Annotated in this window: 61 protein-coding genes and 1 pseudogene (1 of these 62 running past the window's edge); 29 read left to right on the forward strand and 33 right to left on the reverse strand. The window is 56.6% G+C overall.

Annotated features, from left to right (window positions below):
- Positions 1-306: 306 nt before the first annotated feature.
- Positions 307-1,698, reverse strand: a complete 1,392-nt coding sequence (locus AC2FFF_RS14360; protein ID WP_142639090.1) for an aminotransferase family protein — start codon at positions 1,696-1,698, stop codon at positions 307-309.
- 243 nt (positions 1,699-1,941) lie between these two features.
- Here AC2FFF_RS14360 and AC2FFF_RS14365 point away from each other — a divergent pair, with 243 nt between their 5' ends.
- Positions 1,942-3,570, forward strand: a complete 1,629-nt coding sequence (locus tag AC2FFF_RS14365) for an acyl-CoA synthetase (RefSeq protein ID WP_496678703.1) — start codon at positions 1,942-1,944, stop codon at positions 3,568-3,570.
- Here AC2FFF_RS14365 and AC2FFF_RS14370 read toward each other — a convergent pair.
- The 7 genes from AC2FFF_RS14370 to hmgA form a co-directional block, all read right to left on the reverse strand.
- Positions 3,567-3,902: a DOPA 4,5-dioxygenase family protein gene (locus AC2FFF_RS14370; protein WP_281973544.1), complete on the reverse strand. Its 336-nt coding sequence runs from the start codon at positions 3,900-3,902 to the stop codon at positions 3,567-3,569. The two genes, AC2FFF_RS14365 and AC2FFF_RS14370, sit on opposite strands and share 4 nt — an antisense overlap.
- An 87-nt stretch (positions 3,903-3,989) precedes the next feature.
- Complete coding sequence (gene maiA / locus AC2FFF_RS14375; RefSeq protein WP_281973543.1) at positions 3,990-4,628, reverse strand: maleylacetoacetate isomerase; 639 nt, start codon at positions 4,626-4,628, stop codon at positions 3,990-3,992.
- A 19-nt stretch (positions 4,629-4,647) separates the two neighbouring features.
- A complete protein-coding gene (locus tag AC2FFF_RS14380) occupies positions 4,648-4,845 on the reverse strand; it encodes a DUF2783 domain-containing protein (RefSeq protein ID WP_281973542.1) in 198 nt (65 codons plus the stop codon).
- 5 nt (positions 4,846-4,850) lie between these two features.
- Complete coding sequence (locus AC2FFF_RS14385; protein ID WP_281973541.1) at positions 4,851-6,461, reverse strand: FAD-dependent oxidoreductase; 1,611 nt, start codon at positions 6,459-6,461, stop codon at positions 4,851-4,853.
- Positions 6,462-6,588: 127 nt separating this feature from the next.
- Complete coding sequence (locus tag AC2FFF_RS14390) at positions 6,589-7,539, reverse strand: MBL fold metallo-hydrolase (protein WP_281973540.1); 951 nt, start codon at positions 7,537-7,539, stop codon at positions 6,589-6,591.
- A gap of 10 nt (positions 7,540-7,549) precedes the next feature.
- Positions 7,550-8,806, reverse strand: a complete 1,257-nt coding sequence (fahA, locus tag AC2FFF_RS14395) for a fumarylacetoacetase (protein ID WP_281973539.1) — start codon at positions 8,804-8,806, stop codon at positions 7,550-7,552.
- Between the two features lie 65 nt (positions 8,807-8,871).
- The gene (hmgA, locus tag AC2FFF_RS14400) at positions 8,872-10,227 is read right to left on the reverse strand and encodes a homogentisate 1,2-dioxygenase (protein WP_271951486.1); all 1,356 of its coding nucleotides are present in this window, start codon (positions 10,225-10,227) and stop codon (positions 8,872-8,874) included.
- 58 nt (positions 10,228-10,285) lie between these two features.
- On the opposite strand from hmgA, the gene AC2FFF_RS14405 reads away from it, so the two are divergent.
- The 4 genes from AC2FFF_RS14405 (at position 10,286) to AC2FFF_RS14420 (ending at position 14,120) form a co-directional block, all read left to right on the forward strand.
- Positions 10,286-10,738: a MarR family winged helix-turn-helix transcriptional regulator gene (locus AC2FFF_RS14405; RefSeq protein WP_142639108.1), complete on the forward strand. Its 453-nt coding sequence runs from the start codon at positions 10,286-10,288 to the stop codon at positions 10,736-10,738.
- 61 nt (positions 10,739-10,799) lie between these two features.
- Positions 10,800-12,038, forward strand: coding sequence for an adenylate/guanylate cyclase domain-containing protein (locus AC2FFF_RS14410; RefSeq protein WP_281973538.1), 1,239 nt, complete (start codon positions 10,800-10,802; stop codon positions 12,036-12,038).
- A gap of 262 nt (positions 12,039-12,300) precedes the next feature.
- Entirely contained in the window at positions 12,301-13,692 is a 1,392-nt protein-coding gene (locus tag AC2FFF_RS14415) for an MATE family efflux transporter (RefSeq protein ID WP_281973537.1), read from the forward strand.
- Positions 13,689-14,120 (forward strand): glyoxalase superfamily protein, encoded by a 432-nt coding sequence (locus tag AC2FFF_RS14420; RefSeq protein ID WP_281973536.1) that lies wholly within the window; start codon positions 13,689-13,691, stop codon positions 14,118-14,120. Before AC2FFF_RS14415 ends, AC2FFF_RS14420 begins: the two co-directional genes overlap by 4 nt.
- A 1,091-nt stretch (positions 14,121-15,211) precedes the next feature.
- On the opposite strand, the gene AC2FFF_RS14425 is transcribed toward AC2FFF_RS14420, so the two are convergent.
- From AC2FFF_RS14425 to AC2FFF_RS14440, 4 genes and pseudogenes are all read right to left on the reverse strand, one after another.
- Positions 15,212-17,452: a serine/threonine protein kinase gene (locus AC2FFF_RS14425; protein ID WP_496882980.1), complete on the reverse strand. Its 2,241-nt coding sequence runs from the start codon at positions 17,450-17,452 to the stop codon at positions 15,212-15,214.
- Positions 17,453-17,750: 298 nt separating this feature from the next.
- Positions 17,751-18,785: a hypothetical protein gene (locus AC2FFF_RS14430; protein WP_496882981.1), complete on the reverse strand. Its 1,035-nt coding sequence runs from the start codon at positions 18,783-18,785 to the stop codon at positions 17,751-17,753.
- 82 nt (positions 18,786-18,867) lie between these two features.
- Complete coding sequence (locus tag AC2FFF_RS14435; RefSeq protein ID WP_496882982.1) at positions 18,868-20,484, reverse strand: phosphate ABC transporter substrate-binding/OmpA family protein; 1,617 nt, start codon at positions 20,482-20,484, stop codon at positions 18,868-18,870.
- A gap of 378 nt (positions 20,485-20,862) precedes the next feature.
- Positions 20,863-20,976: pseudogene (locus tag AC2FFF_RS14440) on the reverse strand (IS6 family transposase); the annotation flags it as partial.
- Positions 20,977-21,384: 408 nt separating this feature from the next.
- Between AC2FFF_RS14440 and AC2FFF_RS14445 the strand changes: the two are divergent.
- From AC2FFF_RS14445 to AC2FFF_RS14460, 4 genes are all read left to right on the forward strand, one after another.
- Positions 21,385-21,834: a hypothetical protein gene (locus tag AC2FFF_RS14445; protein ID WP_271951474.1), complete on the forward strand. Its 450-nt coding sequence runs from the start codon at positions 21,385-21,387 to the stop codon at positions 21,832-21,834.
- Positions 21,835-21,837: 3 nt separating this feature from the next.
- A complete protein-coding gene (locus AC2FFF_RS14450; protein ID WP_425595609.1) occupies positions 21,838-22,056 on the forward strand; it encodes a helix-turn-helix transcriptional regulator in 219 nt (72 codons plus the stop codon).
- A 37-nt stretch (positions 22,057-22,093) separates the two neighbouring features.
- On the forward strand, positions 22,094-22,717 hold the full coding sequence (locus tag AC2FFF_RS14455) for a class I SAM-dependent methyltransferase (RefSeq protein ID WP_281973535.1): 624 nt from the start codon (positions 22,094-22,096) through the stop codon (positions 22,715-22,717).
- A 72-nt stretch (positions 22,718-22,789) separates the two neighbouring features.
- On the forward strand, positions 22,790-23,413 hold the full coding sequence (locus AC2FFF_RS14460) for a putative glycolipid-binding domain-containing protein (protein WP_281973534.1): 624 nt from the start codon (positions 22,790-22,792) through the stop codon (positions 23,411-23,413).
- 99 nt (positions 23,414-23,512) lie between these two features.
- Here AC2FFF_RS14460 and AC2FFF_RS14465 read toward each other — a convergent pair whose 3' ends face one another.
- Positions 23,513-24,322: a division plane positioning ATPase MipZ gene (locus AC2FFF_RS14465; protein WP_142639130.1), complete on the reverse strand. Its 810-nt coding sequence runs from the start codon at positions 24,320-24,322 to the stop codon at positions 23,513-23,515.
- 211 nt (positions 24,323-24,533) lie between these two features.
- On the opposite strand from AC2FFF_RS14465, the gene AC2FFF_RS14470 reads away from it, so the two are divergent.
- Together AC2FFF_RS14470 and AC2FFF_RS14475 are read left to right on the forward strand one after the other, a co-directional pair.
- On the forward strand, positions 24,534-25,421 hold the full coding sequence (locus AC2FFF_RS14470) for an AEC family transporter (protein ID WP_281973533.1): 888 nt from the start codon (positions 24,534-24,536) through the stop codon (positions 25,419-25,421).
- Between the two features lie 79 nt (positions 25,422-25,500).
- Complete coding sequence (locus AC2FFF_RS14475) at positions 25,501-27,087, forward strand: MFS transporter (RefSeq protein ID WP_281973532.1); 1,587 nt, start codon at positions 25,501-25,503, stop codon at positions 27,085-27,087.
- A gap of 106 nt (positions 27,088-27,193) precedes the next feature.
- Here AC2FFF_RS14475 and rpmE read toward each other — a convergent pair whose 3' ends face one another.
- Both rpmE and rplS read right to left on the reverse strand, forming a co-directional pair.
- Entirely contained in the window at positions 27,194-27,415 is a 222-nt protein-coding gene (gene rpmE / locus AC2FFF_RS14480; protein WP_142639136.1) for a 50S ribosomal protein L31, read from the reverse strand.
- Between the two features lie 11 nt (positions 27,416-27,426).
- On the reverse strand, positions 27,427-27,810 hold the full coding sequence (rplS, locus tag AC2FFF_RS14485; RefSeq protein WP_142639138.1) for a 50S ribosomal protein L19: 384 nt from the start codon (positions 27,808-27,810) through the stop codon (positions 27,427-27,429).
- Positions 27,811-28,191: 381 nt separating this feature from the next.
- On the opposite strand from rplS, the gene AC2FFF_RS14490 reads away from it, so the two are divergent.
- The gene (locus AC2FFF_RS14490) at positions 28,192-28,995 is read left to right on the forward strand and encodes a glycoside hydrolase family 25 protein (RefSeq protein WP_142639140.1); all 804 of its coding nucleotides are present in this window, start codon (positions 28,192-28,194) and stop codon (positions 28,993-28,995) included.
- Positions 28,996-29,128: 133 nt separating this feature from the next.
- On the opposite strand, the gene trmD is transcribed toward AC2FFF_RS14490, so the two are convergent.
- From trmD to AC2FFF_RS14545, 11 genes are all read right to left on the reverse strand, one after another.
- Positions 29,129-29,938, reverse strand: coding sequence for a tRNA (guanosine(37)-N1)-methyltransferase TrmD (gene trmD / locus AC2FFF_RS14495; protein ID WP_281973531.1), 810 nt, complete (start codon positions 29,936-29,938; stop codon positions 29,129-29,131).
- Positions 29,935-30,750 (reverse strand): hypothetical protein, encoded by an 816-nt coding sequence (locus AC2FFF_RS14500; protein ID WP_281973530.1) that lies wholly within the window; start codon positions 30,748-30,750, stop codon positions 29,935-29,937. Before AC2FFF_RS14500 ends, trmD begins: the two co-directional genes overlap by 4 nt.
- Entirely contained in the window at positions 30,750-31,253 is a 504-nt protein-coding gene (gene rimM / locus AC2FFF_RS14505; protein ID WP_281973529.1) for a ribosome maturation factor RimM, read from the reverse strand. The genes AC2FFF_RS14500 and rimM overlap by 1 nt, the downstream gene beginning before the upstream one ends.
- The gene (locus AC2FFF_RS14510) at positions 31,246-31,395 is read right to left on the reverse strand and encodes a hypothetical protein (protein WP_185956731.1); all 150 of its coding nucleotides are present in this window, start codon (positions 31,393-31,395) and stop codon (positions 31,246-31,248) included. Before AC2FFF_RS14510 ends, rimM begins: the two co-directional genes overlap by 8 nt.
- 4 nt (positions 31,396-31,399) lie before the next feature.
- A complete protein-coding gene (gene bluB / locus AC2FFF_RS14515) occupies positions 31,400-32,035 on the reverse strand; it encodes a 5,6-dimethylbenzimidazole synthase (RefSeq protein WP_281973528.1) in 636 nt (211 codons plus the stop codon).
- Between the two features lie 12 nt (positions 32,036-32,047).
- Positions 32,048-32,437 (reverse strand): 30S ribosomal protein S16, encoded by a 390-nt coding sequence (rpsP, locus tag AC2FFF_RS14520; RefSeq protein WP_142639148.1) that lies wholly within the window; start codon positions 32,435-32,437, stop codon positions 32,048-32,050.
- Between the two features lie 42 nt (positions 32,438-32,479).
- Positions 32,480-32,776: a chorismate mutase gene (locus AC2FFF_RS14525; RefSeq protein ID WP_142639150.1), complete on the reverse strand. Its 297-nt coding sequence runs from the start codon at positions 32,774-32,776 to the stop codon at positions 32,480-32,482.
- Entirely contained in the window at positions 32,773-33,324 is a 552-nt protein-coding gene (locus tag AC2FFF_RS14530; RefSeq protein WP_281973527.1) for a GNAT family N-acetyltransferase, read from the reverse strand. The genes AC2FFF_RS14525 and AC2FFF_RS14530 overlap by 4 nt, the downstream gene beginning before the upstream one ends.
- A complete protein-coding gene (locus tag AC2FFF_RS14535) occupies positions 33,321-33,875 on the reverse strand; it encodes a GNAT family N-acetyltransferase (RefSeq protein WP_281973526.1) in 555 nt (184 codons plus the stop codon). Before AC2FFF_RS14535 ends, AC2FFF_RS14530 begins: the two co-directional genes overlap by 4 nt.
- Entirely contained in the window at positions 33,876-35,372 is a 1,497-nt protein-coding gene (gene ffh, locus AC2FFF_RS14540; RefSeq protein WP_281973525.1) for a signal recognition particle protein, read from the reverse strand. It lies immediately after the preceding gene.
- Positions 35,373-35,578: 206 nt separating this feature from the next.
- The gene (locus tag AC2FFF_RS14545) at positions 35,579-36,097 is read right to left on the reverse strand and encodes a hypothetical protein (RefSeq protein ID WP_281973524.1); all 519 of its coding nucleotides are present in this window, start codon (positions 36,095-36,097) and stop codon (positions 35,579-35,581) included.
- Between the two features lie 88 nt (positions 36,098-36,185).
- On the opposite strand from AC2FFF_RS14545, the gene AC2FFF_RS14550 reads away from it, so the two are divergent.
- On the forward strand, positions 36,186-36,716 hold the full coding sequence (locus AC2FFF_RS14550) for a prolyl-tRNA synthetase associated domain-containing protein (protein WP_271951446.1): 531 nt from the start codon (positions 36,186-36,188) through the stop codon (positions 36,714-36,716).
- Here AC2FFF_RS14550 and AC2FFF_RS14555 read toward each other — a convergent pair whose 3' ends face one another.
- Both AC2FFF_RS14555 and AC2FFF_RS14560 read right to left on the reverse strand, forming a co-directional pair.
- On the reverse strand, positions 36,717-37,457 hold the full coding sequence (locus tag AC2FFF_RS14555) for an aspartate/glutamate racemase family protein (RefSeq protein ID WP_281973546.1): 741 nt from the start codon (positions 37,455-37,457) through the stop codon (positions 36,717-36,719).
- A gap of 66 nt (positions 37,458-37,523) precedes the next feature.
- A complete protein-coding gene (locus AC2FFF_RS14560) occupies positions 37,524-38,105 on the reverse strand; it encodes an FMN-dependent NADH-azoreductase (protein ID WP_281973523.1) in 582 nt (193 codons plus the stop codon).
- Positions 38,106-38,222: 117 nt separating this feature from the next.
- On the opposite strand from AC2FFF_RS14560, the gene AC2FFF_RS14565 reads away from it, so the two are divergent.
- The 4 genes from AC2FFF_RS14565 to AC2FFF_RS14580 all read left to right on the forward strand — a co-directional run bounded on the left by AC2FFF_RS14565 (position 38,223) and on the right by AC2FFF_RS14580 (position 40,858).
- Positions 38,223-39,101, forward strand: coding sequence for a LysR family transcriptional regulator (locus AC2FFF_RS14565; RefSeq protein WP_142639300.1), 879 nt, complete (start codon positions 38,223-38,225; stop codon positions 39,099-39,101).
- Positions 39,098-40,012 carry a DMT family transporter gene (locus AC2FFF_RS14570; RefSeq protein WP_281973522.1) on the forward strand — a complete coding sequence of 305 codons (915 nt, stop codon included), beginning with the start codon at positions 39,098-39,100 and terminating at the stop codon, positions 40,010-40,012. Before AC2FFF_RS14565 ends, AC2FFF_RS14570 begins: the two co-directional genes overlap by 4 nt.
- Positions 40,013-40,081: 69 nt before the next feature.
- On the forward strand, positions 40,082-40,345 hold the full coding sequence (locus tag AC2FFF_RS14575; protein WP_281973521.1) for a hypothetical protein: 264 nt from the start codon (positions 40,082-40,084) through the stop codon (positions 40,343-40,345).
- Between the two features lie 9 nt (positions 40,346-40,354).
- Entirely contained in the window at positions 40,355-40,858 is a 504-nt protein-coding gene (locus AC2FFF_RS14580; protein WP_281973520.1) for a universal stress protein, read from the forward strand.
- A gap of 5 nt (positions 40,859-40,863) precedes the next feature.
- Here the strand turns inward: AC2FFF_RS14580 and AC2FFF_RS14585 are convergent, their stop codons facing one another.
- Complete coding sequence (locus AC2FFF_RS14585) at positions 40,864-41,196, reverse strand: ArsR/SmtB family transcription factor (protein WP_142639170.1); 333 nt, start codon at positions 41,194-41,196, stop codon at positions 40,864-40,866.
- Between the two features lie 83 nt (positions 41,197-41,279).
- On the opposite strand from AC2FFF_RS14585, the gene AC2FFF_RS14590 reads away from it, so the two are divergent.
- The 7 genes from AC2FFF_RS14590 to AC2FFF_RS14620 all read left to right on the forward strand — a co-directional run bounded on the left by AC2FFF_RS14590 (position 41,280) and on the right by AC2FFF_RS14620 (position 45,984).
- The gene (locus AC2FFF_RS14590; protein ID WP_271951437.1) at positions 41,280-42,191 is read left to right on the forward strand and encodes a DMT family transporter; all 912 of its coding nucleotides are present in this window, start codon (positions 41,280-41,282) and stop codon (positions 42,189-42,191) included.
- A 184-nt stretch (positions 42,192-42,375) separates the two neighbouring features.
- Complete coding sequence (locus AC2FFF_RS14595; protein ID WP_142639174.1) at positions 42,376-42,708, forward strand: AtpZ/AtpI family protein; 333 nt, start codon at positions 42,376-42,378, stop codon at positions 42,706-42,708.
- Between the two features lie 2 nt (positions 42,709-42,710).
- Entirely contained in the window at positions 42,711-43,469 is a 759-nt protein-coding gene (locus tag AC2FFF_RS14600; protein ID WP_496882983.1) for a F0F1 ATP synthase subunit A, read from the forward strand.
- 48 nt (positions 43,470-43,517) lie between these two features.
- Entirely contained in the window at positions 43,518-43,742 is a 225-nt protein-coding gene (locus tag AC2FFF_RS14605) for a F0F1 ATP synthase subunit C (RefSeq protein ID WP_005981269.1), read from the forward strand.
- Between the two features lie 86 nt (positions 43,743-43,828).
- Positions 43,829-44,380 carry a F0F1 ATP synthase subunit B' gene (locus AC2FFF_RS14610; RefSeq protein WP_271951428.1) on the forward strand — a complete coding sequence of 184 codons (552 nt, stop codon included), beginning with the start codon at positions 43,829-43,831 and terminating at the stop codon, positions 44,378-44,380.
- A gap of 5 nt (positions 44,381-44,385) precedes the next feature.
- Positions 44,386-44,946 (forward strand): F0F1 ATP synthase subunit B, encoded by a 561-nt coding sequence (locus AC2FFF_RS14615; protein ID WP_271951426.1) that lies wholly within the window; start codon positions 44,386-44,388, stop codon positions 44,944-44,946.
- Positions 44,947-45,123: 177 nt separating this feature from the next.
- The gene (locus AC2FFF_RS14620; RefSeq protein WP_281973519.1) at positions 45,124-45,984 is read left to right on the forward strand and encodes a glycosyltransferase family 2 protein; all 861 of its coding nucleotides are present in this window, start codon (positions 45,124-45,126) and stop codon (positions 45,982-45,984) included.
- Here the strand turns inward: AC2FFF_RS14620 and AC2FFF_RS14625 are convergent.
- Both AC2FFF_RS14625 and AC2FFF_RS14630 read right to left on the reverse strand, forming a co-directional pair.
- On the reverse strand, positions 45,981-46,475 hold the full coding sequence (locus tag AC2FFF_RS14625; RefSeq protein ID WP_281973518.1) for a metal-dependent hydrolase: 495 nt from the start codon (positions 46,473-46,475) through the stop codon (positions 45,981-45,983). The two genes, AC2FFF_RS14620 and AC2FFF_RS14625, sit on opposite strands and share 4 nt — an antisense overlap.
- The gene (locus AC2FFF_RS14630) at positions 46,475-47,245 is read right to left on the reverse strand and encodes an FCD domain-containing protein (RefSeq protein ID WP_142639185.1); all 771 of its coding nucleotides are present in this window, start codon (positions 47,243-47,245) and stop codon (positions 46,475-46,477) included. The genes AC2FFF_RS14625 and AC2FFF_RS14630 overlap by 1 nt, the downstream gene beginning before the upstream one ends.
- 150 nt (positions 47,246-47,395) lie before the next feature.
- On the opposite strand from AC2FFF_RS14630, the gene AC2FFF_RS14635 reads away from it, so the two are divergent.
- The 5 genes from AC2FFF_RS14635 to AC2FFF_RS14655 all read left to right on the forward strand — a co-directional run bounded on the left by AC2FFF_RS14635 (position 47,396) and on the right by AC2FFF_RS14655 (position 53,999).
- Complete coding sequence (locus AC2FFF_RS14635; protein ID WP_281973517.1) at positions 47,396-48,586, forward strand: aminotransferase-like domain-containing protein; 1,191 nt, start codon at positions 47,396-47,398, stop codon at positions 48,584-48,586.
- A gap of 44 nt (positions 48,587-48,630) precedes the next feature.
- Positions 48,631-49,038 (forward strand): hypothetical protein, encoded by a 408-nt coding sequence (locus AC2FFF_RS14640; RefSeq protein WP_281973516.1) that lies wholly within the window; start codon positions 48,631-48,633, stop codon positions 49,036-49,038.
- A gap of 140 nt (positions 49,039-49,178) precedes the next feature.
- On the forward strand, positions 49,179-52,634 hold the full coding sequence (locus tag AC2FFF_RS14645; RefSeq protein ID WP_496750990.1) for a chromosome segregation SMC family protein: 3,456 nt from the start codon (positions 49,179-49,181) through the stop codon (positions 52,632-52,634).
- A gap of 54 nt (positions 52,635-52,688) precedes the next feature.
- A complete protein-coding gene (locus AC2FFF_RS14650) occupies positions 52,689-53,039 on the forward strand; it encodes a hypothetical protein (protein ID WP_281973514.1) in 351 nt (116 codons plus the stop codon).
- A gap of 162 nt (positions 53,040-53,201) precedes the next feature.
- Positions 53,202-53,999 (forward strand): class II glutamine amidotransferase, encoded by a 798-nt coding sequence (locus AC2FFF_RS14655; protein WP_142639195.1) that lies wholly within the window; start codon positions 53,202-53,204, stop codon positions 53,997-53,999.
- 20 nt (positions 54,000-54,019) lie between these two features.
- Here AC2FFF_RS14655 and AC2FFF_RS14660 read toward each other — a convergent pair whose 3' ends face one another.
- Both AC2FFF_RS14660 and cbiB read right to left on the reverse strand, forming a co-directional pair.
- Positions 54,020-55,183 carry a lytic murein transglycosylase gene (locus AC2FFF_RS14660; RefSeq protein ID WP_281973513.1) on the reverse strand — a complete coding sequence of 388 codons (1,164 nt, stop codon included), beginning with the start codon at positions 55,181-55,183 and terminating at the stop codon, positions 54,020-54,022.
- Positions 55,184-55,194: 11 nt separating this feature from the next.
- Positions 55,195-55,322, reverse strand: the 3' end of a protein-coding gene (gene cbiB, locus AC2FFF_RS14665; protein WP_281973512.1) for an adenosylcobinamide-phosphate synthase CbiB. The gene runs 793 nt beyond the window's last position; 128 of the gene's 921 nt are visible here — the last part of the coding sequence; its start codon lies off the right edge, out of view — the gene reads right to left on this strand; the stop codon is at positions 55,195-55,197.

Below are 55,322 nucleotides of genomic sequence, written 5' to 3' on the forward strand. Positions count from 1 at the left end.
GAGATCAGACATGTTCACCGCTCGTTTTTGAACCGTGAATCACGCCGCAAAACGGAAATCAATGGGTCCTGACCCTAGACAATATGCAATGGAAACAAGAGGCAGATCAGGGGCTAATTCGGGGGTCAGTTGCACCGCTTACGCTCAAAGAATACATCAACGGATTCTACAACCCGGGCCACCGACATTCAGCACTGAACGGGAGCATCCGGTCGCATATTGAGGGTTCGGGCATCCGTATTGAGAAAAAACCGGCGCAAGCAGCGCCGGTTTTCATAGTCTCATCCTAAGAGACTGCTATCGGTGTCAGCCGAATACACGCCCCAGTGCGCCATCGACAGCATCGGTGATTTGGTCGATGTCATCCGCGGTGGCAATCAGCGCTGGTGAGAAGCACAGAGTGTTGTTCCGACCGGGGACCGAGCGGTTAGTTACGCCGATGATCACGCCTTGCGCCATGCAGTCGGCCACAACGGCCTGGGCAAGCTTCTCATCAACTGGCTCACGGGACGCGCGGTCTGCGACCAGCTCAGCACCCAGGAACAGGCCCTTGCCGCGGACGTCGCCGACGACCTTGTGCTTTTCCATCAGCGCCTGAAGGTTGCCCGTCATCCGGTCACCCATAGCGACACAGTTGGCCAGCAGGTTCTCATCCTCGATGATCCGCATGTTCTCGATCGCGGCCGCTGGACCGGCGGTGCAGCCCCCAAAGGTCGAGATGTCGCGGAAATAGCCCATCGGGTCCGAGGCGTCTTCTTTGAACATGTCAAAGACTTCCTCAGTAGTTACCATGCAGGCGATGGCGGCATAGCCCGAGGCGACACCCTTGGCCATGGTCACGAAATCCGGCTTCACACCATATTGCTGATACCCGAACCAGGTACCGGTGCGGCCAACGCCACAGACGACCTCGTCGATATGCAGCAGGATGTCGTACTTCTTGCAGATCTCCTGCACACGCTGCCAATAACCCTCGGGCGCTTCGATCACGCCGCCGCCTGCGGTCACGGGCTCAAGGCACAGGGCGCCAACCGTATCCGGGCCTTCGCGCAGGATCACCTCTTCGATCTGATCCGCGGCCCATTCGCCGAAATTCTCTTCGGGCGCACCGTCCAGCTCGTGCTTGCGGTATTCCATGCAATGCGGCACGCGGATGAAACCGGGGGCGAAAGGCCCGTACTGCGCGTTGCGCTCGTCCTGACCACCTGCCGACATCGCTGCCAGGGTCGAGCCGTGATAGTCGCGGTCACGGTACAAAATCTTGGTCTTCTTGCCACCGTATTTCTTGTGGGCGATTTGGCGAACCATCTTGAACGCCTTCTCATTCGCCTCGCTGCCCGAGTTGGTGTAATACACGCGGCTCATGCCAGGCATTTTCTCGATCAGCTTTTCGGCGAACAAAGCACCTGGGATCGAGCCCGCCGAGTTGGCGAAATAGCACAGCTTCATCAGCTGGTCGTAAACCGCCTTACAGATCGATTCGCGGCCATAGCCGACATTCACAGTCCATACGCCGCCCGATACAGCGTCCAGATGCTCTTTGCCTTTTTGATCCCAGACACGCATGCCCTTACCTTCGACAATGATGCGCGGGTCGTTGGTTTCAAAGGGTTTATGCTGGATCAAGTGGTGCCAAATATGGGCGCGGTCGGCTTCGACGACGCGGGAAAGATCGTTTTCGTTGAACGTGCCGTCCATGACATGTCCTTTCAAAATTAGCGTGTGCACATCTTACAGAGGCGGTGTCGCCTCGGCTTGTATATTCGATGGCTCAGATCAGCGTGAATGGCCAGTACAAGATAGGGCCAGATCGGGTAGGTTGGTATCGCCAGTCGGGCACAGCACAGTTATTTGGCCGCCTCAGCCCGTATTTCTACGGGTTTGTCATGGGACTATGTTTGTGTTCAATTCGCGCAACTTGCGATTTGGGAGGATCCGCAGATGACAGGGGCCAACATATATGAACGCCACTTGGATCAATGTCAGGCGAATTATACGCCGCTGTCACCGCTAAGCTTTATCGAACGGACGGCGCAGGTCTACCCTGATTACCCGTCAGTTGTTTATGGCGTCCGCCGGTATTCCTGGGCCGAAACCTATACCCGTTGTCGTCGACTGGCGAGCGCTCTGGATAGGCGTGGAATAGGGCGAGGAGATACAGTTTCGATCATCGCAGCAAACATCCCCGAACTGTACGAGGCCCATTTTGGCGTTCCCATGGCCGGCGCCGTGCTGAACGCGATTAACACCCGGCTGGACGCGCCGATCATTGCCTTCATCCTGAACCATGCGGAAACCAAGGTGCTGCTGGTCGATCCGGAATTTTCTACGGTTGTGCAAGACGCACTGGAACAGGTTGATCACGATATTCTCGTCATCGATATCGAGGATCCCAGCTTTGATGGTGGCGAGAAACAGGGCAGTCTGACTTACGATGCGCTCTTGGCCGAAGGCGATCCCGAGTTCGCATGGTCCCTGCCAGCGGATGAATGGGATGCGATCACGCTGAATTATACCTCGGGCACCACAGGCAATCCAAAAGGGGTTGTGTATCATCACCGCGGTGCGTCCCTGAATGCCCAATCTGATCTGCTGGACTGGGGCATGCCCCGGCATTCAGTCTATCTGTGGACCTTGCCGATGTTCCACTGCAACGGCTGGTGTTTCCCTTGGGCCATGGCGGCAAATGCAGGGGTCTCGGTGTGCCTGCGGGCGGTGCGGGATGAGCCGATCTATGCCGCCTTCCGGGATGAGAAGGTCACGCATTTCTGCGGTGCGCCGATTGTTCTGAACATGTTGGCCAACGCGCCTGATAACCTTAAGGATTTCGATCACGAGATCAAAGTGATGACCGCAGGCGCACCACCTCCGGCGGCTGTGGTTAAGAAGATGGAGGATATGGGGATCGAAGTTACCCATGTCTATGGCCTGACCGAGACTTATGGTCCGTCCGTGGTCTGCGCCTGGAAGGATGAATGGAACAGCAAAGAAGGCGAAGAACGCGCCGCTTTGAAGGTTCGTCAGGGTGTGCGGTATTCGGCCCTGTCCGGCCTTATGGTGGCCGACCCGGATACGTTGGAACCCGTGCCTGCGGATGGCGAGACGCTGGGTGAGATTTTCATGCAGGGCAATGTTGTCATGAAAGGTTATCTCAAAAACTCCGATGCCACGGACAAGGCGTTCCGGGGCGGCTGGTTCGCCTCGGGCGATCTTGGGGTGATGCATGCGGATGGATATGTCGCACTCAAGGACCGGTCCAAAGATATCATCATCTCAGGAGGTGAGAATATCTCATCGGTTGAGGTTGAGGATATCTTGTACAAGCACCCCGCCGTGATGGAGGCCGCCGTGGTCGCCCGCCCCGATGACAAATGGGGCGAAACACCATGCGCCTTTGTTGAACTCAAACCAGATGGGCAAGCGACAGAGGCAGAGATCATCGCGTTCTGCCGGGACAACATGGCCCATTTCAAGGTGCCTAAGACGGTGGTCTTCGGTCCTTTGCCAAAGACCTCGACCGGCAAGATTCAGAAGTTCAAGCTGAGAGATCAGGCGAAGGCATTGGGTTAAGGCTGGTCGAAGATCGACAGATCTAGATCCAGCATCTCACCCATCCAAATGGCGCGGTCGCGGTGGTCTGCTAGATGCTCGCCGGTTTCGGGATGGGTGAATATCGTCAACCCTTGCCGATTCAGCGTCAGCCAGGGAATGACCTGATCAAATGCGTCGGCTGCAAAGCCCAACTGACAGCTCCACCTTGGATGTGGGCCTACATTGCGGGCGTGCATCCGCCCCATTGCAACTGGGAACAGGCGCACTGCTTCTTCACAGAGCTGCCGGGCTGTATCCTGCGTTTCTGCATCGAAATAGACATGGGCGTGATAGCCGATGATTTCGGGCATTGGGGCCTCCTGCATTTTGTTTGAAGAACGTAAGGCAGGGGTCAGGCAATTCCCATTCGCATCGGCACACAGACCCTGTGCAGAGGATCAGGTGGGGGCGTGTTGATCGGGATGCGCTGCGGCAAAGGCTGGGTGTTTGGCGCAGGCGGCCTCGACGCCCAGGATACGGGGCAGGTCGGTCAGATCGACCTGATAGCGGCGGGCATTGTACATCTGTGGGATCAGGCACAGATCAGCCAGCCCTGGCTGCGGTCCAGTGCAATATGGGGTCTGTTGGAAACCGCCCAACTGGGCTTCGAACGCAAGCAGACCCGGTCGTATGAAATGGTTCATCCAGTTGCCAGGCATGCCTTCTGCATTCCCACTGAGCGCGGTTGCATGGCGTGCGACTGACAAATTGCAGACTGGGTGAAGATCAATGGCTATGGTTTGTGCCAGCGCCAGTGCTTGTGCGCGAATACCGGGTTCCGCAGGAAGCAACCCCAGACCCCGTGTCATGTCCAGATAGTCGATGATTGCCAAAGATTGCGTCAGCCGCAGCCCGTCAATCTCAAGCACTGGAACCAGCCCTTGCGGGTTGCGCGTAAGATGCGCGTCAGATTTGTGATCTCCGGCGACAAGATCGACAGACACCGCACGATAGGTGATGCCAGCCAAGTTTAACGCGATCCGCACCCGGTAGCTGGCCGACGAGCGCCAATAATCATACAGAACTACGCCACTCATCGCTGGCCTCCTGTTTACGTCAATTCTCGTTCAGCTTGGCGGCTTTTAGGGCTTCAGACAACACCTCGGCATTTCCGATATGGTTGGCTAGCACCAGTACCAGCCGCGCATTCAGCGCGTCGCTGTCGGATTTATCCAGCCGGTCATGGGCAGCGATCAGTTCAAAATAGAAATCATCTGCATTGTCCAGATTAGGTGTGAGGATCAGTTGGGTCATCTCGCTTACTCCTTACCGGTGGCCCTGCGGATCGCCTGCCGGAATGCGTTTTCTTCGTACGTATCACGGCGGGCGGCCACGTGTTGATCGGGACGGATCAGATAAACCGCGCTGGTGGCATCCCCCAGATAGCGGCGCTTGAGCGCCAGGGTCGGATCGTCCTTAACCGACAACGCCAAGCGGGTTGCCTGAACCCCGTCTTCCTCAAGAGTGTCTGGTGCGTCGGCGTCAATCGTCAAAAGGGTAAACTTGCCCGCGAGTTTCGGCAGCAGGAACGCGGCGCCGAGGGGGGCATCCGGGCACGCTGCGCCGGGACGGGTGATATCTGGCCCGTTCAGCGCATCTGCGGAATTCAACGACGAGCCCGCATAGGTACAAGGTGTGCTCAGACGGCCGGAATTCACCAGAGGGCGCGCGAATTCGTAGTGCTCGCCCAGGTCCAGAACGGCGTCGCGCAACAAGCGGGACATCTGGGATTTCGGCGTGATGAAGTCGGTCGAGCGACTGGAATAGGCAATATTCTCATCAGCGGCCTGCACCCGTTCATGGCTGTAGCTATCCAGCAAATAATCGGGCGCTTTTCCGTCGATAACCAGCTTCAGCTTCCAACTCAGGTTGTCCGAATCCTGTACACCCGAATTGGCCCCACGCGCACCAAACGGGCTAACCTGATGGGCGCTGTCGCCGGCAAACAAGACCCGGCCATACCGGAATCGCTCCATCCGGCGACACTGGAAGGTATAGATCGAGACCCATTCCAAATCGAATTCGACATCTTCGCCCAGCATCTCCTTGAGGCGCGGGATCACATTCTCGGGCCGTTTTTCCCGTTCCTTGTCGATATCCCACCCCAGTTGCAGGTCAATGCGCCAGACATTGTCGGGCTGTTTGTGCAGCAGGGCGGATTGCCCCCTGTTGAACGGTGGATCAAACCAGAACCAGCGTTCGGAAGGAAAGTCAGCCTCCATCACGACATCAGCTATCAGGAAGTTATCTTCGAACACGCGCCCGTCGAAATCCAACCCGAGCATCCTGCGGGCCGGAGAGTGCGCGCCGTCACAGGCGATCAACCAGTCGGTTTCGATGTTGTAGGGGCCTTCGGGGGTCTCTACCTCAAGCGTGACATGGTCCTCATGGGTGCCGATCGCCTCGACCCTATTGCGGCCGCGAATATCGATTGGCGCGCCTTCAGCTTGGAGTGCGCGCAAGCGGTCCACAAGGATCTGTTCTAGGTGATATTGCTGCAGATTGATAAATGCCGGATTGGCATAGCCTTGTTCTGGCTGCAAATTGAATTCATAGATCTGTCTTGTGTCGAAAAAGACCTTGCCGGTATCCCAAAGAACACCTTTCCGCACCAAGGGCTCTGCGCATCCAAGCCTGTCGGCTATGTCCAGCGTGCGCTGTGAAAAACAGATGGCCCGGCTGCCAAAGCTGACCTTGTCATTTTCGTCCAGAACGACAACCTCAACGCCCTGTTGTGCCAGATCAATAGCTGTGGCCAAGCCGATTGGCCCGGCGCCGATGACGATCACCTTGTGGCGTATTGGGGCTACGGCGTCCTGATCGGGATTTCGCGCGTAGGCGTAAAGCGGTATTTCGAAGATCTTGTTCATGGGGCTCTCCCATTGCGCTGCGCTGAGGGTCCTTTCCACCAGCCGTTCAGGCTCAGTGGTCCCGATCCCAGGGTCTCACCAATCCGTCCTGCGAAAAACGATCTGGATCAAATGCGACCGTATGTCCTTAACTCTGCAAGGCTTCCCACATCTCCAGATCTCGTTGGGCGGTCCAGATGCGCGGGGTGTCGATCCCGCGCGCCTCGTCATAGGCACGGGCGACGTTGAAGGGCAGGCAGTGTTCATAGATCGCGTAATCGGCGAATTTCGGGTCGCATTCGGCGCGCACCGCGTTCCATGCTTCCTTCAGGCTTCCTCCGCGCGCCGCAACCTTGGCTGCCGGACGATAGGTGCTGTCGACAAAATCGCGGGTGTTTTCGATGGCTGCATTGACCATGTCCTTGCCGACCAGGGCATCGCCACGGCCTGGCGCAATGGCGTCGACATCAAACCACTTGATCTCATCCAGTGTATCGCCCCAGTCGCCGAAATGCCCATCGCCGCAGTAGCAGGCCGAGTGATACTCGACGATGTCACCGGTAAACATCACATTCTGATCGGGTACATGGATGACGATATCGCCTGCTGTATGTGCGCGGCCCAGATGCATCAGGTCAATCCGACGTTTGCCCAGATACACCGTCATGGTGTCGTTGAACGTGGTCGTGGGCCAGGTCAGACCGGGAATGCTTTCGTGCCCTTCGAACAGGCGCGGGAAACGCTGGAACTCACTGTCCCAATCTTCCTGTCCCCGTTCCACCACCATCGCGCGGGCCATGTCTGACATCAGGATCTGCTGCGCCCCAAAGGCGCTGGCACCCAGAACACGGACGGCGTGATAATGGGTCAGCGCCACATGCGTGATCGGCTTGTCGGTGACCGAGCGCACGCATTCGATTACCTTGTTGGCCAAACGGGGCGTCGCCTGTGCCTCGACAATCATGACACTGTCATCACCGATGATGACGCCCGAATTCGGATCCCCTTCGGCGGTAAAGGCATAAAGCCCGTCTCCTACCTCGGTGAACGAGATTTTCTTTTCCGACATGTCCCCCTGGGACGCAAATGCCTTGGCCATTTGTGGTTCCTTATCGCGAGTATGGGTTTTCGAGAGCGGGCAGCACGGTTCCGGCACATTCGCCAAATCCGATCGTGTACCCTTTCCCCTTGGCCGCTCCTGTCAGGGTCAGCGTGTCGCCATCCTCGATAAAGCTGCGGCTTTCGCCGGTTTCCAGTGTCAGCGGCTCTTTCCCGCCCCAGCTGAGCTCCAGCAACGAACCGCGCTCGGGCTTTGTCGGGCCAGAGATCGTGCCGGACCCCAGCAGATCACCGGTGTTCATCGGGCAGCCCGACGTCGTGTGATGGGCCAACTGCTGTGCGGCGGAATAGTACATCTGACTATAGTTTGTTCGCGCGATTGTGGTTGCGGCCTTGCCGTCCGGAGCCATCGTGATCGACAGATCAATGTCATACAGCATCGGGCCGGTCTCTTTGAGGTGACCCAGCAACTCAAAATCCCGCTCGGGCGTGTCACAGCGGAAAGGTTCCAGCGCCGCCTTGGTCACGATCCATGGGCTGATCGACGTGGCGGTGGCCTTGGCCTGAAACGGCCCAAGCGGCTGATACTCCCACGCCTGAATATCGCGGGCGGACCAGTCATTCAGAAGGACATAGCCAAAGATATTGTCGTCTGCCTCTTGTACGGAAATTGGTCCGTCAGAGGGCGTGCCCACGATGGCGCCCATCTCAAGCTCGATGTCGAAACGACGGCTGGGAAGGAAGGCCGGAAGGTCCTGATCGGGGGATTTCAACTGGCCCCAGGGGCGGCGGATATCTGTTCCCGACACCACGACCGAAGACGCCCTGCCATTATACCCGATCGGAATATGCAGCCAGTTAGGGGGCAATGCATTCTCTGGTCCACGGAACATGGTGCCGACATTTTGGGCGTGGTGCCGGCCGGCGTAGAAATCGGTATATTCGCTGACGGCAAAAGGCATGTGCAGCTCGGCATCTGCCTGCGCCACAAGCAAAGGCGCGACGTCCTCTTGTGCCGCGCTGCCTTCGGCCAGCAGATCCATCAGACGGTTGCGCAGGGCGGCCCAAACGGCGGGGCCTTGCTCCATCAGCGGGTTCCAGAAAGGCAGGTCGAACAGCGGTTCGTCGTCCAGAACGACCAGTCCCTCGGCCTCGGCAGCTGTGACATCAAGGATCATGTCGCCGATTGCAACACCACAATGCGGGTCTTCGCCGCCAGTCGAAAACACGCCATAAGGCAGGTTGTTCAAAGGAAAAGGGTGATCGGCAGAATTGGCCGAGCTCACCCAGGATTTCTTCAATGGCATTTTGTCTCCAAACCTCTGTCAGGGGCCAAGATTTTTCGTCGAAAAATCTGCGACCTCAATCGGAATTATTTCTTGCCCGGTGTACCGTCGAACTTTTTCTCAAGCGACGTCCAGCAGTCAATGTAATCATCCTGCAGCGGGGCCTCGGTCGCTGCAAATGATGTCAGATGCTGCGGGAACCGGGTTTCGATCATGAAGGACATCGTATTATCCAACTTATCCGGTCCAAGGTTCGAATTCGACGCGTTGTCAAAGGCATCCTGGTCAGGTCCGTGCGGCAACATCATGTTGTGCAGACTCATGCCGCCGGGAACAAAGCCCTGTGGTTTGGCGTCATACTGGCCATAGATGTTCCCCATCAGCTCAGACATGATGTTCTTGTGATACCAAGGGGGGCGGAATGTATCTTCGGCCACCATCCAGCGTTCGCGGAACAGGACAAAGTCGATATTGGCCGTGCCCGGTTGTCCAGACGGCGCGGTGAGTACGGTGAAGATCGACGGGTCAGGGTGGTCAAACAGGATCGCCCCCACCGGGCAATATGTGCGCAGGTCGTATTTGTACGGGGCATAATTGCCGTGCCAGGCGACTACATCCAGCGGGCTTTGCCCAATCTTTGTAGTGTGGAACTGCCCGCACCATTTGACAGTGACGGTCGATGGTACCTCACGGTCTTCATAGGCCGCGATAGGTGCCTTGAAATCTCGTGGGTTAGCCATACAGTTGGCGCCGATCGGGCCGCGTCCGGGCAGTTCGAATTTTTGCCCGTAATTCTCGCAGACAAAGCCACGGGCAGGGCCCTCAAGAACCTCAACCCGATAAACCAACCCGCGCGGCAGAATGGCGATTTCCTTGGGCTCAAGGTCGATGATCCCCAACTCGGTCGCAAAGCGCAGGCGGCCTTCTTGAGGCACCACCAGCAATTCGGAATCGGCCGAGAAGAAATAGTCATCCACCATCGATTCGGTGACCAGATAGATATGGCTGGCCATCCCGACCTGCGTATTCACATCCCCTGCTGTGGTCATCGTGCGCATGCCTGTCAGCCATGTCAGCCCATCTCGGGTATGAGCGACGGGGTCCCAGCGATACTGGCCCAGGCTGGTCACATCTGGGTCAACACAAGGTGCCGATTTCCAATAGGGCAGGTCGATCTTATCGTAGCGATGCGAATGCTTCACCGAAGGGCGGATACGATAGCACCAGGTGCGCTCGGGTGGGTTGGCGGTAAAGGCAGTGCCGCTCAGTTGTTCGCCGTATAGCCCATAGTTGCAGCGTTGCGGGCTGTTCATGCCCTGCGGCAGCGCACCGGGTAGGGCCTCGGTTTCGAAATCATTGCCAAAGCCGGGCATATAGCCCGGATGGGTGCCAGCGGGCGTACTGGCCTGGATCATTTTATGCGGGTCTGTCGGATGGTTCATCCTTGGCTCCTGCTGTTTTCTGCTTGTGAGATAATAGTTGATTTTGTAACTAACAAGCATGACAAAGACAGAAAGTACCGAAAGAGACGGGTTTGATCTGCTGGATTTCCTGCCCTATCTGCTGAACCGGGCAGCCGAAGAAAGCGCACTGGAATTTCAGCGTGTATACAAAGACCGCTATGGGATGCTGCGCACGGAATGGAGAGTGTTGTTTCATCTGGGCAATTACGGAGAATTGAGCGCGAAAGAAATCGGTCAACGCGCCAGGATTCACAAAACCAAGATAAGCCGCGCGGTCAGCAGGCTTGAGCAGCGCCGATTTCTTGTCAGAACCGTCAGCCAGACGGATCGCCGCGTTGAACATCTTGCATTGACCACGGCCGGACGGTCGGTTTATCGCGAATTGCGTGGTATTGCGCAGCAATATGATGCTCAGCTTGCCGCAATGTTCACAGAAAACGAGGCTACCTTGTTGCGCAAAATGTTGCGAAAGCTGGCTGATATGAATTGACCTCTGGTAATTCGAACCCTTCGCTCCCAGATGGAAGCCAGAGCGGACACAGGAATGTGAAATGACAGCCCCGAACCAAAACGCGGCAAAATCAAATGATCTTATCAACTGGCTGGTGACGCGGGGCCTTGAAGGTGCCGAAAAAGAAGAATTGCTGGACGGCTATTGTACCCGTCTGATTGAACTTGGTGTGCCCCTGATGCGATTTCACGCGGCGCAATCGGCGCTGCACCCGGTATATGGCGGCACCGGATACAGCTGGTATCAAGACACCGGCGGTGACTATCAGAAATTCGAGTATTCAGAAGAGACCAGAGAAGACTGGATGAGCAGTCCTCTATATGCGATTTTACATCACGATCTTGACGGCGTCCATGAACGCATGGTCGATCAGAACGAGCCCAGCCGCTATCCATTGATCAATGAATTACGCGAAGCTGGTGCGACCGAGTATTACGCTAAAGGTGTGAATTTCGATCCGCGGTCGCAGACCTCAAAAAAAGCCGTAGATGGAGTCCTGTTGTCGTGGGCCTCGAACGCGCCGGATGGGTTTCGGGAACAGGATCTTGACCTTATCAATACGGCTCTGCCCCATTTGGGCCTGGCACTAAAGTCAGCCTCGAACGCGCGGATATCCAAAGATCTGATGCGCGTCTACTTAGGTCGGGATGCTGGACGGCGTGTTTTGTCGGGTGAAATTCGCCGCGGATCCCTACAGCAGATCGACGCCGTGATATGGAATTTCGACCTTGAAGGCTTTACCAGCCTCTCCGAGAATCTGCCCGGAATCGAGATCATCGATATGTTGAACGACTATCTGGCGGTTGCCGTTGGCGTCGTACACGATAATGGCGGCAATATTCTGAAGTTCATGGGCGATGGATTGATGGCTATGTTCAATGTCGGCGAGATTGAAGAGGACGTGCAGGCGGCCCTGCAGGCGGTTCCCATGTTGCAGGACCGGATCGCCGAACTGAATGCGCAGCGCGAATCCGCTGGACTGCCGGTGGCCAACTTCACACTGGCCTTGCATGCGGGCGAAATTCTGTATGGCAATATCGGTTCTGAGACACGTTTGGATTTCACGGTGATCGGCCCAGCGGTGAATCAGGCCGCGCGTATCGCTGGCATGCATCGGTCCTTGGGGCAACGGATACTGATCTCGGATGACGTAGCCCGCGCGGCGCAGCCCAGCGATCAGGATCTGATCTCGGTCGGGCGCTATATGCTGCGCGGTGTGGCCGAGCCGAAAGAGCTGTTTACGGTTTATAATGTTTCCGGAACGCAATCAGGCGTTTGAGCGTCCGGTTTGAGCCCATATTAGCGATTTTCTGCAACGCGGCGTAAGTCAGCTTCCGCAAAATCGGATGCAGTATAACCGCTTGACGACAGAAAAATTTCAGATTAGCCAACGTACAGGCTGTGGACGCCTGCCTCCCGCTGACTTTTGTCTTGGTTAAGTTCTGCGACTTAATTCTCTATCTACCTCTTTCCGCATATCGCGCGGATGGTAATGCGGGTCCCATCTCAAATTGCGCGATCAGGCAAGAGAGATATGGGACATGACTGATACCCCCACTAATACATTCACCGATGGGCCGCTTGGCACCATCTACTTTAGGACCGCATTTCCGATCATTTTCGTGATGGGGATGAATGGGCTTCTTTCTGTCGCAGATGCGCTGTTTCTGGGCATTTATGTAGGCCCTGATGCGCTGGCTGCGGTCACCTTGATGTTCCCGATTTACATGCTGATTGTGGCGCTTTCCACGCTTGTGGCTAACGGCATGTCGAGCCTTCTGGCGCGATCCCTTGGCGCGGGTGACATGAACGGCGCGCGTGCCACGTTTGCAGGCGCACACGGGCTGGCAATTGGATTGGGCGCAGTTCTGATAGTGTTGTTCCTTCTATTGGGCCAGCCAGTTGCATTGCTGGCCGCTGGTGGGTCAGAGACTTTGGCCCAGATGGGGGTGGTCTACCTGCGGATTACGGTGTTTTTCTCGCCACTGTTGTTCGTGTTGTCAGTCAATTCTGATGCGTTGCGCAACGAAGGGCGCGTGGGCTTCATGGCGGCGATGAGTCTGTTGGTTTCGATTGCAAACATCGGGTTCAACTACGCACTAATCGCCGTTCTGGACATGGGCGTCGCTGGGTCAGCCTATGGAACTGCGGCGGCACAAGCGCTCGCGTTTGCGATCATTTTTGCGTTCCGATTGTTTGGGGAAACATCGCTGCGTCCTGCGACCTTGCTGTCCCATTCCGTATGCGGAAAATGGGGGCGGATCCTCGCACTGGGTGCACCACAAAGCCTCAATTTCATTGGACTAGCTCTCGGGTCGGCCGCGATTATCTCAGCCCTCCAATGGATTGGTCGCCCGGGTTACGCCGACACAATTACTGCTTACGGGATCATCACGCGGGTCATCACCTTTGCTTTCCTGCCACTTCTGGGCTTGTCGTTTGCAATGCAGACGATCACGGGCAACAACTATGGTGCTGAACTTTGGCAAAGGTCAGATGCAAGCCTGCGCATGGCACTTTGGGTCGCGTTTGTTTATTGCGCAATCGTGCAGGCCGTTGTGATTAGCATGCCTAGCCGGATCGCCAGCGCGTTTGTAGACGACACGTCGGTCATTGCAGAGGTTGCGCGCATCTTGCCGGTAATGACATGTGTCTTTTTCCTGTTGGGCCCGTTGATGATGATTGCGACCTATTTTCAGGCGATTGGATCTGCAGGAAAGGCAGCCCTTCTAGGGCTGACAAAACCTTATGCATTTGCGATCCCGTTGACGTTTCTGTTGCCCTTCTGGTTTGGCGAAGTTGGCATCTGGTATGCGGGTCCGCTGGCCGAAGTGATGATGTTGGGTCTTACTGTTGTAGTGCTTTGGCTCTCCGCCCAAGACCCAGAGCTAAAATGGGGCATTTTCCACACCAAAAAAGGAGTGGCGTCATGAACACGCAATTTCCGTCAGCTACGCAAGCTAAGGATCAAGCTAAGCGTTTGCGCACAAAATTGACCGAGGAAGGTGCATCGATTGGCCATGCCAAGTCTCTCGAGTTGGTCGCCCACCAACACGGGTTCCGCGATTGGAACACGATGTTTGCAGCCATCGGAAACGGACCACCCAAGGGATGGGCCATCGGTGACAAGGTCAGCGGAACGTATCTATCGCAACCGTTCACGGGGCATGTGGTCTCTATTTCGATCATGAAACCTGGATGGTTCCGGTTAGAGGTGCACTTGGATGAAGCCGTAGACGTTGTCACATCCGAAGGCTTCTCAAATTTCCGCTCGCGCATTCGTGGTGTAATTGGTCCCAAAGGACATTCTGTTGAACGGACAAGCGACGGGCAGGCGCACCTTCAAATCAATTTATGCTGACTGGGAAATCCGGTTCTTAAATTTGTCAGCGGCTGTTGGCGCGATTGAAGCCGATGGCGGTCTTGTCCCGTAACCTGTGAATATGTCGTATTAGAAATTCTGCGCAATCGGCGAATGGCAGATTTTGCCGCTGTCTTGCGGCGGCGGAACCTGACCTCTTACGGAGATTTTCGTGCGCGAGCGCGCGCAGCAAAAATACCGAAGGTACAGATTGGGCTCAAAGCCGTCATCTGACAGTTTTTGTATGGTTCAAACGATCAGAAGTGGTGGCCGATGTCTGCTGTGCGGACAAACATGCCCCTGGTATTTTCCGCTCGAATGACCGCTTTGTACGCTTTGTGATCGCGGTGAAAAACATCTCTGGCGGGAAGTAGGCCTTCGGTGGTGATGTAAAACTGAACGGTTGCTGGATAAGATCAAACCTTCAATCTGACAGAAACAGTAGACTTCTTTCTGTGGAGAAAGCCTCTGATTGAGTTATGTAAATTGCAAGATTATCGAAGTCCTTTTGATCTGTTTGAAACGAACCCACGTTGTTGGCTTCGAGTACTGATTGATGGACCAAACCAAGGTTAAAAGGCTAAGAAGGTTTTTCCGTGAGGACCAAAGACGGCAATTGCCCAGCACCTGCACTCCGATTTTCTCTGGTAGGAAACTGAAAACACTGCATTTTCAGATCCTGAGTCTCTAGTATCCGGACCTGATACCGAGAGGCTTCCAAACAATAAAGCCTAGCCATCTTTTCGCATGGAAATACCGTTCATCCAACGTTCACATTCTATATATGCGCTTTTCATCTCTGCGAGCCATATTGTCCTACTGAATTTAAATACCGTTGGTTCACAGAAACAACCGACGAGTAACCATACCGCTGCTCAGAACACCGGCTTGTTCAGAGAACTTTGGCTCACTCTCACCATATACGGTGAAATGAAACATACCGGTTTCGTTATCTTTGTCTGTTACGCACGCCCAGACAGTTGTGTCGCAAACTTTTCGAAAGACTAGAACCAGTGTTATGCTTTTTCACAACCCACCTATTCAATGTGGCGTGGTCAACTCGCACACTGCGTTCAGCCATGATCTCTCTATTACTTGCCCACGTAGTGCAAGTCCGCCAGCCACAAAGAAGTGCCTCTTCTGACCGTGAACTTGAAGTCAGTCTGGCCGTCATTCAAACCTGCACGCAGAAGATCGGCAATCGTATCTTGCCCATCGATATTTTCATCTGTCGGAAAATATGCTGTCAGCTGGTCGTTCGGTTTCAGAGTTGTGCCTGGGCCTACATCTTCTGGGACATGAACCACGCTCGTAACCCATTTTCCATTCTCAGCATATTGAGTTTGAAAAACGACGCCATTCGACAAGGTCGTGTCTTGTACGACACCCAGTGTAACGTCCCGCACTTCTACACCGTCTCTTGGGTTTGAAAGCCCGATGGTCACATCCATGGTTCCCTCTTGCGAAGGAGTAGCCCCAGATTGAAGTAGAACGGCAGCGATGGAGTTCAGATCATTGATTTCAATCCCATTGACAGAGTCAATACGCAGCCCCGCGTGAACCCAAACCGGGGCCTCGCTAGCGACGTATTCCACAGTATCGGGACTATCCGCCGACGCTACAAAAGGCAGAAGAACCTTCCATTCAGATTTCACTGAAGTCGGCCCTAAATCCTGAACGATTTGAGTGGTAGTATCAGCTTCGACATTCGCCTGATCTGTGTCGCCAGTGCTCACTTTAGCAGCAACTTCAACGCTAGCCTGCGCGCGCGATTCTGCCTCTGCCATCGCCATTGCGACTGCTTCGATCTCAGCCTGTGCTCGGGCTTGCGCTTCTGCTGCGGCTTTGGCTGCCGCTTCGACTTCGGCCTGCGCGCGCGCTTCTGCCTCTGCCGCGGCTTTGGCGGCCGCTTCAACCTCGGCTTGCGCGCGTGCTTCTGCCTCGACAGCGGCTTTGGCACGTGCTTCGGCTTCGGCTTGGGCCGCCGCCTGAGCAGCCGCTTCGGCCTCAGCCTGTGCACGAGCTTCCGATTCGGTTGCCGCTTTGGCGCGGGCTTCGGCCTCAGCACGCGCTATGGTCTCTGCCTGCGCGCGGGCTTCGGCTTGGGCCAGTCGTGCCTCGGCTTCTGCGACCCGTGCGGTGGCATCTGCGATTGCTTCTGCTGTCGCCGCTGCTTCGATCTCAGCTTGGGCGCGGGCTTCAGCTTCGGCAGCCAAAACGTCCTCTTGCGTTGCTTGTGGCTCGGAGGATGGTGAAAATGCTCCGATGGCCAGCACGCCGACTACGGCACCTACAACTCCAAATGCCAGCAGCCCGCCGGTTATTGCGACACGGTTGATTCCGCCGGATGAAGAGACCGCAACTCTAACATCCTGTTCAACGGCGGTCGGTTCGGTCAAGTGATCTATCGCCTCGAGCCACTCATCAGCGGTTTGAAAGCGATCCTTTGGCATCGCCGACATAGCCTTGTCGAGCGCTTCGAGAAAGACGTCATCATACTTATCAAAGCGCCCCTGCAAAGGTTTGCAAGGATCGGGCTTTTGCTCGGCAATCGCAGAGACCCGAGTCTGGCTGTCTGGCGCGCGCTCTCCGGTGATCACATGATAGAATGTTGCCGCCAAGGAATAGAGGTCGCTAAACGGTCCTTGCACGCCGTCAGTGACATAAAATTCCTGTGGGGAATAGCCATCCTTGACTGCGCGTAAGGCAGACAAAACACGGTTTGTTTTCCTATTTTGCTCACGCGCAGCACCAAAATCAATCAATACAGGTATCTTGTTGGGTCCGACCAGAATGTTGTCAGGCGATATGTCCCGATGCAACATCCCTTGCTTGTGCATAAATGCGACCGCATCCAGAATCTGCCGCAGGATCGACATGACATCGGCTTCGTCCAGCTGGGTTTCAGCGTCGTCGATTGCGTCCAAAAGGTCCGGGCCTTCAACGAAGTCCAGTGCCATATAGGCGGTGTCGTTGTCCTCAAAGACTTGGTGCACACCAACAATATTGGGGTGATCCATAGTTGCCAGGCGCTGGGCTTCGTTGATGAAGTGCCGCACAATCTGGCGAAGATCTTCTTTGTGTTTTTGCACACGAGCCTTCACCTGCAGATTCTGTCGGCGCGCGAACATGGCTGGAAAACACTCTTTGATGACCACCTTGCGGTTGAGACTATCATTGGCCAGATAGGTAATGCCGAAACCGCCGCTGTTCAGGTAGTGGTCAATTTTGTACTGACCATGCAACAACCGGGCGCCTGCAGGGAGGTCGTCTGCGGAAGAGGCTCCGATCATCTGACCCGTATCTTCATCACCAGTCGTTACTAGTTTCATTACGTTGCCCATGCCTCGTCCCGTCCGTTATCGTCCCTTGCAAATCAGGAATTATTCAATTTCCAATCACAAAACGTTTCTCAGTTATACACACTCTTTACGCGAGTCCGTTTGTTTCGTGATTTCCAGTATGCACACTGTTCGATCCAAGTTGGTCAGCGTAGGAAGTCAGTACATACAAACGTTTTACTTTTGCTTTACCGGAACCGGAACCATTGAACGGTTAAGCTATTTTGCAAAGGTTCACGACGCCTTCAAACATGTGATAATCTCAATCAAACCTTGTTTTAGCTATATGTTAGACCTTGGCTTTCAGATTAGCGGCAATGCAAGACGATCGAATGCCACGAGAGTAGTGGCGGCGCATGTTGTTTACCAACTGCGCGAAGATTTCGACCGCACGATTAGAATTCATGAATGTAGCCTGGTCAATTGACCCCTCAACTGGGGTGCGGATGGACATCAGCGTCTTGTAGCCACCTATGATTTCCAGAGCCTGAACCACGCAATCGTAGTCTACTGTTTCACCTTCGCATGAGTCGCAGTAGCGTTTTACGATGTTCAAGTATTTATCGGTTTCACTGATGCGGGAAATGCTTTCGTTCAATCGAACCAAATCGACACTTTCAGGTAAGTCCGAGCCCCGGCCCAGCATCACTGTCGTGAACTGGTTGGCTTCGTCGGAAAAATGCTGATTGAGGTTCAACAGCCGTGCCAGTCGTTTGAGACCCAACAACCCCGAAACACGTTTGGGATTGGATTCTTCCACAAAGGCCCGCATCGTGATCGCCTTGTTTTCCCGCGCCATATAAGCTTCGATCCACTTGAGAAAACCGGCTTCGGACAGGCCGTAGTTTTCTGAAGGCATGGAATTGATCAGATCAAAGCGGCCGTTATTCAGTGTATTCCACAATACATACTCGGCGCCTTCAATCTCACCATGAGTTTGCAGTGCTATCGCATTGCTGATTGGCTGACGACCAACCCGATATCCAAAGATGGCCTCGCCGTGTTTTTGTAGGGCAGGATTGCTCAGAGCAAGCAACCAGTTTACGGTTCCCTTATCGGGATCCGGTGCACGAAGAAGCTGGTCTCGTGCCTGATGATTGATCAAGTAATCGGAAAATCCTCCAGGTACAGTATCGCGATCGATCTGACCAAGGATCATTTGCGCCGACGTGTTCCCCTGACTGGCCGCTTCCGACAAACCTTGCAGGCCTACGGCCTCGCTACCATTGAGCCAGCTGTCTACTGCGGATTTGTATGGGTCTTCCTGCGCGACAGCCGCCCCTGACAATTGCAGTAGGAAAACATTGGCCAATACTGCGAGCATTCTCATACGACGTTACTCCATTGAATTATCGTCTTGGTCACTGACCGTTGTATTCCCGTTCCGAAGCTGAGTTGGCGCTTCGCTACTGGGATGTGGTGACAACGTCTCGCAACCAGACTTCCACTCGGCGGTTGATACGGCGACCATTCTCAGTGTCGTTGCAACTTAGCGGCGAGATCTCACCATAACCCAGAGTTCGGATGGTTAACCCGTCCAGGCTGTTGGTAGGCGCTGCTTGTAGCAACGCATTGCTAACTTGTTTGGCACGCTGCTGACTGAGTGACCGGTTGGATCCCCCAGCGCCGACAGAGTCTGTGTATCCGATCAAAAGAAGTTCTTTGTTTGTGGTTTCTTCCTTGGCAAGCAACGAAGCAAGGCGCCTTATGTCGTCCTGTGCCCGCGTATCCAGGCGAGAGGATCCGAATGCAAACCGAAAGGTTATAGAACTACGGTCGGCACCGGACAGCTCAGCCGACATTTCCTGCAACTGTTTCAGAGTAACCTCTGCATCGGTTGGCATAACTGCGCCAAGATAGCGTAGTCCCTGCTCATTGGGGCCTTGCAGGGATTCCCCAAGTGACACAAAGCCCGAAGCATCAATTGTCTCTTGCGCCTTTTCGCTTTCGAGGAATTGCATGAAGCGGTTCAACTGTGCTGGCGCAGTTTTGCCGGTATATGCATACAAGCGTCGGCTAAGCGGGTATTCTTCTGTCTTGATGGTGAAAGGTGTCGCTGGAACCTGAATTCCACAAACACCGCGAATTGCAAGAACCTTGGCCTCATCAGCACTTGCGAGGCTGATAATTCCGATGCCAAGCGGATCAGAAGCAACTGCTGCAGCCAATTCCGTGTCTGTTTCGAAAAAGCTTGTATCGCTCGCGTATGTTGCGCCCACGGGGTTCATGATCAGGTCATTGAAAACCAACGCAGTTCCGCTTTCAGGCGCTCGCATGTAAAGCTGGATCGGGGCATCGGGCCCACCAATCTGGCTCCAGTTGGAAATGGCTCCAGAAAATATCCGCGCTAGATCCTGTTCGGCGACTGCCCGCAGTTGGTTACTTTGCGATGTAATAACAACTAGACCGTCCAGCGCAAAAATTTTCTCGTTTTCACTCATGGTGATATCCCCGAGTCCAGCCTGCGATGCGCTCGCCAGCTCGTCGGGTTGAGCAGGGCGTGTGGTCACGGCCAGTGCTGAGTTCCCATCGACCAGTTGTTTGATCCCGTCTGCGGAGTCACCACCCATCAAGGAGACTTCGGCCAAAAACTCGCCTAGCTCGTTACGGAGCAGTAGCTTATCGACACCTTCTTCCTCAGAGCGCAAAGCAGTGCCGCCAATCTCCTCACCGAATTGCGTCGTAAGATCAGCGAATAAGACATCGACCAGGCGAGAAGAACCTGAAATGCCATATTCGACTGGACCTTCGTTCCGACTGGGGCAGGCTTCGCCTATGCATTCAACTTTGAAAGCGTCAACCGTGATTGTACCAACCACCGTTCGGAGTTCGTAATTGGCGCCATCAAAATCTATTAGCTCTCCGGTCAGAGTCATTCCGCCGTCTAAACTGTTCAACTGAACAGTTTCAGCGTTTGCCATGGTCGCGACGGACAACATCAACGCACCAGAGGTAGTTTTCAGGACCCGATTTAACATTTTCCTAACCTCAAACTTCTGATTATTGATTCTCGTTTTACTCAAGGTTGTTTCGCAAAAACTGATACAACCTTCATAATTTCTTAATGACGTAGCGGTACCCGGGAAGTTTAGTCAAGGCTGCAGCGGGGATACATAAAATTGCCTTGCTTCCCCCCACTTATGGACACGTTTGAGGCAGATTCTGACCACAGTTGGCGCTCTTTCTTAGCTTGTATCCGAAGCTGACGCGATTCAACGTCGAATTGAGTCGTGATTTTAGGGGCTCAGGTTTTCCCTGAGATTTCCCAGAACGAACCTCATACCTTTCTTGCCACGCATTCGCAGCCTTTGACCCAGGTGATTCTTAACTATTTCGGGCACTCGAACGGTTCTGTTGCAAAGTTCTGAACCTGCCGAGCGGTTTCAGCAATCGCTCGTGAGTTAGGCCGCGAGCTCGGCGAACTGCCGAAACGGACAGAATCCGGGTGTGAATTGCCCCTTGCGGATTATGTGAGGGACTTCGATATCGTCCAAAGTTGCCGCTGCTGAAGCGAAGGGGTTGTGTCGCAAACTTTAAATGACGCGTACGGCACATGTGTGGGTTCAAGCCATTTAGATCAGCTTCAGCCACACTGGATGGCATTGAGGTAGTCAACATGATCCGGAAGAAACAATTCTCTAGTAATACAACCTCTGGCTTTCGGATGTTTGCTGAGATCGCAGGATAATTGGGTCTAGCATAACGCTGGTTCTAGTCTTCGAAAAGTTGGCGACACAACCTTTGGGCCAGTCGCAAACGCGCAGCACTCCAGTTGGAGTCGTAGATTCCCATCATCGAGCACAAGCTACAAATACGCTTCGATAGTGAAGTACATTATTTTAGACATTGTGTATAATATTTCATACAAGTAGTAAGCAATAATCGACTCATTAGAAGTGTTCTGTCCAAAAGGGATTTCAGAAATGACCTACCAAGATCGCAATACGGTCGTCTCGATCTTCGTGAACCTCGCCGTTAGTGCATTTGTTGTTTCACGGCTTCTGGATATGAATGCCTCTGGATTGTTTGATGGCCCAGACGCTGTAAACAACTGGGCCCGCATGGTGATCTGGCTGATCCCCTTGGGCGTCGTGGCCACCATCATCGGCACCATACTGTTCAACATTGGGTTTGCGATTGTTACACACGAACCCAAACCCAGCTTCGTCGTTGATGAACGTGACAAGATGTTCGAGCGCCGTGGCAGCTACGCCATCATTATCTTCGCGGGTGCGGGTTTTGTCTCAGCTGTCGTCGCCATGGCTCTCAACGCATCAGCGCTCACCGGCTTCAACATCATCTATTTCGGAATGGCTTTCGGATCCCTGTCAGCAGATATTGTCAAATTTGCTAGCTATCGGCGGGGGTATTGATCCATGGGCAAGCTCAGGATCTCCAACAACATTAGACGTCTACGCTTTGACGCAGATGAAATGACGCAAAAAGAACTCGCCGAAAAGGTTGGAGTCACCCGACAAACCATCGTTGCCATTGAAAACGCCAAGTATTCACCAACGCTCGAACTGGCGATCTTGATTTCTCGTGTATTCGACAAGCCCCTCGAAAAAGTCTTCGACATCCAAGACGCCAGCTAAATCATCGCGTCTGCTGCACCCTACCAAAGGATTAGATATGTTCATCAAACCCACCCGGTTCTGGAATCTGATGGCGAGATCCTATGCCCGCCGTCCGGTCCAAAACCAAGCCGCGTATGAATACAAACTGGACATCACTGCAAGACACCTGTCCCCCCAAGATCGTGTCCTGGAATTTGGTTGTGGCACAGGTACGACAGCGCTCATTCACGCCCCAAAAGTCGCCCATATCGACGCCATCGACTATTCATCCGAAATGATCTCAATCGCCCGGGAAAAAGCCGACGCGCAGGGCAGCAAGAACATCAACTTTGAAGTCAGCGCGTTCGAGTGCTGGCCTACTCCAGCGAAGGGTCAACAGTATGATGCCGTACTGGCTATGTCGATCCTGCACTTGGTACTGGATCTTGATGCGACACTGGATCGTGTTCGCAGTTCCTTGAAGGAAGGTGGCCTGTTCTTCAGCTCGACGGTCTGCCTGGAAGGTCTCGAGAAGTACGTCATACCAGCTCTCGGGACCATCGGCCTATTGCCCAAGATCCGCGTCCTGACGCAAGAAATCCTTGTAGAGCGTATGCAAGCTCATGGGTTCGAAATTGAACAAAAGTGGCGTCCCGAAACGGGTTCGACTGCTTTCATCATCGCAAGGAACAGCGGTTAGCTCGTTCGACTTCTGACAACACTGACCCAGCCGTTCATGCACGCCGCCGAGAACGGCTGGAGAGAGCCCTGATTGACCTATGCTGAAACACGCATGAATGTCCGCTATGGGGCAAGCAAAGCAATAGCGATGGTTGAGGCGATGATGCGAAGTACAATGTGGCGACGGATTGATGTCGTGGGCACAGAAGCCTGTTCGGTTAACCGTAACGGAACGTCTCGCGTAATCTCGGGCATGGCTGTCTACGTAGTTGAAAATTCTCCTGTCAGAATAGCTTATTCCGGGACCTGTAATGACGAATGGGAGTGTAGCGCCGCCACCGTACAGCGTTGGATTGGGGCAGATAGGGTTGATCTTGTTTTAGTGAAGCAAGACGATGGTACATGGACCTCGAATGACAAAGTTGTGGATGCTGTTGATGAATTGCTCGACATCGATCTTGGGTTTACACCGGCCACGAACACGAATGCGATCAAGCGACTCCAGCTAGGGATTGGAGATCAGGCAGAGTTCACTGCTGTTTGGTTGGATGATGAAACCTGGACATTCAAACCGCTGAAGCAACGATATGAGCGGCTGAACGAGAATACCTATAGGTACACTTCGATCAATAGTGGATACGAAGCAAATTTGACTGTCGATGGATTTGGTTTCGTTCGAGTTTACCCTGAGTATTGGAAAGCAGTGATAGCTTAGGCCCAACAAGGGCTCTGAAGCTAAAACGATTGCCAGAAACGGACTTTCGTTTTTCCAGGTGAGCGGCAGTATAGTCCGTCTACCCGTCGTAAAAAGCCTCTAAAAATCGATCTCAACACCCGGCAGGTTCAGCTCTTTCATCATGTCGCGCAATTCCTGACGTGCTGCAATGTTCGAAATGTTCAGCTGTTTGATCCCGATATCCTTGAGGTCCAATAGGGTCAGCCCGCGCGGGAACAGCTCTCGGAAAATAACACGTTCGGAAAAGCCCGAGGCAACCCGGAAGCCGATCCGCTGCGACAGCATCTCGATCGCGCGCTGCATCTTTTCCTTGTTGACCATGCGTTGGGTGCCGACGCGGTTGCGCACTACGACCCAGTCGATGGGCTTCAGGCCGGCTTGCGCGCGCAGCTGGCGTGCGTTCCAGACCATCTCGGAATAGACCGACGGACCCAGAATTTTCTCACCCTTTGAATCGATGCGTGCCAGCAGGTCAAAATCGATAAAACTGTCGTTCAGCGGAGTGATCAGCGTATCAGCCAGCGAATGCGCCACCTGGCTGAGACGGGTATGAGAGCCGGGGCAGTCGATCAGGATGAAATCGCTATCGCTTTCCAGCTCGGACACGGCAGCTGACAGGCGGTGGTCATAGATGTTCTCGCCGGGTTTCAGCGTGCTTGCGTCAATTTCGGGCAGGTCATGGTGGCGGGGGCTGGGAAGGGTCAGGTCCGCGCTCTTCAGAAAGCTATTCCTGTTCTCGAAATACCGTCCCAAGCTACGTTGCCGCAGGTCCAGATCCAGGGTGCTGACCTTGTGACCCAGGCGGGCGAGTGCGGTGGCCACATGCATCGACACAGTCGATTTGCCCGCGCCGCCCTTCTCGTTCCCCACTACGATAATATGTGCCATGCCTGTATTCCCAAGTCTCACCGTGTTTGCGTACACGTTGTTGCAGGCCACTATATGTTGTGGAAAGCGGGAAGGGAAGAACCCGAAACAAAGTAGGGCTGCATAAAAAGCCCCTGTTGCGGAAATCTCAGCCTGCCCATAGGCCGCTGACTTGCGAAAGCCGGGACTATGTTTCAATCTCCAGGCTTAAGGACTGTGAGAAAGACATGGCTTGGAGCATCTGTTTCTGAACGTACTGAATGTGGTGTTGCCGGTGCTGATCTGTGCCGGGGCTGGGTATGCACTGGCGTTGACCAAAACGCCCTTTGACAACAAGGTCATTGGCGCGATCGTTTCGCGGGTTGGATATCCCACACTGATCATCTCGCATCTGTCGGCCACAAAGATCGCTGTTGGAACGTTTCTGGACGTGATGGCCGCTGCGGTTTTGGCGATTGCCGGGTTTGGTGTTCTGGGATTTGCGGCGCTGAAGGTTATGCGTCTGCCGGCGCGGGCCTTTCTGACGCCTCTGATGCATGGGAATGTGGGCAATATCGGATTGCCAATCACCTTGCTTGCGTTAGGCGATGCGGGGATGGCCTATACGATGGCTTTTGTAGTGGTCGTTCTTGTCAGCATCTTCACTGTAGGGATGTGGATACCAGCCAAAGAGTTTTCGCCCAGAAAGCTCGCCACCTCGCCGATCATATATGCGGTGGTCCTATCGCTGGTGCTGATGGCCAGCGGCTATAGCCTGCCTCAGCCTGTTGCGAAGTCATTCGATATCCTGGGTGGGCTTTCCATCCCGCTGATGCTGCTGACATTGGGCCACACATTGGCCAGCCTTCGGGTCAACCGCCTTGGGCGTGCGGTGACGCTGACCGCTTTGCACCTGGTGATGGCAGTTGCAATCGCCAGCGGGTTGGTCTGGACCTTCGGCTTTACAGGCGCTGAGCGCGGCGCGGTGATCCTGTGCTGTTTGATGCCGTCATCGGTGGCGACCTATTTGTTCATAGACCAGCATGTGCCGGAATACGGCCCCGATGTTGCCGGGTTCATACTGGTTTCGACGCTGACAACGATCATCGCTTTGCCGCTGGCACTGTCATACTGGATCTAAAGCTAGGCGGCTTGCACATTCCTGTTAAACTATCGTTGTGACGATCCAAAACCGCCACCCGTATTTAAGGACGTATTTGATGTTAAAAGCGAATTCATCTGATGCTGGCGCACGCGTTGTATTGGTCATGACGGCGATTTGCATGGTTGTTGTTGGCTTCAATTCCACGGCGGTCGCGACCATCCTGCCTGATCTCAAAAATGAGTTCGATCTGTCGCCTTCGGGCCTGCAATGGGTCATGGCCATCTATACCGTGGTCAGTGCCACGCTGGTGACGATTATCAGTCGGCTGGGTGATATCACGGGCAAGCTGGGCGTGTTTCTGGTTGGCATGATCGTTTTTGCCATAGGCTCTGCCTCGGCCTTGTTCGCGCAGGACGGGGCGATGATGCTGTTTGGCCGTGGGGCGCAGGGGGCAGGGGCCGCAGCGCTGTTTGGCACGTCGTTGCCCTTGTTGACTGCAGCGACCCCGGAGGAAAAACGCGCCAGCGTTACCGGAGCATGGGGCGCCATCGTCGGACTGTCGATCGGGATCGGCCCTATCCTTGGCGGCGCATTCGCCCATTACATCAGTTGGAGAGCCGTATTCGCCACCGATCTGATCCTGCTGACCACCGCGTTTATCATTGGCTTGACCGTGAGAAAGCGGAACTATGTACCGAACACGCGACTGGCCGGTGCCCGGTTCGATTATCTCGGCGCTGTGGCTCTTGTGCTGTTTCTGGGGCCGCTGTCATTTGCCCTGAGCAATGGGGAAAGTGGAGGATGGCAGGCACCGTTGACGCTGGTGCCGTTGGGTGTGGCCATGCTGGCCATGGTCGGCCTTGTGCTGGCTTCGCGCCGCAGTGAAGATCCGTTGGTCGAGCTGCGCTATTTCCTTCATCCGCGCTATTTCATGGCGGCAGCGGGGATGTTCCTTACCGGCTTTATGCTGTTTGGTTTTTTCGTCTACTTCAACACATTCGTCCAATCACCTGATACATTCGGATACACGTCTGTCGGGGCTGGGCTTGCGATTATGCCGTTGAGCCTAAGCATGTTCGCGATCTCGGTCATCGCGCCCCGATTTCTTGCGCCCTACAGCTTTCAATGGCCTGTTGTGATCGGGCTGGGCGCAATGGCCGCTGGGTTTTTGTTGCTGACCACGATTACAGTTCCCACTCAATATGCGCAGATCTGGTGGAAGTTGATGATCGTCGGCATTGGTCTTGGTATCTGTTTCTCGCTGCTACCGCGTCTTGGGTTGCGGCTTTTGCCTGATGAGCATGTGGGGCAAGGCTCAGGTGTAATCAATGCCTGCCTCTATTTCGGGGCTACGTTGGGGGCTGTGGTCTGCGGGCTTGCCGAAGCCATCACCTCTCGTCGGGGTCTTACCGAAGTGATCGACGCGTTACCGGCCGGCTCGGCCCCCCGTGAAGATCTGGCTCATGCGCTGACCCACGGAACGCCCAGTCAAATCCAGCAACTGATCGCCGGCATGGATCCGACGTCGGGAAGTGCTCTGTCAAATGCTTTGCGCGACCTGCAGGACAACGCTTTTGACAGCGCCATGATGGTGACGGCGATTGCGGCGCTGATCGGCGTGACGCTGGGGTTGATGTTGCTGCGCGGCCCTGTGCCCCCGGTGCACAGCGCGGCGGATCTGACACGCGCGAAGAATTCCTGAGGGATTGATCCTGACGCGTTTCTTGCCAGGGCGGTGTCAGAGGTTTCGGGTAAAACGAAAAAGGCCGCCCAGAGGGGCGGCCTTTCGCATTCGAAACGGGTCAGGCTTAGAAGCCCAAACCTTCGTATTTCTTTTTGAACTTCGACACACGGCCACCGGCGTCCATCAGACGCGCGCCGCCACCGGTCCATGCGGGGTGCACGGAGGGGTCGATTTCCAGAGCCAGCTGATCGCCTTCGGAGCCCCAGGTGGATTTCATCTGAACTATGGTGCCATCGGTCATTTTGACGTCGATGACGTGATAATCGGGATGGATGTCTTTTTTCATCTTTCCGTTCCTTACGCTTCGGCGCCAGCTTTGGGCTTGTAGTTGGTGACCTCTGCGATACGTGCGGATTTACCGCGACGAGTGCGCAGATAATACAGTTTGGCGCGACGAACGCGGCCACGGCGGACAACGGTGATGCTGTCGATATTGGTTGAATACAGCGGGAACACACGCTCCACGCCTTCACCAAAGGAAATCTTACGCACGGTGAACGCACCGGCGATGGTGTTGCCACCTTTACGGGCGATGCAGACGCCTTCGTAGTTCTGAACACGGGTGCGCGACCCTTCGGTCACTTTAAAGCCGACACGAATGGTGTCACCGGCTTTGAAATCGGGGATGTCTTTCCCCAGGGCGGCAATCTGTTCCGCCTCAAGCTGTGCGATCAGGTCCATCGCAGGTTCTCCTATCTGCTCGTGGTTGGTCCACGAAGTTTGGGCACGGCCTGAGAGCTCTTGGTCTTCACCGGGTCCTGCGTACAGCCCGCCAGAGGTCAGATCGAATGTTCAATTGGTCTCTGGCCTGCCCGCCGCGCCGTGGCTGAAGAAAGCCAGGCGTCACGACATGATGCAAACCAAAACACCGGAGTCGCGAAGTTGCGGCACCGGATTGCGGTCATTTACGGGCATCGGGGGCAGGGATCAAGCCTAAATCGCCATGCAAGGCGGGGAAAACGGTGGGTTTCCGCCGCACGCAAACAGAACCATTGCCTTGCGGGGCTGATCAGGCAAACTGGACGTAATTATAAGAGCAGTCATTTGATACAGGATTAGATCATGCGCACCGCATTGATGCTCGCCGTCATGGCCTTTGCGACCCTGTCCTGCGGTCGCAGCAGCCCGCCGCCGCAACTGGTCGAGGCCCAGTCGTTTCCAGATGCTACGCCGCCCTCTGTGATCTTCCCAGCCTTTGCAGATGCAGACCCCCACGAATGGGAAGGGAGACATCCGGGGCATTACCCGGTGCACGGGCTGGACGTATCGCGCTGGCAAGGAGCGATAGACTGGCGCACCGCCAAGCAGTCCGGCGTTAGTTTCGTCTTTATCAAAGCGACCGAAGGGGGCGATGTCGCCGACCCCATGTTTGCCAGCCATCGGCAAGGTGCGCAGGCTGCGGGCGTGCCGTGGGGGGCATATCATTACTACTATTTCTGCCGGTCGGCGCGGGAACAGGCCCGCTGGTTCATCCAGAACGTACCCAAGGGATCGGATCTGCCACATGTGCTGGACATGGAGTGGACCCCGCATTCTAAGACCTGCACCTTGCGCCCCGATGGTGCGACGGTCCGGGCCGAGGCTCAACAGTTCCTGGATATCCTCGAACGCCACTATGGGCGCCGTCCGATCGTCTATACGACGGTGGATTTCTATGGTGATACGAATATCGGGCGGCTGCCCAAGACTGAGTTCTGGTTGCGTTCGGTCGCCGGTCATCCGCGAAATGTGTATCCCAAAGCGGTGTGGCGGCTCTGGCAATACACCGGCACCGGGCTGGTGCCCGGTGTTCAGGGGAGGGTTGATATCAATGTCTTCAACGGGCCACCGGAAATCTGGGCGCGCTGGAAATCTGGTAGCCCTTAGACTTTGGGCACCCCATAGGTTTCGATGGTGTCGCCCACGACGAAGTGATCAAGCCTGCATTCGCGCTTTTCCCCCCCGAATAATTCTGCAACCGGGACCGCTCAGCTGCGGGGCTCATGTCACACGGTGGATGTCAGTCAGACGTCTCTTCCCGTTCACTCAGATAGGCCTCCCACAGATCGGGTCGCCGTTCGCGGGTGATCTGTTCGGACATATCGTGACGCCATTCGGCGATGCGACCATGATGGCCTGACATCAAAATCTCGGGGATTGGGCGGCCTTTCCATTCGGCCGGGCGGGTGTACTGGGGGTGCTCCAGCAGGCCCGACGAAAAACTCTCTTCTTCGGCCGAGGCCTGATTGCCCAGAACGCCGGGGATCAGACGCACCGTGGCGTCGATCAGCGCTTGCGCGGCAATCTCGCCTCCGGTCATCACGAAATCCCCCAGCGAGACCTCTTGGACGCCGTAATGCTCCAGCACCCGTTCATCAACACCTTCAAACCGCCCACATAGCAGGGTCATGCCATCACAGCGCGCGAGGTTCTGCATCATGCGCTGGTCCATGCGGCGACCGCGCGGGCTAAGGTAGATCAGAGGCCAGTTTCCTTGCGCCTCGGTCATCGTGTGCTCGATTGCTTCGCCCAATACATCAGAGCGCATCACCATCCCCGCTCCGCCGCCGGCCGGGGTGTCGTCCACATTGCGATGCTTGCCGACACCGAACTGACGCAGGTCAACGGTTTCCAGCTGCCACAACCCTTCTTGCAGGGCTTTTCCAGTCAGGCTTTCGCCAAGAACTCCGGGAAAGGCCGACGGAAACAAGGTGATGATCTTGGCCTTCCACACCCCATGCAAATCGGGCGTGGGCGTAAGCAGTTCGCGCGGTTTCAGCGTAGGACGGATCGCCTTGCGACCATGAGATTTCGGGGACGTATCAGTCATGATGTACCAATCAGGTCTGTCTGCGCGCGTTCAATCACGGCAGTCTTTTGCGCAACCAGAGCCGCTTCTTCCAGGCGCGAACGGTTCAGTTCCAGCAACTCGGACAGGACGTCTTCGGGGAGCCGGGTATTGACCTGAGTCGGAGGCACCAGAAGGTTGGCCTTTTCACGCGACAGGTCCATAAATTCGGCAAAGGGGTCGCCAGGTCCAAGCCGTCGCAGTTGCAAATCTTCCAGCCATTCAGTCGTAACAGAGACGGAAGGCAGCTTTTCCTTGATGCGGATGACGGTGTCTTGCAGCGGGGGCAGGTGGTCCAGGTTGTCGCGAAAGGTTTCAAAGTCAAAAACCTGTCGCATCCGTTCCAGATCATGTGCCCACAGGCTGCGCAACCAGCCTCCGCGCTCGCGCAGAGACAGGTATATCGTGATCTCAACCTCTTGCCCTGAAAATCGCTGGCGAATTGAATCCACCAGACAGGCAGCCAGATCGGGGGCCGCAGCATAGCCTTGGTCGATATTGCGGCTGGGCCTGAGGCCGGCGAAGTTTTCTTCGCTCAGGATCAGTCCCCGCTTGTCGCCGAAATCCAGGCTGTCCAGAAATTCGCGCAGCTGACTGCCAAACTCGGAGAGGGTTCCCACTGTTCCATAGACGGAATGGTTGGTGGCCGCGCGGGACAGGCCGGAATTGCGGGTGCGATACGGTAGGACCAGCGCAAAATGCGGCCAAATCAGCTCGCGATTTTCATAGAGGAAGGATTGTGCTGCTGTTGTGCCAGTTTTGTGCAGGCCCAGATGCAGCAGGACCCGACGCATCAGATCAGCCCTTCGGGCGGGTCGGCGACGATGCGGCCCTGTTCCAGATCAACTGTAGGAACCGACTCGAGTGTGAACGGTAGCAAAACAGTGGAATTCAGGCCCGGCCCGTGCAATTCCAACAGGTCCGCCGCACCGTGGTTCTGGACAGATTTAACCTGACCCAGCAACGCGCCCCCTGTGTCATAGACCGCAAGTCCGATTAGATCTGTGTGGTAGAACTCGTCATCAGGTAGCGAAGGCAACTGATCGCGCCGCGCAAACAGGCGCAGCCCCTTCAGGTCATCTGCCTGTTCCTTGGTTTCAACTCCGCCCAATCTGGCGGCAAAGCCATTCTTGATCGGACGAGTCAGGACCAGCGGATAGCGTTTCGCGCCCTGTTCATCCGTCAGCGGCGAATAGGCTTCGATATCCTCAGGGATCGCGCAATAGCTTTTCAGGCGCACTTCGCCGCGCACCCCGTATGAGCCCGCAACACTTCCTACGCAGATCAGGTCATTCATTTGGTCCATCCACCGTCACACATAGCCCGTCTTGCCATAACCCGCGTGCCTCACACGCTTCGCGCTGGTTCGAGCGTTCGAAAAACACGCCCACAATAAAGGCGATCATCAACAGGATAGGAAGCCGTAATAGTCCGAACATACGTCTATCGTACCTCCACAAGCAGGTTGTCGTCGCGGAATTCCCAGCCAGATTGCTGCAACTCGGGGGTTTCCGAGTGCTCTTCGGGCCATCCGACACAGAAGTAACCGATCAACCGCCAGCTATCCGACACATTCAGATCACGCGCCATTCGTTCGGGGTCCAGAATAGACACCCATCCCAACCCCATCCCTTCGGTCCGCAAGGCAAGCCAGAACAGGGTGACTGCCGAGACCACGGAATAGCGCCGCATCTCGGGCATCGAACCTGCACCCAAACCGCGCCCCTTGTCGGTGGAATCGTCGCAGAACACGGCCAGCTGCACCGGTGCTTCCTGCATTCCCGTCAGTTTCAGCTGACTGTAGAGCCGCGCATTGTCGCCCGAGTATCCCTTTAGGGCCTGGGCATTCGCCGCCTGAAAGTTCTTAAGCGCAGCCTCACGCGCGGGGGTACTTTCGACTCGGACCACACGCCAAGGCTCGCTGAGCCCAACAGACGGCGCCAGTCGAAATGCGTCGAGGCAGCGCGTCAGCACTGCCTCGTCCACAGCATCGTCGCGAAACCGGCGCACATCGCGCCGGAGCCGCAACAACAGATCGAACTGCGCGCGAAAATCGTCGGTAAAGGTCTGATCCCGCACGCGCCGCCCTGCTTACTCTTCTGCTGCTGCTTCTTCAGCAGGCGCAGCAGCAGCTTCGGCAGCTTCAGCGGCCTTTGCAGCTTTTTCTTCCGCGCGCTCCTGAGCTTTCTTGCCCGGGGTACCCTTGTTGGGGTTGCTACGCTCAGCTTTTTCCTTGGCGCCGGCTGCTTCCAGCATGCGGGCGATCCGGTCGGTGGGCTGGGCGCCCTGGTCCAGCCAGTACTGGATGCGCTCCATGTCCATTTTAACGCGCTCTTCGTTGTCTTTCGGCAGCAGCGGGTTGTAGGTGCCCAGCTTTTCGATGAAACGGCCGTCGCGCGGCATGCGGCTGTCGGCAGCCACGATGCGGTAGAAGGGACGCTTTTTCGAGCCGCCGCGGGCGAGACGAATTTTCATTGCCATGGTGGTATCTCCTTTAGATGGCGTGTGCCGGGAACGGCCCGGTCAATTCTGGTGTTTCTTATGGTGTCGGATGACTTCCTGAATGATGAAATTCAGAAAAGCCTTGGCGAAATCGGGGTCAAGATCGGCCTCTTTCGCCAGGTCTTCTAACCGTGCGATCTGCGCAGCTTCGCGCGTGGGATCGGACGGGGGAAGGTCGTGTGCCGCTTTCAGTTTGCCAACGGCTTGTGTGTGCTTGAACCGCTCGCCCAGTGTGTAAACCAGAATCGCGTCCAAGCGATCGATGCTTTCGCGGTGGTCCTTGAGCAACGCGGCAGCCTGAGTCACGGGATTGGTCATTGGCCGGTCCTTTCGGTGGTCAAAGCAGGTTCGGATAAATCGAGCGTGGGATGGCGCCAGACCTGGCAGGGCTTGCCCATCACTTCGCCTTCGCGCTCGAAGCTGGCCCCCATACGCTCGGCCAAGGCACGAGAGCGCGTGTTTTCATGCGCGATATAGCTGATGACGCCATTCAAACCCTGTTGGCGTGCAGCATAGTCGCGAGCTGCAAGGGCTGCCTCGAAAGCCAGACCTTTGCCTTCCGCCCCTTCCATCAGGGTCCAGCCGAGTTCGGGTTCGTCCCAGCCAGGTACATCAATGATGCCAACCCCGCCAACAAAGCGACCGCTGGATTTCTCGGCCAGATGCCAAAGGCCGTAGCCTTTCAGCGCCCAGTGACCCAGACGTGTTGCCAGAGAGCTCCAGCTGCCCACATGATCCCGCGGACCGCCAACCATATGGCTGCGCTCGGATGCATAGAAGGCAGTCAACTCAGGCAGGTCATCCACATGCGGGGCCCGCAGAACAAGGCGTTCAGTTTCGATGATCGGGATGGAGAACGTCGTCATGCGTATGCCTCCACTCCACCGTTCTCAAGGTCTGATGGAGCCGGGTGCCGCCAAACCTGCATCTCGCCATAGGCCGGGTGTTTATAGATGCTGTCAAACCGCGCACCCAATCGTTCGGCCACGGCTCTGCTCGCCAGATTGTCGGGGTCGATCAGAGAAATAGCAGTATCCCAGCCCAGTACGTCATAGGCATATGTCCGTGCGGTGAGCGCCGCCTCGGTCGCGTATCCTTTGCCTATTGCGCTGCTCATCAGTGTCCAGCCGATTTCCGGCTCAGGCCAGCTATGCGGAAACCACAGCCCTACATGGCCGATGTATTTGCCGGCGCCTTTTTCCTCTACCGCCCAATACCCATAGCCGCGAAGGGTCCAGTGACCCAGCAGTAGGGCAAGTGTCCGCCATGTCTCATCCGCACGCTTGGGACCGCCGACGAATTTCGATGCGTCGCTGGCAAAGAATGCTTCCAGTGCGCTGAAATCGTCCTCGCACGGGGCGCGCAGGATCAGGCGTTCGGTTTCAAGCCGGGGGATATGAGGTGCAGCGGCGGTCATTTACTTCTTTTTGCCAAATCCGCTGAGGCCCGGGGGCAGGGCCATGCCTCCGCCCATTCCGGGCATCTTGCCACCCATCGCTTTGGCCGCCTGCTCCAGCGCCTTGGGGTCCATGCCTGCCGCCATGTCTTCTGGCGAGGGGCCGCCTTTGCCAAACATGCCCTTCATGGCCTGTTTCAGCATCTTGCCTTTGCCCATCTTGCCCATCTTCTTCATCATGTCCGACATCTGCCGGTGCATTTTGAGCAGCTTGTTGAGGTCGCTGACCTCCATACCCGAACCCGCCGCGATACGTTTCTTGCGGCTGGCTTGCAGCAGTTGCGGGTTGGCGCGTTCACGCTTGGTCATGGATTGGATCAAGGCGATCTGGCGCTTGAGCACCTTGTCATCCATGCCCGATTCTTCGACTTGTTTGGCCATCTTGCCCATGCCGGGCATCATGCCCATCATGCCTTGCATGCCGCCCATCTGGATCATCTGTTCCAGCTGCATCTTCAGGTCGTTCATGTTGAACTGACCTTTGACCATGCGCTTCATCATGCGCTCGGTCTGTTCGATCTCCATCGTTTCCTGGGCCTTTTCGACCAGGGCCACGATGTCGCCCATTCCCAGAATACGTCCTGCAATCCGGTCCGGCTCGAACGTCTCAAGCGCGTCCATCTTTTCGCCCAATCCCACAAAGCGGATCGGTTTGCCGGTGACCGCGCGCATCGACAGCGCTGCACCGCCACGCCCGTCGCCATCCATCCGGGTCAGAACCACGCCCGAGATACCGACCTTGGCTTCGAATTCCTCGGCGACCTCAACGGCGACCTGACCGGTCAGACCGTCGACGACCAGCAGGGTTTCCCGCGGGTCGACCGCGTTGCGAACCTGCTCGACCTCGTTCATCAGCACTTCGTCGATGTGCAGACGGCCCGCGGTATCGAGCATATAGACGTCATAGCCACCCAGCGTCGCTTGCTGCTTGGCGCGTTTGGCGATGTCGACGGGCTTCTGGCCGGGAACAATCGGCAGCGTATCGACGCCGACCTGCGTGCCCAGAACGGCCAGCTGATCCATCGCCGCCGGGCGATAAACATCCAGCGAGGCCATCAGGACCTTCTTGCCCTCTTTCTCTTTCAGGCGTTTGGCCAGCTTACCGGTGGTTGTCGTCTTACCCGAACCCTGCAAACCGACCATCAGGATCGGGGCAGGCGGGTTGTCGATCTTGAGCGCACCGGGATCTTCCTCACCGCGCAGCACGTCAACCAGCGTGTCATGCACGATCTTGACGACCTGCTGGCCCGGGGTGATCGACTTGGTAACAGCCTGACCGGTGGCTTGGTCCTGCACCTTCTTGACGAACTCACGCGCGACCGGCAGCGAGACGTCAGCCTCAAGCAAGGCAACCCGTACTTCGCGCAGGGCGGTCTTGACGTCCTCTTCAGACAGCGCACCCTGTTTGGTCAGCCGGTCAAAGACGCCAGAGAGGCGTTCGGATAGATTTTCAAACATGCCTGCGGCCTCCTTAGCCGGTTTTGATGTGGCACCACCTAACTAGGAAGCACCGGTTAAATTCGCAATTTCCCTCGCACGCACGGATAAAAGTGCAAGCCTGCCAAAAGGAAATGCCCCCACGGGCGAAACTCGCTGGTGGGGGGCGATCCCTGAACGACTCAAGGGACCGGAAGATCTGAGGCTTCCGGATGTTAGGCAGGGATTTAAGCTGAACGGCTAGCGGTGTCAACCTTGCGCGCAGGAAGCCAGTTATTGACCGCATCAACCAGCCGATGCGCACCACGACCGTTCGAGAACGCTTCGACGATGGGATGACGTCCCGCGCTCATCCCCTTGTCCAATATTAGCACAGGGCGATAGAGGGTGGATGACCCCTTGTCGCTTCTAGATATCGTGCTTTCAATCTCCGCATGGGATAGGTTTGAAAGCACATGCTCGACAGTCTCATAGCCAAAGACCGACTGCCTGCGGATCATGATGCGATCTTGGCTTCGGTCCAGGATGACCTGAACACGGCGCACAAATGCGCAGAATGCGCCGACGCCCATTCCGCCGCCGAACAGTGCAAAGAAGATGCCGAACAAGATGCCCTCACCGCCTTCGCTGGCCAAGAACAGGCCTGCGCCGACAAATGCCAGAATGAAGAAGACCAGCATGATGCCGATAAACCAAGGGGTATCGGAAAGGATCAACTGGTTAGAGGAATTGCGCGTCACTTTCATGGCGGCACGCTAGCACCCGTTTTGCGGTTTGTCTCGGCTTGAAATCGTGCCCGTGTTGGGCGATGAGCGAGGTAGACAGGAGGTTCCCATGGACGCATCATCCGCTTTTCAAGACACATTGCCGCTCAGTTCCGATGGGCTGTTGGCGCAGCTGGATGCGTGGGGCCTGACCTATAGGCTGCATACCCACATCCCGCTGCGCACGGTTGAGGATGCGAAAGGCGTCGAAGATCAGTTTCTTGTGCCGGGTGAGCGTACCCTGCGCCTCAAGAACCTCTATCTGCGCGATAAGAAAAAGCGGAACTATCTGGTGACGCTGGAACAGAGCCGCGACATCGACCTCAAGGCGCTGGGCGCCGAGCTGGGTGTCGGCAGCCTGTCCTTTGGCTCGGCGGATCGGCTGTTGCAAAACCTCGGCATCCGCCCTGGGGCTGTCAGCCCGCTGGCGATGATCAACGGGGTGCAGAATGATGTACGCTTTTACATGGATGCTGCCGCACAACAGGTCGATGTGATCAACATGCATCCCTTGGTCAACGACCGCACAGTTGCCATATCGCGCGCTGATTTGATGGCCTTCTTCGATCGGATTACATGCGCGGTGAACTGGCTGCCCTGATCAGGGCACTAACGCCTCCTCCAGGGCCGCGGCCACATGTGCAGCGGACGGGTTGATGAACAGATGCCCGTCAGCCTCGAACACAGGGTCGTCCAGATGATCGGGAAATGCCAGCGGCAGTTCCGTACAGGCCAGAAGGATTGCGGTTCCGTGTTCGGCATGCCGGTTACAAAAGGCCAGCAGGCGCGCACGGGCGCTATCTGACGCGCCGCCGTAGAAATCACCGTCGATCATCGCTTGCATCTTTGCAATTTCGCTTTCGGGCAGGCGGGCGTTTGCGCTGATGCCAATCTCGCCCAGCTTGTTGGCATAGTGCGTCGCCTGCATCGTTACCGTGGTGCCCAGAACCAGCGCGCGCGTGGCGTCTGTCGAGGCCGTAACCTCGGCGGTTGCATCGAAGATGCTGAGAATGGGCATCGTAACGCCCTGTCGGATTGCATGCAGCCGCGCGTGGGGTGTGTTCGAGGCGATAATCCCAAAGTCACAGCCAGAGGCTTCAAGAGTTAACAAAGCTTCCCGAAATACAGCATCAAATCCGGCCCAACTGGCCTCATCGCCCGCGACGCCACGCAGGGCACGGGTTTTAGCCTGGGTCACGGACTCGATGGTCATGGGTGGGATGGGCAGAGGGGATCCATGTCCGCGCTGGGCGAAAAACCGCCCCGAGCCTTCGGCAATCGCCCGGTAATAATCAACGGTCGAGGCCCAGCCCACGCCGCCCAGAATGCCGATCTTTTTCATTGCGTGCGTCCAGTCTGCCCATTTGGTATCCAGGACAGACTGGACGTTTTCTGAGGTGAAGGTCAATCAGGCTGCCAGTTGCGAAACCGCATTTCGTGCATTGCTGAGAGAACCTTCGGCATCCAGCGCCAACTGGTCGGCGGCGACGATTTCGACGTCATGGATACCGATAAAGCCAAGTACATGCTTGGCATAGGTGGTGGCAAAATCGACATCAGACCCGACAGCTGTGCCACCCGACGCCACGGCTAAAACCGCGCGCTTTCCATCCAACAAGCCTTTTGGACCGCTTTCGGAATACGAAAAGGTCACTCCGACGCGGGCAATCAGGTCGATCCAGGCTTTGAACGCCGCGGGCACCGAGAAATTGTAGATCGGCAGGCCTATGACAAGCGTATCGGCCTGCTGCAGTTCAGTAACCAGCTCGTCAGACAGGGATAATTGGTCCTGTTGCATGGTACTGCGCTGATCGGCAGGGGTGAAATTTGCGCTGACCCAAGCTTCGGTCAGCAGCGGCAGAGGTGTGGCAAGGTCACGGCGAATTATGCGGTCAGCGCCCAGGTGATTGACGATGCGTGCCGACAGGTCACGAGTGGTCGAGCCTTCGCGGCGGGCCGATGCGTCGATATGCAGGATAGTTTTGGTCATGGTTCAGTTTCCTTTGGTGTGCAGGATGTGTCTTGGCCCGATATGAGCGTTGCGCGAGCGAACAAAACTCTGGTAAGTCAACAGGGTCTGTTAGAATTTGCACAATGGAAAACCGCAGTGGACAACTGGGACGAGGTAAGAACCGCCTATCAGGTGGCGCGTATGGGAACGGTCAGTGGCGCGGCCGAGGTCCTGGGTGTGCATCATGCCACCGTCATTCGCCACATTGATGCAATTGAGGCCCGGCTGGCGGTCAAGCTGTTCCAGCGCCATGCGCGCGGCTATACCCCGACCGAAGCCGGAGAGGACCTGTTGCGTGTGGCACAGGCGACTGAGGATCAGTTCAATCAACTGATCGGCCGTATGAAGGGTCGGGGTGATGACGTGTCGGGCGAGTTGGTCGTGACGTCTCTGTCCTCTCTGGCATCTCTGGTGGTGCCGGTTCTTGCCGAGTTTCAGCGACGGCACCCGGAACTGATCGTCCGGTATCTGACCGGTGATCGGCTGTTTCGTCTGGAATATGGCGAAGCGCACGTGGCGATCCGTGCCGGGTCAGCGCCTGATCAGCCCGACAATGTGGTTCAGTCCTTTATGAAGCAAGAGGTCGGGTTATACGCCAGCACCGATTATGTCGCGCTGCACGGCAAGCCTGGCAGCCTGGATGACTTTGCGGATCATTCTTTCATCAGTACCGATGACGAAAACAGCCGAGCGCCGTTTTCCCGCTGGTTGCGCCAGACCGTGCCAGCCGAGCGCATCACCTTCCGTTGTACCAACAACTTCTGTATCCGCGAGGCGGTCCTGTCCGGGGCGGGTATCGGTTTCATGCCACGTTGGTCAGCTGCAGGAGATCCGAATCTGGTCGAAGTGATCGACCCGATGCCGGAATGGTTTGGTGATCTGTGGCTTGTTACCCATGTGGATCTGCATCGCACGACCAAGGTGCAGGCCTTTCTGACCTATCTGAAAGAGCAATCCAAGAGCTGGGCAAAATGAGTCAACAGGCGCGTGGCCATCTGGCCATGCTGATTTTTTCGGCCCTGGTTGCAGGGAGTTTCTCGCTGGGGTCACTGATCGCCAATCAGATCGCGCCCGAAGCCATTACCGCGGCCCGGTTCGGCATCGCATCCGTGGTGATTGGGGGTGCCGCCCTTATGACCACCGGCCTGCCGCGCAGCGCGGCACAAGCCTCGTGGCGCTATTTGGTTCTGGGCGGAGTATTCGCGGCCTATTTCGTGTTGATGTTCTACGGGTTGAAAACTGCACCGCCTGTCAACGCGGCAGCGGTCTTTACGCTGACTCCGGTTATGGCCGCATTCGCCGGTTGGATCTTGTTGCGCCAGATCACCACACCAAGGATGGCGCTTGCACTGACCCTTGGGGCAGTCGGGGCGCTGTGGGTGATCTTTCGCGCCGATTGGCAAGCCGTGCGCGCGTTCGATATCGGGCAGGGGGAAATCATCTATTTCTGGGGCTGTGTCGCGCATGCTTTGTATACTCCCCTTGTACGCAAGCTGAACCGTGGAGAGCCTGCAGTGGTGTTTACCTTTGGTACGCTTCTGGCGGGATGCCTAATGCTGACGATCTACGGGTGGTCCGAGATCCGTGCCACCGACTGGGCGAACCTGCCAGCGATAGTCTGGGTGGGTTTGATTTATGTTTCGGTCTTTGCAACCGCGGCCAGTTTCGTGCTGGTTCAGTATTCAACGCTGCGCCTGCCATCGGCAAAGGTGATGGCTTATACTTATCTGGTTCCCAGTTGGGTCATTCTGTGGGAAATCTCTCTGGGGCAGCAGGCGGTTGGCCCTGTCGTCTATTTTGGTGCCGGTCTGACGATCCTGGCCCTGGTTTTGCTACTGAAATCCGAGGAGGGCAAACCCGCGCGTCCTTTGCCGCAAGCCGATTGAACTTGTGAAACGACCAAATTGTGTCAGGCTTAGCCCTAGACCAGAATATGAAACGTCCAAGGGGACGACATGAAACCAGTTCTTTCCATAATGATATTGGTGGCTTGCGGCGCCTGTGCCGGGTCATCTGAAACGGATTTACAAGCCAGTTGCGAGGCGCTGGTCGCAGCCGAAACTGGAACGCGGCCCGGGGATGTTCGGGCAATGTCCACCGATACCGAACCGGGCGGGTCGGTCACGACGGTTTCCGTTACCGGGGCCCAGGCCCCGTGGTTGTGTCGGGCGGACCCTTCGGGGGTCGTGACCGGTGTTGAATACAGTCAGGAAGGCTAGCCCGTTTCAATGTTTGACCAAGCGGGCGACGGTGTTGAGGCAGATCAAGGCCTGGCACCCTCTGGTTTCTCTATGCTTCAGGCCAAGGAGGAACGTCCCATGTACAGTCATATCATGATCCCGGTTGATCTTCATCTGCCACCCGAGGTGCGCAAGGCCGCCAAAGTTGCAGCAGCTATAGCCGAATGGCAGGGGGCCAAGATTACTTTGGTCAGTGTCACCGGCACCCAACCGGGTGACCCTGTTCAGTCAGATGCTGCGATTGACAAGAACTTACGTGATTTTGCCAAACAGTTGGCTGAAAGCAGCGGGATCGAAGTGGTGTATCGCAATATCCATTCGGTTGATGTCGCCGCCGAAGTTGACGGTGACCTGACACGGACTGCCGAAGAAATCGAAGCTGACCTTATCGTCGTCGGCACCCATGCGCCGCGTATTACCGACTATATATTCTCGAGCCATGCGGGGTATCTGGCGAAACATGCCAGTGTCTCTGTTTTTGTAGTCAGGTAGGCGGATCATTCCTCGGCTGCGGGCAGTTCAACCTCAAGAAATCGTTCGAACGCGTCCAGATTGACCGGCTCGAACTGCCCGAACCCTTGCATCCAGACGGATGCGGATCGCAGCGCGTCAGGCTCCAGCTTGCACCACTTCACCCGTCCGCGCTTTTCCTGGCTGATCAAACCGGCTCTGGTCAGGATCACCAGGTGTTTTGAAATCGCGGCAAGCGACATCTCGAACGGTTCGGCGACATCCGTCACCGCCATGTCATCCTCCAGCAGCATCGCAAGGATGGCGCGGCGTGTGGGGTCGGCAAGGGCCGCAAAAACGGTATCGAGATCGTTGGACATACTCCTTTCCTAAAGCGCAAGAACCGGTTTGACAATTTTCGGTATGAGGTCACTGTGCCCCGGCATGTGTATCGGGGGTTGGGATGTCACTAAAATACTGGCTGGTGATTTGTATTCTTGGCATCGGCTGGGGCATGTCCTTCATGTTTAATGCCATTTTGCTGCGGGAACTTGGGCCGCTTTCGGTGTCGATGGGACGGGTTGCATTTGGGGCGCTGGGGTGCTGGGTCTATGTGATCGGGGCGCGATTGCCAGTCAATCTGACACTGACACGTGCGTTTGGGTTGTTGGGATTTGGTGCGCTCAGCTATGCCGCACCCTTTGCCTTCTATGCGCTTGGGCAACAGCATATCGCTTCGGGTGTGGCAGGGATCGTCAATGCAACGACACCGGCCTTTGCCGTCATTGTTTCGCATTTCTGGCCCGGAAGTGAACGTGCCACCCTGTTAAAGTCTCTGGGCGTGGTTTGCGGCTTCACCGGTATCGTTGTGCTGTCCCTGCCTGTACTGGGCGGTGGCGCGTCGTCCGAATTTTGGGCGATCCTTCTGACACTTTGCGCACCGATCTGCTATGCGTTCTCAGTCAACATCGCGCGGGCCTTCCGGGATATGCAACCTGTGGTTCTGACCGCCCTTGCATTGACGGGTGCTACGCTGGCCATCACGCCCTTGGCGCTTTGGCAAGAAGGGCTACCCCAAATAACCCGGGCCGAGACTTGGGCCTCGCTGGCGATGATCGGGTTTGTGCTGACATCCGCCGCCTTTATCGCGTTCTACTGGTTGCTGCCCAAGGTTGGCCCGACCAATATCTCGACAGTGACATTGATTGCGCCTGTTTCGGCGCTGGTGCTTGGAACATGGGTGCTGGGAGAAACCCTGCGGCCCGAGCATCTGCTGGGAATGGCAGCGATCTTCGCCGGTCTGCTGCTGATCGACGGGCGCGTGATCAGACGTATCTGGCAGGGGGTGTCGGGCAAAGATCAACCAAAAGGTTGAATATGCGGATTCCGTACCTTTGTACCCGCTTCCTGTGGTTCGGGCTGATCACGTCTATGCTGACTCGGAAAAAATGTCTTTAAAAACAATAGAGTAAAGTGCGGCAATTCGGGCTGCCAACGCCGTTGACTCTGCGCTCTCCGCCCCTTAGCACCGTGCCCAAGACTGTACGAGGGAAACGCCCGTGACTGATGATGACCAAAAGCAGCGTATGGCGCAGCTTGAGGCCAAGATCACGGCGGCAAAAAAGGCCAAGTCAAAGCCTGAGGCCCGTGCGGACGCCGATTATTCGGGAGGCGAGCTTGCCTGGCGGATGGTCATCGAAATGGTATCCGGTCTGGGGATCGGATTTGGCATCGGATACGGGCTGGACAGCCTGTTCGGGACAATCCCGATCTTCCTGGTGCTGTTCACATTGCTGGGTCTGGTCGCCGGAGTAAAGGTTATGCTCCGCAGCGCACAACAGGCGCAAGAGAAACAGATGGCCGACAAGGCCGACGAAGACGAGAGGGACTGAACGTGGCAACTGAGACCACCGCAGCAGAAGGCAGCAGCCTGGTTTTCCATCCGATGGATCAGTTCATCGTCAAACCGCTTTTTGGCGACGGTGCGATTGCTTGGTACACGCCCACTAACGTCACTCTGTGGCTGTTTTTCGCAATTCTCGCCGTGATCGGCCTGCTGGTGCTCAGCACGTCCAAGCGCGCCATTGTCCCGACGCGCATGCAGTCGGTGGCCGAACTGGCCTATGGCTTTATCTACAAGATGCTTGAAGACATCTGCGGCAAGGATGGCGTCAAATACTTCCCCTATGTCATGACCCTGTTCATGTTCATCGTGACCGCGAACTTCCTGGGTCTGATCCCGACCTCGTTCACAACTACATCGCATTTCGCCGTGACCATCCCACTGGCGCTGGCCGTGTTCCTGACTGTGACCATTCTGGGTTTTGTCAAGAACGGCGTCGGGTTCCTGGGCCTGTTCTGGGTCTCCAGCGCGCCGCTGGCGCTGCGCCCGATCTTGGCGATTATCGAGCTGATCTCGTATTTCGTGCGCCCGGTCAGCCACTCCATTCGTCTTGCTGGTAACGTCATGGCAGGCCACGCGGTTATCAAGGTTTTCGCAGGCTTCGCCGCGATTGCCGTGATCTCGCCAGTGTCCGTTCTGGCGATCACCGCAATGTACGGTCTTGAGGTCCTAGTGGCCTTTATCCAGGCCTACGTATTCACCATTCTGACCTGTGTATATCTGAAGGATGCACTGCATCCGTCGCACTAAGGTCCGATACCCAAACATCGAAACTTCCAATTCGTAAGGAGAAACATCATGGAAGGCGATCTCGCACACATCGGCGCAGGCCTGGCAGCAATCGGTTCCGGCGCAGCCGCAATCGGGGTGGGCAACGTAGCAGGCAACTTCCTGGCTGGCGCTCTGCGCAACCCTTCGGCGGCTGCTTCGCAGACCGCAACCCTGTTCATCGGTATCGCATTTGCAGAAGCCCTGGGGATCTTTGCATTCCTAGTTTCGCTGCTGCTGATGTTCGCCGTCTAATCTGCGGAACCTGATCCTTACGCGCAGGTGGGCCCAAGCCATAGCGGCCCACCTGTTGTAAAGACAACGTTCCGACGGAGGACATCATGGCGACAGAACCCGTATACGAAGAGGTGGCTGGCACCTGCGTTGACTCTCATGGGTCGGCGATTGGTATGCCTCAGCTTTGCTTCGATTGGTTCCCCAACCAGATTTTCTGGCTGGTCATCACGCTGGTCGTCATCTTTCTGGTCCTGTCCCGCGTGGCTCTGCCCCGCATCGCGGCAATCCTGGCGGAACGTCAGGGGACCATTACAAATGACCTGGCTGCGGCCGAAGATCTAAAGGCCAAAGCGGTCGAGGCTGAAGAGGCCTATAACAAGGCGCTGGCCGATGCCCGTTCTGAGGCACAGCGTATCGCTGCCGAAGCACGCGCCGAAATCCAGTCTGGTCTGGATGACGCGATTGCCAAGGCAGATGCTGAAATCGCTGCAAAAGCGGCTGAATCGGAAAAGGCTATTGCCGACATCCGTGCAGGTGCGCTGGAAAGCATTCAAATCGTTGCCAAGGATACGGCAGTAGAACTAGTTACCGCTCTGGGTGGCGAGGCTGATGCCAAAACCATCAACGGTGCGGTTGACGCGCAGACAAAAGGATAAGTGACATGCGGAACACTCTTGCCCTTATCCTGACATTTGCTGCCGCCAGCCCCGCGCTGGCCGCAAGTGGCCCGTTTTTCTCGCTTGGCAACACCGACTTTGTGGTTCTGCTGGGCTTCATCGTTTTCATCGCAGTCCTGTTCTACTTCAAGGTCCCGGGCATGATTGGTGGAGCGCTGGATAAGCGTGCCGAAGGCATCAAGTCCGAACTGGACGAAGCTCGCGCCCTGCATGAAGAAGCGCGTAGCCTGCTTGCCTCGTACGAGCGCAAGCAACGCGAGGTTCAGGGTCAGGCGGATGCCATCGTGGCCGCCGCAAAGGAAGATGCGGTTTTGGCTGCTGAGCAAGCCAAGGTCGATCTGGAGAAATCCATCGCGCGCCGTCTGGCGACCGCGCAGGACCAGATTGCATCGGCTGAAGCGTCGGCTGTCAAGGAAGTCCGCGATCAGGCCATCACCGTTGCTATTTCTGCAGCCAATGCTGTGCTGGCCAAGCAGATGACCGCCACGCAGGCCAACAAGCTGATCGACGCATCCATTGCGGATGTGAACGAAAAGCTTCACTAAGACAATTCCGGCCCGGCAGCACATCTGCCGGGTCCGGACATTGGGCTGCGAATCTCGCACCCCGCTTCCCGATTTGACCGGGGACCGATTGTCTGCGTTACATATTCGGAAACACTCCAACCAATTTTGCGCCCGTGCGACGGCATATGCCGAAACCGGGCTGGATAAGAGCCCTTTATGACCGAATTGCCGACAATCAGTGTCGTTATTCCCAACCTGAACTGCGTCGATTTCATCGAACGGACAATCCTCTCTGTGCTTGAGCAGGAATATCCTAAGCTGGACCTGATCCTGACGGACGGCGGTAGCACCGATGGTTCGATGGAGGTGGTCGAAAAGTACCGCGATGCGTTTTCACATATCATCTCGGGCCCGGATACCGGGCAGGCCAACGCTGTAAACAAAGGCTTTGCAGTGGCCACGGGCGACGTAATGGGTTGGATCAATTCGGACGATGTTCTTATTCCCGGCGGCCTTGCCACGGTAGGATCGCTGTTTTCGTTGAACAAAAACATGAATTGGATGACCGGGCGGGTCACGTGCATTGACGAAGAAGACAATGTCCTGACTGTACGGCGCCCAAAGCCCGTTTCACGGGTAAGACTGCTTGCCGGGGACTATCAGTGGGTTCAGCAGGAATCGACCTATTGGCGGCGTGACCTTTGGGATCAGGTCGGGGGCCAACTAAACGAGAACCTCAAGCTTGCCGTCGACGGAGAGTTATGGCTGCGGTTTTCGCGACATACCGATTTGGTGCCCGTGCATGCTCAGGTTGGGGCTTTCCGGTTCCGCAAGGGCCAGCGGTCCGAAGCGGCTGAGGCTTACCATGCGGAAATGCTTCAGGCGATTGAGGTCGAGCGTCAGGCGCAGAGCCGGTCGGATGACCTGATTGGGGCGATATTGGACACGCCGTTGGAATTGCGCTCTCGGACCGAAGCTGAAGGGTTGTTTCCGTCGCTGTCCAGTCAGGACCCGAAGGCAATGAAACGGCCAAATTTGTGGGTTCACAGTCTTAAGCGGCGGTTGAACGGAATTTAACCCTCAAGGCCCTGCTGTTTCTTGCGCCTGCTGGTCCACCACACATAGGCCGCCAGGAGAGTGATTGCGATTTCGATCTTGAAGGTCCAATGGCTTAGAAAAGATAAAATCCAATGAGAATGCGTGGCCTGAACAACCACCAGCGGGTGGGTGAATTCGAAAATTGGCCAAGCCCATGCCACTTCGCCAACAATCGAATCCAAGGTCATATGCACCAGACCCCCGGCGCCGAAGGCTGCAGTAATGAGTCCTGCGCGCGGGAATCTTAGCCACAGCAGCAGGCCGAGCGTCAGGATGCCGAGCCAAAGCAGAGGGCGGTGTGTGAGGTATTCGTGATGGTGGTGGCTGCGATTGTCTACGAAATAGAACCACAGCAAATCGATATCTGGGGCGATGGAACCAATCATCGCAGCGGCAAACGCAGCTTTATCCAATCCGGGCGTCGCAGTGCGAAAGACCAGATACGCACCAGGTAGGTGCCCAATGAACATCAGTGCTGTCCTGTCTCATGGTCCAGGCGCTGCTGCGCAATGGCTTCGTTCCGCAGGGCTTTCTGGTGGTCTTCCATGCAGATGCGAACAAAGCCCAGATGCTCCTGGACTGCAACGCGCGCAGCCTCAGGGTCGCGTGCCTGCAGCGCTGAATTGATTTCCCGGTGCTGATCCAGAATGGCGTCTCGCGTCGTACGCTGCCGGAACATCATCTGCCGATTGTAGAAGACACCCTGTCGTAGCAGGTCGAACATCGACCGCATCATATGCAGCATGACCACGTTGTGACTGGCCTCAATGATGGCCATGTGGAACTGCGCATCCAGATGGGCCTCTTCCTCGGCCGCATTGCGGGCATGGGCGGCTTCCATCTTGTCAAAGATCGCCTGTACGACCTTCAGGTCGCTTTCCGACCCCAGTCTTGCCGCGCGTTCTGCTGCAAGCCCTTCCATGTCCCGGCGGAAGGACAGATAGTCGAAAACCGCCTCGTCATGGCTGCTGAACAACCGGATCAGAGCCGGTGAAAAAGCCGAGCCTAAGACTTCGGCAACATAGATTCCTGACCCCGCCTTGGCTGTCAGCAAACCCTGATGCTGAAGATCAGAAATCGCTTCGCGCAGCGAGGGGCGTGAAACGCCCAGACGGTCGGCCAGTTCCCGTTCTGCAGGCAAACGTTCTCCGGGGCGCAGGATCCCGCGCAGAATCAGCAACTCGATTTGTTTGACCACCGCAATGGACAGCTTTTCAGTTTGGATCTTTTGGAAGGGCATGGCGGCGCGTTTTCGAAATTGGTCAATTCATATGACCACGTATCCGGGCCTGGTTCAAGCAGGGGGGTGGAGTTGAATTTAGGTCAGCAATATTGACATTATAAAATTTGCACCTAGGGTGGGTCGCAACAGGGCAGGAGGAGGCCAAGGATGACCCAGAATCTGTTTGCAACGCGGGCGTCCCGGATGAAAGCATCGGAAATCCGCGAGTTGTTGAAACTTCTTGATCAGCCGGGAATCATCTCGTTCGCGGGCGGCATCCCAGACCCAAACCTGTTTCCCACCGAGGCCTTTGCCCAAGCTTGTCAGGCCGCTTTGAGTGCTGGGCCGCAGGCGCTGCAATATTCAGTCAGCGAGGGCTATGTTCCATTGCGCGAATGGCTTGTGCAGCATATGCGCGAGATCGGCGTCGATTGTAGTGTCGATAACATCCTGATCACCTCGGGATCGCAACAGGCCTTGGATTATCTGGGCAAGCTCTATTTGTCGCCAGAGGATACTGCGTTGATCGGCTGGCCGACCTATCTGGGGGCGATCAACGCCTTTGATGCCTACGAGCCCCGGTTCGACCGTCTTATGCTTAACGGCAATAGAGGTGCCGCCGAATATTCTGAAGCTGCTGGCGAGGGCGCGGTCAAATTCGCTTATCTGTCGCCTGATTTCGCAAATCCAACCGGTGAGACCGTTGACCTGCGTGGTCGAGAATACCTGCTGAATCTTGCCGATGATCTGAATATAGCGGTGATCGAGGACGGCGCCTATCAGGCTCTGCGCTATGAAGGAGATGCCATCCCTCCGGTTTTGGCGTTAGAACAGGCGCGAAAAGGGTCGATCGAGGCCTGCCGTACGATCTATTGCGGTAGCTTCTCGAAAACGCTGTCTCCCGGTTTGCGCGTTGGCTGGGTGGTGGCCGCCAAGCCCATTATCTCGCAACTGGTATTGGTCAAGCAGGCGGCGGATTTGCATTCGCCCACGTTGAACCAGATGGCGGTTGAGCAGGTTGCCCGCGCGCATTTTGACACGCACATCCCGCTTTTGCGCCAGACCTATGGTGCCAGGCGCGATGCTATGCTGGAGGCGCTGCAACAGAACATGCCCGATGGTGTTCAGTGGACGCATCCGCAGGGCGGCATGTTCATCTGGGTGACTCTGCCTACTGGTATGAACGGGGCAGACCTGCTGGCCCGTGCGCTCGACACAGTGAAACTGGCCTTTGTACCGGGTCGGGCCTTTTTCGCAGATGGCTCGGGCGCCAATACGATCCGGTTGAGTTTCTCGAACTCGGATGAGGATACGATCCGCGAAGGTATTCGCCGCTTGGGAATAGTACTTAGGGCCTGAGCGAAGGAAAGGTTCTGTTAACCAGTTTTGGCAATGATGCGGATATGATCCGGATTTTGTCTTTTCTGATGCTGGCTGCATGTTCGGCCGGGACCCCTCACTTTCGCGATGTTCAGGCGACGCGTATCGCTGTGAATGGCAGCGTATTTGATGTTCGCGTGCGCGGAGATCTGGCCGAAGCCGTTCGGGTTAATTCGCAATACGCTCCGCGTCTTGGCCCGATCCGCGAACGAGCGGCCATGGCGATGGCTCAGGTCTCGGGATGCCCGATACTGGATGTCCTGGGCGACGCGGCCGTGACCGTTGGCGTTTTGGGTTGTGACCGCGCCATGGGCAAGCGGTTGCTGCTGACGGCGGTTTCAGTCCCGAATTACGAATGCATTGATACCGGGCTGTTTCAAGACCTTGGTGACGGCGACGGCTATCAGGTCTTTGAGTGTACAGCCTACTGAATCGCGCTTTTTCTTGCGGATTTAGGCAAGATGTTGTGGATAAGTGGGCCATATATCCCATATCCTGCGCGACTCCGTTGACTCAACCCCAATCCGTTGCGCAGACTTCGAAGGTATAGGAATCACGGGACCCATTGCCTTTGCGCTTTAGCAAACTCAAACTCACCGGCTTCAAAAGCTTTGTTGATCCGACCGATCTGATTATCGCGGATGGGTTGACCGGTGTTGTGGGCCCTAATGGTTGTGGCAAATCCAATCTGCTGGAAGCTCTGCGTTGGGTGATGGGGGAAAACCGACCCAAATCCATGCGCGGTGGCGCGATGGAAGATGTGATTTTCGCTGGGGCCGCCACGCGGCCGGCCCGCAATTTTGCCGAAGTTGTGCTGACCATGGACAACTCCGAGCGGCTCGCGCCCTCGGGTTTCAATGACAGCGACCAGCTTGAGATTGTCCGCCGCATCACCCGAGATGTCGGCAGCGCCTATAAGACCAATGGCAAGGATGTGCGGGCGCGTGATGTGCAGATGTTGTTCGCCGACGCCTCAACGGGTGCGCATTCTCCGGCGCTGGTCGGACAGAACCGCATTGCCGAACTGATTAACGCCAAACCCCGCTCTCGCCGCCGCATTCTGGAAGAGGCGGCCGGAATTTCGGGCCTCTATCAGCGCCGACACGAGGCCGAGTTGAAGCTGAAGGGTACCGAGGCCAACCTGACCCGTGTGGATGACGTGCTGGAACAACTGGGCGGACAGCTGGCGCAGCTGGCCCGTCAGGCGCGTCAGGCCGCCCGCTATCGCGAAATCGGAGAGCAGCTGCGCCAAGCCGAAGGCATGTTGCTCTATCGTCGCTGGAAAGAGGCCGACATGGCCCGCCAGCAGGCCGAGGAAAAGCTGCGCGAACGCCTGACCGAGGCGTCGCGCGCCGAAGCTGAAGCACGCTCTGCCGTCGCAAGCCGGGCGGAAATCGAAGAAACCCTGCCACCCCTGCGCGAAGAAGAGGCCATTGCCGCCGCCGTCCTGCAGCGCCAGCAGGTGCAGCGGGATCAGTTGTCAGATCAGGAAACCCGCGCCCGTCAGACGATTGAGACATTGACTAATCGCATTCAGCAGCTTGGTAACGATATCGAGCGCGAGGCCGGGCTGAACCGCGATGCGGGGCAGATGATCGAACGGCTGGAATGGGAAGCTCGTGAATTGGCCAAAGCTGCCGATGGCCACGACGAAAAAGTCGCCGAGGCCGCCGAGGTCGCGCGCGAAGCGGCCTCTGTCCTGCAAGACCGCGAAGACCACTTGTCACAAGAGACTGAGGATATGGCGCGTCTGGTTGCGCGCCACCAGTCCGGCCAGCGATTGGTCGACGACAGCCGCAAAACGCTGGCCAGGTCGGAAGGTGAAGAGGAAAAGGCCCGCGCAGCGGTGGATGAGGCGAAAACAGCCCTGACCCGCGCCGCCGAGGCATTTGAGGCCGCGCAAGAGGGTGAAGAAGAGGCTCGCGAGGCCTCTGAAGCCGCCGAAGAGGCACTGGCCGCCGCTGACGAGTTACGCAATGAAACCCAGGGCCGCGAGGCCGAGGCGCGTGCGAAAAGATCCGAAGCTGAAGGTGAGCTGGGTGCGATCCGCGCCGAGACCACAGCTCTGGCCAAGCTGGTTGAACGGGATACCGCAGAAGGAGGGCAGGTGCTCGACATGCTGCGTGTGGCTCCGGGTTATGAAAAGGCATTGGGCGCTGCGCTTGCGGATGATCTAAGGGCACCCTTGGTCGAGGGCGACGGGCCATCAGGCTGGGTTCCGGTTGCGGGCTATGATGCCGATCAATCGCTGCCCAATGGGGCCGAGCCGCTGGCCTTGCATGTATCCGGTCCTGATCGCCTCAGCCGCCGGATCGCGCAGATTGGTTTGGTCGACGCGGATCAGGGCGCGCGGTTGCAGGCATCGTTGAAGCCGGGCCAAAGGTTGGTGTCGCGTTCGGGCGATCTGTGGCGGTGGGACGGATTCCGTGCCTGGGCCGAGGATGCGCCAAGTGCGGCCGCCCTGCGGCTTGAACAGCTCAACAAACTTGAGGCACTGAAACAGGAACTGGCCCGGACTGAGGCGCAGGCCGACGGTGCCCGCGCTGCACACGAGACGCTGTCGCAACAACTGGCCGACGTGACCGAGGCTGACCGCCGCGCCCGCGAGGCACGCCGCGCCGCCGATCAGCGCATGGCTGAAACCGCGCGTCTGCTCAGCAGGGCCGAGGCCGATCGCAATCTGGCGCAGGGCAGGCTGGAAACGCTGGCGCTTGCCGTTGATCGCCACAAAGAGGATGCGATGTCCGCCCGTGCCCAGCTGCGCGAGGCCGAGGGCGCCTTGACCGGTCTGGGCAATCTCGACAATGCCCGCGCGCAGGTCGAAGACATCAAACAGACGGTCGAGGCGGCGCGGATCACGATGCTGACTCACCGCTCGTCCCATGACGAGCTGCGCCGCGAGGGCGAGGCCCGTACCCGCCGTACACAAGAGGTCACCAAGGACCTCAGCGGTTGGCGGCACCGCCTGGACAGCGCCGAAAAGCGAATCTCGGAACTGGCCGAGCGCAAGGAAAGTTCCGAGGAAGAGCTATCCGAAGCGATGGCTGCTCCGGGCGAAATCGCCGAGGCGCGTGAAGAGTTGAACGAATTGATCGAAACTGCCGAAGCCCGCCGGGCCGAGGCCGCCGACAAGTTGGCTGCCGCCGAGGCCCGCCAGCGAGAGATTGTGCTGGCTGAGCGCGAAGCGGAACGTTTGGCTTCGGAGGCGCGCGAAAGCCGCGCCGCCGCTGAGGCGCGCTGTGATGCAGCCAAAGAGGCCGTATCGGCAGCGGCCGAGCGTATCGCTGAGGATCAACAGCTAACCCCGAACCAGTTGCTGAACCAGCTGGATGTGAATCCCGACCAGATGCCAGCTGCCGATGCTCTTGAGGCCGAGGTCAACCGCCACAAACGCCAGCGAGATGCGATGGGCGCGGTAAACCTGCGTGCCGAAGAGGACAGCAAAGATGTTCAGGAAGAATTCGACACGCTGAACGGCGAAAAGGCCGATCTCGAAGAGGCGATCAAAGCGCTGCGCAGCGGCATCTCCAGCCTCAACCGCGAAGGACGCGAACGGCTACTGACCGCGTTTGAACAGGTGAATTCGAACTTCGCCATGTTGTTCAAGCATCTCTTTGGTGGTGGCGAGGCCAATCTGGTCATGGTCGAAAGCGACGACCCGCTGGATGCCGGCCTTGAAATCATGTGCCAGCCGCCGGGCAAGAAATTGTCGACGCTCAGCCTGCTTTCGGGCGGTGAACAGACCCTGACCGCGACGGCCCTGATCTTTGGCGTCTTTCTGGCGAACCCGGCTCCGATCTGTGTTCTGGACGAGGTCGATGCGCCGCTGGATGATGCCAACGTGACCCGGTTCTGCGACCTTCTGGACGAGATGTGCCGCCAGACCGACACACGGTTCCTGATCATCACCCACCACGCGGTGACCATGGCGCGGATGGATCGTCTGTTCGGCGTGACCATGCAAGAACAGGGTGTCAGCCAGCTGGTCTCGGTTGATCTGAAGAAAGCCGAACAGATGGTCGCCTGACCTCTCACTGCAACGTTATGATCGGTTTCGTAAGAATTGGGTTAGTCTGCTGCCATGACCCGTTTCCTGATCATCGCCCTACTGACTGCTACCCCTTTAGGGGCCGCGGAATGGACGACCAAGCCCGATGACGTCCCCCTGACCCAACAAGAGTTGACGGCGCTGGCGGGTCGGACGCTGACCTTTTATGATGACGGGCAGTCGCGATATTCGGCTGGCGGGGCCTATTCCTATACCTATGCCAGCGGAGAATCTGCGTTCGGAACCTATTCCATCGCGGAGGATGGCAGTATCTGCGTGCAATACAGAAACGGGTTCGGTCGATGTGATCTTTATGTCCTGAGTGCTGGACGCCTGATCCTGATCACGGAAAAGGGAGAGCGTTTCCCGGTACGGCCCGAGTGACATTCAAGAAACCGCGGCAACTATTGAAATTGATCTGAATATGTGGGTTTTTGGTGGTCATTTAATCGTAATATTTCAAAATTAGATGGGGATCAGGGGCGAATTCTCACCCCGCGTTGTTGTAAGTTCCCGTATCAACAACGGATCAAAAGAGGCGGGTCGATGTGCAGATTTCTGGCTTGGGCGGGTGCGAAACGGTTTCTGGACGAACTTGTCATGGACCAGGAACAGTCGCTGGTGCATCAAAGCAGAAACGCCCTGATTGGCAAAACGCCGATCAACGCGGATGGTTTTGGGTTGGCCTGGTATTCCGGGCGCGAAACGCCGTGTTTTTACAAAGACACCAACCCGGCTTGGTCGGATGCCAACCTGAAACAGTTGACCCATCACACGAAATCGCACCTGTTCCTGGCGCATGTACGTGCCTCAACTGGGACTGCCACGTCGCGGAACAACTGCCATCCTTTTGGCTGTGGTAAGTGGAGCTTTATGCATAACGGGCAGGCAGGTGGCCATGACCGTATCCGCCAACAGCTTGACGGGATGATACCGGGCCACCTGTACGATCATCGCCTTGGCGCAACTGAAAGCGAGGCGATTTTTCTGATTGCCCATGGCGAAGGGTTGGACGCCGAACCCATCGCCGCGATGGAGCGTGCGGTGCACCGTGTCGAAGTGCTTGCCCGCGCCAAAGGAAGCCTACCCCATATGCGCTTTGCCGCCTGCTGGTCCGATGGAGATCGCCTGTTTGCTGCGCGCTATGCCTCGGACCGTTTCGCACCCAGCCTGCATTACAGGCCCTGCGATGATGGGATCATTATCGCGTCTGAGCCGCTGGATGCGAAGAATGGCGATTGGGCCGAGATCCCGGCAAATACCGCCATCGAAACACGCGGCGATAGGCTGCAAATGCATGTGTTTGAGCCGAACGGGCGATCTTTGGACGCCGAAGTCGCCTAGATCGCCGTATCGAAGAGCGACTAGAGCCGGTTCAACAACTCAGCCGTTGGCCAGGCATCCGCAGGCAGGCCTAGTCGTGTTTGCTCTGACTGGACAGCCGCGCGGGTCCCAGCGCCCAGAATCCCGTCGATCTTGCCCACATTATGGCCGCGCGCCTGCAGCTTGCTTTGCAGCTGCTTCATCTGTGCACCCGATAAGCCTTGGGCCGCGTTGCCCGCGTCATAGACCTGTGCCCCTTCAAGCCGGGTGCCGAAATAGGCGGCGGTCAGCACATAGACAAAGCTCTGATTCCATTCGAAATACACATCAAAATTTGGATAGGCCAGAAAGGCAGGCCCGTTATGCCCTTGCGGTAGGATCAGCGAGGCGGGCAGGTTGGTGAGGGACCCGTTGCGTGCCTGAACGCCCATCGCCTGCCAATCAGAAACCGAACGCGGTTTGCCCGGGCCCGATAGCGACCAATCCATCCGTGCGGGTACGGTGACCTCTTGCAGCCAAGGCTGCCCCGGTTGCCAGCCCAGATGCGACAGCATCTTGGCGCCCGACATAAGCGCATCGGGCGCAGAGGTCTTTAGCGAAACCTTGCCGTCACCATCGCCATCGACCCCGTTTTCCAGAATGTCTCGGGGCAGCATCTGCACCATTCCAATCTCGCCAGCCCAGGCACCTGACGTGCGGGCCGGGTCGAAATTTCCCCGGCTGTACAGCTCAATCGCGGCGAACACCTGAGGCCGGAACAATTCTGGACGACGGCAATCATGCGCCAGCGTCACCAGCGCGTTGCGGGTGTTGAAATCCCCCTGAAACGCCCCGTAATCCGTTTCGAACGCCCAAAATGCCAACAGCACCCCGCGCGAGACACCATATTGTTGCTCGATCCGGTCAAACACCGCGTCGTATTTGCGCGACATGGCCTGACCCCGGTCGATCCGGTTTTGTGAAATCAGGTGTCGCGAAAAATCAATGAACGGTTTCTGGAACACGCCCTGTGCCCGGTCGGCTTTCAATACCGCGTTGTCTTGTTGCACACCTTTGAAGAAGGCATTGACGGTGGATTTATCAAAGCCTTGCTGAACGGCCTCGGCCTTCAACCCCTTCACGAAGGAATTGAAACCCCCGCCACATTGGGCAAACGCAGGTGAAGCAAACAAGGCGGCGGCAACAAGGCCGGAAAGAAAACGCATGGACAGGTCCGTCAGATTATGAAGCTGACCCCAACCCACACTGACACGAGGCCAAGCGCAAGCCCCCATATCCTCCAAAGCATGTCACATGCGCGGAAAACCTCTGGCGCACCAATTTCGCGCGGGGCATTGCCGTTGA

It is taken from the genome of Ruegeria sp. YTSA226 (genome assembly GCF_059609905.1).

Coding starts and splice junctions, on each gene's coding strand:
- AC2FFF_RS14530 (WP_281973527.1), bottom strand. CDS start 33,324: ATGACGACGTTCTCCATCCCGATCATCGAAACTGAACGCCTTGTTCTG.
- AC2FFF_RS14430 (WP_496882981.1), bottom strand. CDS start 18,785: ATGCTCGCAGTATTGGCCAATGTTTTCCTACTGCAATTGTCAGGGGCG.
- AC2FFF_RS14510 (WP_185956731.1), bottom strand. CDS start 31,395: ATGTTCGGACTATTACGGCTTCCTATCCTGTTGATGATCGCCTTTATT.
- AC2FFF_RS14390 (WP_281973540.1), bottom strand. CDS start 7,539: ATGGCCAAGGCATTTGCGTCCCAGGGGGACATGTCGGAAAAGAAAATC.
- AC2FFF_RS14465 (WP_142639130.1), bottom strand. CDS start 24,322: ATGGCACATATTATCGTAGTGGGGAACGAGAAGGGCGGCGCGGGCAAA.
- AC2FFF_RS14575 (WP_281973521.1), top strand. CDS start 40,082: ATGAAACCAGTTCTTTCCATAATGATATTGGTGGCTTGCGGCGCCTGT.
- AC2FFF_RS14560 (WP_281973523.1), bottom strand. CDS start 38,105: ATGACCAAAACTATCCTGCATATCGACGCATCGGCCCGCCGCGAAGGC.
- AC2FFF_RS14525 (WP_142639150.1), bottom strand. CDS start 32,776: ATGACCAATCCCGTGACTCAGGCTGCCGCGTTGCTCAAGGACCACCGC.
- rplS (WP_142639138.1), bottom strand. CDS start 27,810: ATGGACCTGATCGCACAGCTTGAGGCGGAACAGATTGCCGCCCTGGGG.
- AC2FFF_RS14420 (WP_281973536.1), top strand. CDS start 13,689: ATGAACACGCAATTTCCGTCAGCTACGCAAGCTAAGGATCAAGCTAAG.
- AC2FFF_RS14630 (WP_142639185.1), bottom strand. CDS start 47,245: ATGCCCTTCCAAAAGATCCAAACTGAAAAGCTGTCCATTGCGGTGGTC.
- AC2FFF_RS14370 (WP_281973544.1), bottom strand. CDS start 3,902: ATGCCCGAAATCATCGGCTATCACGCCCATGTCTATTTCGATGCAGAA.
- rpsP (WP_142639148.1), bottom strand. CDS start 32,437: ATGGCAATGAAAATTCGTCTCGCCCGCGGCGGCTCGAAAAAGCGTCCC.
- AC2FFF_RS14660 (WP_281973513.1), bottom strand. CDS start 55,183: ATGCGTTTTCTTTCCGGCCTTGTTGCCGCCGCCTTGTTTGCTTCACCT.
- AC2FFF_RS14655 (WP_142639195.1), top strand. CDS start 53,202: ATGTGCAGATTTCTGGCTTGGGCGGGTGCGAAACGGTTTCTGGACGAA.
- AC2FFF_RS14405 (WP_142639108.1), top strand. CDS start 10,286: ATGACAAAGACAGAAAGTACCGAAAGAGACGGGTTTGATCTGCTGGAT.
- AC2FFF_RS14385 (WP_281973541.1), bottom strand. CDS start 6,461: ATGAACAAGATCTTCGAAATACCGCTTTACGCCTACGCGCGAAATCCC.
- AC2FFF_RS14380 (WP_281973542.1), bottom strand. CDS start 4,845: ATGACCCAACTGATCCTCACACCTAATCTGGACAATGCAGATGATTTC.
- AC2FFF_RS14450 (WP_425595609.1), top strand. CDS start 21,838: ATGGGCAAGCTCAGGATCTCCAACAACATTAGACGTCTACGCTTTGAC.
- AC2FFF_RS14610 (WP_271951428.1), top strand. CDS start 43,829: ATGGCGACAGAACCCGTATACGAAGAGGTGGCTGGCACCTGCGTTGAC.
- AC2FFF_RS14580 (WP_281973520.1), top strand. CDS start 40,355: ATGTTTGACCAAGCGGGCGACGGTGTTGAGGCAGATCAAGGCCTGGCA.
- AC2FFF_RS14590 (WP_271951437.1), top strand. CDS start 41,280: ATGTCACTAAAATACTGGCTGGTGATTTGTATTCTTGGCATCGGCTGG.
- AC2FFF_RS14550 (WP_271951446.1), top strand. CDS start 36,186: ATGGACGCATCATCCGCTTTTCAAGACACATTGCCGCTCAGTTCCGAT.
- AC2FFF_RS14455 (WP_281973535.1), top strand. CDS start 22,094: ATGTTCATCAAACCCACCCGGTTCTGGAATCTGATGGCGAGATCCTAT.
- AC2FFF_RS14365 (WP_496678703.1), top strand. CDS start 1,942: ATGACAGGGGCCAACATATATGAACGCCACTTGGATCAATGTCAGGCG.
- AC2FFF_RS14615 (WP_271951426.1), top strand. CDS start 44,386: ATGCGGAACACTCTTGCCCTTATCCTGACATTTGCTGCCGCCAGCCCC.
- AC2FFF_RS14640 (WP_281973516.1), top strand. CDS start 48,631: ATGATCCGGATTTTGTCTTTTCTGATGCTGGCTGCATGTTCGGCCGGG.
- hmgA (WP_271951486.1), bottom strand. CDS start 10,227: ATGAACCATCCGACAGACCCGCATAAAATGATCCAGGCCAGTACGCCC.
- AC2FFF_RS14500 (WP_281973530.1), bottom strand. CDS start 30,750: ATGCGTCGGGTCCTGCTGCATCTGGGCCTGCACAAAACTGGCACAACA.
- fahA (WP_281973539.1), bottom strand. CDS start 8,806: ATGCCATTGAAGAAATCCTGGGTGAGCTCGGCCAATTCTGCCGATCAC.
- AC2FFF_RS14445 (WP_271951474.1), top strand. CDS start 21,385: ATGACCTACCAAGATCGCAATACGGTCGTCTCGATCTTCGTGAACCTC.
- AC2FFF_RS14605 (WP_005981269.1), top strand. CDS start 43,518: ATGGAAGGCGATCTCGCACACATCGGCGCAGGCCTGGCAGCAATCGGT.
- AC2FFF_RS14425 (WP_496882980.1), bottom strand. CDS start 17,452: ATGAAACTAGTAACGACTGGTGATGAAGATACGGGTCAGATGATCGGA.
- AC2FFF_RS14650 (WP_281973514.1), top strand. CDS start 52,689: ATGACCCGTTTCCTGATCATCGCCCTACTGACTGCTACCCCTTTAGGG.
- AC2FFF_RS14545 (WP_281973524.1), bottom strand. CDS start 36,097: ATGAAAGTGACGCGCAATTCCTCTAACCAGTTGATCCTTTCCGATACC.
- AC2FFF_RS14360 (WP_142639090.1), bottom strand. CDS start 1,698: ATGGACGGCACGTTCAACGAAAACGATCTTTCCCGCGTCGTCGAAGCC.
- trmD (WP_281973531.1), bottom strand. CDS start 29,938: ATGACTGATACGTCCCCGAAATCTCATGGTCGCAAGGCGATCCGTCCT.
- AC2FFF_RS14410 (WP_281973538.1), top strand. CDS start 10,800: ATGACAGCCCCGAACCAAAACGCGGCAAAATCAAATGATCTTATCAAC.
- AC2FFF_RS14535 (WP_281973526.1), bottom strand. CDS start 33,875: ATGACCGCCGCTGCACCTCATATCCCCCGGCTTGAAACCGAACGCCTG.
- rimM (WP_281973529.1), bottom strand. CDS start 31,253: ATGAATGACCTGATCTGCGTAGGAAGTGTTGCGGGCTCATACGGGGTG.
- AC2FFF_RS14415 (WP_281973537.1), top strand. CDS start 12,301: ATGACTGATACCCCCACTAATACATTCACCGATGGGCCGCTTGGCACC.
- AC2FFF_RS14620 (WP_281973519.1), top strand. CDS start 45,124: ATGACCGAATTGCCGACAATCAGTGTCGTTATTCCCAACCTGAACTGC.
- rpmE (WP_142639136.1), bottom strand. CDS start 27,415: ATGAAAAAAGACATCCATCCCGATTATCACGTCATCGACGTCAAAATG.
- AC2FFF_RS14585 (WP_142639170.1), bottom strand. CDS start 41,196: ATGTCCAACGATCTCGATACCGTTTTTGCGGCCCTTGCCGACCCCACA.
- maiA (WP_281973543.1), bottom strand. CDS start 4,628: ATGAGTGGCGTAGTTCTGTATGATTATTGGCGCTCGTCGGCCAGCTAC.
- AC2FFF_RS14625 (WP_281973518.1), bottom strand. CDS start 46,475: ATGTTCATTGGGCACCTACCTGGTGCGTATCTGGTCTTTCGCACTGCG.
- AC2FFF_RS14490 (WP_142639140.1), top strand. CDS start 28,192: ATGCGCACCGCATTGATGCTCGCCGTCATGGCCTTTGCGACCCTGTCC.
- AC2FFF_RS14475 (WP_281973532.1), top strand. CDS start 25,501: ATGTTAAAAGCGAATTCATCTGATGCTGGCGCACGCGTTGTATTGGTC.
- AC2FFF_RS14570 (WP_281973522.1), top strand. CDS start 39,098: ATGAGTCAACAGGCGCGTGGCCATCTGGCCATGCTGATTTTTTCGGCC.
- ffh (WP_281973525.1), bottom strand. CDS start 35,372: ATGTTTGAAAATCTATCCGAACGCCTCTCTGGCGTCTTTGACCGGCTG.
- AC2FFF_RS14635 (WP_281973517.1), top strand. CDS start 47,396: ATGACCCAGAATCTGTTTGCAACGCGGGCGTCCCGGATGAAAGCATCG.
- AC2FFF_RS14555 (WP_281973546.1), bottom strand. CDS start 37,457: ATGAAAAAGATCGGCATTCTGGGCGGCGTGGGCTGGGCCTCGACCGTT.